A 56397-nucleotide genomic window follows, 5' to 3' on the forward strand; every position below is an offset into this window, starting at 1 on the left:
CGCACTCGATGTACGAGCGGATGACGGCGGGCGACCCCTACATCGCCGACGACCCGGAGATCGCCGCCGCCAGCACCCGCGCCCAGGCGCTGTCGCACCGGTACAACACCATGGACCCGACCGACGGCGCCGTCCGCCGCGCGGTGCTGGAGGAGCTGCTGGGCGCGTTCGGCCCCGGCAGCGAGATCCGTCCGCCGTTCCACTGCGACTACGGGCGGCACACCACGGTGGGCGCCCGCACCTTCGCCAACTTCGGCCTGGTCTGCCTGGACGTCGCCCCGATCACCATCGGCGACGACGTGCAGCTGGGGCCCAACGTCCAGCTGCTCACCGCCACCCACCCCCTGGAGCCCGGCCCGCGGCGGGACAAGTGGGAGTCGGCCGAGCCCATCGTGATCGAGGACAACGTCTGGCTCGGCGGCGGCGTCATCGTCTGCCCCGGCGTCCGGATCGGCGCGAACACGGTGGTCGGCGCGGGCTCGGTGGTCACCCGCGACCTGCCGCGGGACGTCGTCGCGGTCGGCAGCCCGGCGCGGGTCGTCAGACCGCTGCCGTGAACGGCATCGTCAGGCCACTGCCGTGACCAGCATCGTCCGGCCGCTGCCGTGAGGGCCGGCCCCGCGGCCGAGGCGGGCGACCGGCCGGTGCGGCGGCACGACCCCGACCGGCGGCAGCGGATCGTCGAGGCCACCGTGGACGTGATCGCCGAGCACGGCGTCGCCGGCACCACCCACCGGCTGATCGCCGCGGCCGCCGACGTCCCGCTGGGCTCGCTCACCTACCACTTCACCGGCCTGGACGACCTGCGCGCGCAGGCCTTCGCGCTGCACGCCGAGCGGATGGCGGTGAAGTACGAGGCGCACTTCGCGCAGGTCAGCAGCATCGAGGACGTCGTCGACGCCGTCACCGCGCTGGTCCACGCCGACGCCGACGCCGACGACCGCGACTGGGCGGTCGCCTACGAGCTCTTCCTGGCCGCGCTGCGCGACCCGGCGCTGCGCAGCGTCACCGAGTCGTGGATGCGCCGCAGCCGCAGTGTGCTCGAGCGGTTCGTCGACCCGACCACCTCGCGCGGCGTCGATGCGCTGATCGAGGGACTGGTCATGCACAAGGTCCTCTCCACCCGCCCCGTCTCCCGCGCCGAGACCCGGGAGATCATCGCCCGGGCCGTCCGCCCCACGAACTCCCAGGAGCCCCCTCGGTGACCAGCACCGACGTCCGCCGGTCCCCCGACCCGGCCCAGGTCACGACCGCCATGCGGGCGGTCTACGTCGCCTTCATCGGCGCGGGGTTCGCCTTCGCCAGCTGGGCCAGCCGCATCCCGCAGGTGCGCGACCGGCTCGACCTCGACCCGGCCGCCCTGGGCCTGGTGCTGCTGGCCATCGCCGCCGGGTCGGTGATCGCCCTGCCGCTGGCCGGCACGCTGATCGGCCGGATCGGCTCGCGCGCGACGGTGATCGTCATGGCGCTGGTGCTCGCCGCGGCGATGGGCGTCATCGCGGTCGGCTCGGTCACCTCGGTGGCGGTGCTGACCGCCGGGTTGTTCGTGATGGGCCTGTCCAACGGCGCCTGGGACGTCGGGATGAACGTCCAGGGCGCGGTCGTCGAGCGGCACCTGCGCCGGGTGGTCATGTCCCGCTTCCACGCCGGCTTCAGCCTGGGCACCGTCGCCGGGGCGCTGCTGGGGACGGCGATGGTCGCCCTCGACGTGCCGGTGCCGGCCCACCTGGCCGGGGTGGCGGTGCTGGTCACGGTGGTCGTCCCGCTGACCACCCGCGGGTTCGTCCCCGACGTCGACACCGACCCCGACGGCGTCCCGGTCGAGCGGGTCAGCGCACTGGCCTCCTGGCGCGAGCCGCGCACGCTGGTGATCGGGGTGGTCGTGCTGGCCTTCTCCTTCGCCGAGGGCACCGCCAACGACTGGCTGGCGGTGGCGCTGATCGACGACCACGGGACGTCGGCGACGGCGGGCACGCTCGGCTTCGCGCTGTTCCTCACCGCGATGACCCTGGCCCGCTGGTTCGGCGGCTCGCTGCTGGACCGGTACGGCCGGGTGCCGGTGATCCGGCTGCTGGCCGGCCTCGCCGTCGTCGGCCTGCTGCTGTTCGTGTTCGGCCCGACCCCGGTCGCGTTCCTCGGTGCGCTGCTCTGGGGCGCCGGGGCCTCGCTCGGGTTCCCGACCGGCATGAGCGCCGCCGCCGACGACCCGGCGAAGGCCGCCGCCCGGGTCAGCGTCGTCGCCTCGATCGGCTACTGCGCGTTCCTGGCCGGGCCGCCGCTGATCGGGCTGCTCGGCCAGCAGGTCACCGTGCTGCGGGCACTGACCGTGGTCGCCGTCCTGCTGGGGGTCGCCGTCCTGGTGGCCGACTCGCTGCGGCCCCCGGCGGGCACCCCGGACGAGCAGGTGTGACCGCCTCCGCAGCCACCCCACTCGGCGGGGCCGAGCCGGACCGGTGAGGATCGGGGGGTGACGAGCACCGCCCCGAACCCCGTGACCGGCGCCCCGACGACGGACGCATGGGGCATCGACGCCAGCTGGCTCGACGCCCTCGACGAGGAACACACGGTCGCGCAGGCGACGATCGACCGGCTGCGGGAGGTGATCGGCACCCCGCCCGAGGACCTCCTCGACCGCGCGCCGATCGTCGCCCGCCCCGGGGACGCCCTGGAGGTGGACCTCGCCGACGTCGAGTGCGAGGACGGCCGGACCCGCCAGGTCGACGGCGAGCTGCCCGAGGACTTCCCGCTCGGCTACCACCGGCTGCGCACCCCCGACGGCCGCTCCCGGCGGCTGATCGTCTCCCCGGGCCGCTGCTGGCTGCCCGAGGGCTGGCGCGCCTGGGGCTGGGCGGTGCAGCTGTACGCCACCCGCGGCCGGGAGAGCTGGGGCATCGGCGACCTCGGCGACCTGCGGACCGTGCGGGAGTTCGCCCAGGCGCAGGGCGCGGGGTTCGTGCTGGTGAACCCGCTGCACGCGGTCGCCCCGACGCCGGCCCAGGAGGACAGCCCCTACCTGCCGGCCACCCGCCGGTTCCGCAACCCGGTCTACCTGCGGATCGCCGAGGTGCCCGGCGCCGACGCGGTGGACGTCGAGGCCGACGCCGGCCGGGCGCTCAACGACGGCGAGCTCATCGACCGCGACGCCGTCTGGGCGCTCAAGCGCCGGGTGCTCCAGCGGGTCTTCGACGCCGGGGTCGACGAGGGTCCCTTCCGCGACTGGTGGTGGCACGAGGGCCAGCCGCTGATGGACTGGGCGACCTGGTGCGCGATCGCCGACGAGCACGGCCCCGACTGGCACACCTGGCCCGAGCCGCTCCGCGACCCCCGGGGCTCGGGCGTGGCCGACTTCGTGACCGGCCACGACCGGGAGATCGCCTTCCACGCCTGGCTGCAGTGGCTGCTCGACGTCCAGCTGAAGGCGGCCACCGAGGGCACCACCGTGATCCAGGACCTGCCCATCGGGGTGGCCGGCGGCGGCGCGGACGCCTGGGCGTGGCAGGACGTGCTGGCCCAGGGCGTGAGCGTCGGCGCCCCGCCGGACGCGTTCAACAGCCAGGGCCAGGACTGGGGCTCCCCGCCGCTGGTGCCCTGGCGGCTGCAGGCAGCGGACTACGAGCCGTTCATCCAGTCGATCCGGGCCACCATGGCCGGCGCCGGCGGGCTGCGGGTCGACCACGTGATGGGCCTGTTCCGGCTGTGGTGGGTCCCGGCCGAGGGCGGTGCGGCCGAGGGCGCCTACGTCCGCTACCCGCACGAGGACCTGCTCGACATCGTCGCCCTGGAGAGCCACCGGGCGCAGGCCATCGTCGTCGGCGAGGACCTGGGCACGGTCGAGGACGGCGTCCGGGAGGCGATGGCCGAGCACGGGATCCTGTCCTACCGGCTGCTGTGGTTCGAGGACGACGAGCCCGCGCAGTGGCCCGCCGAGGCGATGGCCGCGATCACCACCCACGACCTGCCGACGGTGGCCGGGCTGTGGACCGGCTCCGACCTGGCCGAGCAGCGCGAGCGCGGGCTGGGCACCGAGGAGGAGCTGGAGCGCGGGCGCACGTCGCTGCTGGCGCACCTGGGCTCCGTCCCGGAGGGCGCGTCGCCGGCCGAGGCGGTGGAGGTCGCGCACCGCGAGCTGGCGACCGCGCCGTCCACCCTGCTGTCGGCGACGCTGGACGACGCGCTCGCCGAGGAGCGCCGGCCCAACATGCCCGGCGCGAACGAGCGGCCCAACTGGTGCCTGCCGCTGCCGGTGCCCACCGAGGAGCTGGCCGCGCACCCCGGCGTCCAGGCCGTCGCGGGCGTGCTGAGCGCGGGGCTGCACCCGGTCACCACCAAGGGCAAGGTCAAGAGCGGGAAGCGCAGCAAGAGCACCGGCCGGAGCACCCGCACCAAGCCCCGCTGAGCCCCGCGGCCCGGCGGCCCGGTGGCCCGGCGGACGTCGAGATCGGGCTGGTGGCTGCCTCGTGAAGGTCGAGGCAGCCACCAGCCCGTCGTCGGCGCCGGCGCGCGCGGTCAGCTCTGCAGGAACTCGAGCAGGTCGGCGTTGATCGTCTCTGCCTGGGTGGTCGGCATGCCGTGCGGGAAGCTCGCGTAGGTCTTCAGCGTGCCGTTCGGCAGCAGCTCGGCCGACAGCGGACCCGAGTCCGCGTACGGCACCACCTGGTCGTCGTCCCCGTGCATGACCAGCACCGGGACCGTGATCTTCCGCAGGTCGTCGGTGAAGTCGGTCTGGGAGAAGGCGACGACGCCGTCGTGGTGGGCCTTGGCCCCGCCCATCATCCCCTGGCGCCACCAGTTCTGGATGACGGCCTCCTGGGGCTCCACGCCCGGTCGGTTGAAGCCGTAGAAGGCCGTCGCGGGCAGGTCGCGGTAGAAGTTCGACCGGTTGGTGGCCACCTGCTCCTGGATGCCGTCGAAGACGCTCTTGGGCAGGCCGCCCGGGTTGGCCTCGGTCTGCACCATGATCGGCGGCACCGCGCTGATCAGCACCGCCTTGGCGACCCGGTCCTCGCCGTGCCGGGCCAGGTAGCGGACGACCTCGCCACCCCCGGTCGAGTGGCCCACGTGCACGGCGTCGTGCAGGTCCAGGTGCGCGGTGAGCGCGGCCAGGTCGTCGGCGTAGTGGTCCATGTCGTGCCCGTCGGCCACCTGGGTCGAGCGGCCGTGCCCCCGCCGGTCGTGGGCGATGACCCGGTATCCGTGCGCCAGGAAGAACATCAGCTGGGCGTCCCAGTCGTCCGAGGACAGCGGCCAGCCGTGGCTGAACACGATCGGCTGTCCGCTGCCCCAGTCCTTGTAGAAGATCTCGACGCCGTCGGTGGTGGGCAGGACGGGCATGGCAGTGCTCCTCTTCTCGGGTCGGCTCTCCGTGCCGGCGGGCGGCGCTGCCGTGCCGGTGCTCTGCGGGGTGGGACGGCGGTGCCCGCACCCGGCGCACCGGACGCTAGGTGGGGCGCGGCCACGTCGGGTGTGCTCTGCCTGCCGGGTGCTGGCCCCTGCCTGCCGGGACCACCAGCTCGCCGCGCGGGACGGTCACCTCCGTGGCACTTCCCAGCGCGCGCCGGCGCGGCCACCATCAGGGCGGTCAGCGCGGGGTCCGGCAGCCTGGGGAGCGTTCGTGGTCACGTTGGTCGACACCGCGACGCTCCCTCCCTCGATGCGTCGCCCCGAGCAGGTGGCGGACCAGCTGACGGCGGCGATGGTGTCGCGGGTGCAGTTCAGCGACCCCGCGGCGCCGGTGCACGCCCGGCTGGACTCCTGGGACGTCGGCGGCGTGACGGTGCTGCGCGCCGCGCTGTCCGGCGACCTGACGCTGGCGCGTTCGGCCCGGCAGGCCCGGGCGGACCCCGCACCCGCCGTGTCCTTCGCCGTCCAGGAGAGCGGGACGGCGCGGCACGAGCAGTTCCAGGCGCAGCGGCTGGTGCCCAGCGGCGCGCTCGCCCTGACCGAGGTCGGGTCGCCGTATGAGTTCCAGTGGACCGGCGGCGGTGCGTGCCGGGCGCTGCAGGTGCCGGTGAGCCGGCTCGGCCTGTCGGTCGACGCCGTCCGCCGCGCCGTCCCGGTGGCCCACCGGAGCCCGCTCTACGCCTTGGTGCACGGTCACCTCGCGCAGGTGACCCGCGACGCGGCGCAGCTGTCCCGGGACCCGATGGCGCACGCGGTGGCCGCGGCGACGATCGACCTCACCCGGGCGCTCCTCGCCTCCGCGCTCTCCCCCGGGCCCGACCGCGACGACGCCCTGGCCCAGACCCTGGCGAGCCAGGTGCGCAGCTACGTCCGTCAGCACCTGACCGACCCGGGGCTGGACGTCGAGACGATCGCCCGGGCGCACGCGGTCTCGGTACGGCAGCTCTACCGGTCGTGCGCGGCAGCGGGGTTCAGCCTCGAGCAGTGGGTCATCGGCCAGCGGCTGGAGGGTGCCCGCACCGAGCTGGCCGGTCCCGGCGGCTGTGACCGGTCGATCGCCGGGGTGGCCCGCCGGTGGGGCTTTCCCGACCCCTCGCACTTCAGCCGCCGCTTCCGGGCCGCCTTCGGCACCACCCCTCGCGAGTGGCGAGACGCGGGGCGTGGCAAAGCGCGCGTCGAGTGACAGCTGAGCGGCCCGTCCCCACCCGCGACAGCCCGCTCAGCTGTCACTCGACACACGCCAGGGCGCACGACGTCGAACGTGTGTTCGACCGGCGTGCGACGATCGTCGGCATGGCCGGGGGCATGCAACGGGGGCGGCACGGCGGCTCCCTCGCCGACCGCGCCGCCCGGTCCGGGGTGCCGGCCTCACCCCCACCGGCCTCACCCCCACCGGCCTCACCCCCACCGGCCTCACCCCCACCGGCCTCACCCCCACCGGCCTCACCCCCACCGGCCTCGTCGGCATCGGCCGAACCAGCACCGCCCGCACCGGCGCCGGTTGCCCCCTCACCGACTGCTCAGGCAGCCGGGACGGCGGAGGTGCGACGACCTGCCGGGGCGGGGCACGGCCGGCACTGCTGGGTGCACGACCCGCCCGACGCCCCGGGCACCTGGCCGGGGCTGCTCGTCGAGTGGCGGCAGCGGGCGGACGGCTGGCACGGCCGGGTCGCCTACACGGTGACCGGCACGCACGGCCCGGTGCTCGTCGAGGCCTGGTTGCCCGCCGGGCAGCTGCAGCAGGGCTGAGGACCCACCGCCGTCGCTCCCCCGCCACCGCAGCCGCGGGGCCAGCGCCGGTTTGAGGAGACGCCGCCGCGGGATACCGGGGAGGGGACCCAGCACTGAGGACCAGGCCCGGAGCGACCGGGCCGACGAGAGCGGAGGACGCGATGACCAGCCCGCACGACGAGCCGACGCTCGACGACGTGATGACCCCCGAGGAGCCGGCCCCCCGGGACCGGACCGAGCACGCCAAGGACCCGCACCTGTCCGACGAGGTCCTCGAGCACCGCACCGAGCTGGAGCGCCAGGCGGTGCAGTCCGACGACGCTGACCCGGCCGGCGCCTACGAGCACGACGCCACCGAGGCCTGAGCCGACCAGCTCTGACGAGGGCGGCGCACCGGGGATCCCCGGTGCGCCGCCCTCGTCACGCCCGTCAGGGCTGCAGCGAGCGGGTGCGGCCGAGTGCGACGGTGAGCAGCAGGGCGGCGGTCGCGCACCCGCCGGCGAGCAGGGCGACCCCGGGCCAGCCGGCGTCCTGCCAGGCCCGGCCGGCCAGCGTGCCGCCCACGGACGAGCCGACGTAGTACCAGAACGAGTAGAGCGAGGCCGCCTGCCCGACCGGCCGCCCGCCGAGCTGCGCCCGCGCCGCCACCCAGCCACTGGCCACGCCGTGGGCGGCGAAGAACCCGACGGTCAGCACGCACAGCCCCAGGACGACGCACCACAGCGGCGTCGGCAGGGTCAGCGCGATCCCCACCGCCATCAGCGCCACCGCCCCGGGGACCACCACCCGCCGGCCCATCCGGTCGGCCAGCCAGCCGGCGGTCGGGGAGCTCGCCGAGCCCAGCAGGTAGGCCAGGAACACCAGCCCGGCCACCGCGGGCGTCAGCGAGTAGGGCGCGGACTCCAGCCGGAACGTGCCGGCGTTGTAGACGGCGACGAACCCGCCCATCAGCAGCGCGGCCAGCCCGTACAGCGCCAGCAGCGCCGGGTCGGTGAACGCCGAGCCGAGCTGGCGCAGCAGCCGGCCCTGCCGGGAGAGCGGGGTGAACCGGCGGGCCGGGGGCAGCAGCAGCCGGACGGCGACCGCGCAGGCGACGGCGACCACCGCCGCCCCGCCCAGCGCCGTCCGCCAGCCGCCCAGTTCGGTCAGCACGCCGGTGAGCAGCCGGCCGGACAGGCCACCGAGCGCGGTGCCGCTGACGTAGAGCCCGATGGCCCGCGAGCTCATCGCCGGGTGCAGCTCCTCCCGCAGGTAGGCCACCGCCACGGCGGGCAGCCCGGCCAGCGCGAACCCCTGCAGGCCGCGGAGCACCAGCAGCGCCTCCCATCCCGGCGACAGTGCGATCAGCACGGCGAGCAGCGCGGCCGCGGCGAGGCTGGCGTGCAGGATGCCGGTGCGGCCGCGGCGGTCCGACAGCGGCCCGAGCACCAGCAGGCCGACGGCGAGCGCGGCGGTGCTGACCGAGATGACCAGCGTGGAGGCCGCCGGGGTCACCCCGAAGGAGCGACTGAACTCCGGCAGCAGGGCCTGCGGTGCGTAGAGGCTGACGAACACGGCGATGCCGGCGAGGAAGACGGCGGTCACCGCCCGGCGGAAGCCGGCCTCACCGGCCCGGTGGCCCGGCCACTCCCCCGTCGTCACGCCCGGGAGCCTGCCCCTGTGGGGCGCGACACCTGAGGCGGGGTGTCAGCAGGCCTCCTCGCCCACCAGGTCGTCGGCCCCGGCCTCGAGCGCCTCCTGCGCCACCTCGGCGTCGTCGAACGGCAGCGGGGCACCGTCGTCGGTCAGCGTCGTCTCGTGACCGCGGCCGACGACGAGCACCACGTCCCGGCTGCCGGCGGCCTGCACCGCGCCGGTGATCGCCTCCCGGCGGTCCAGCACGGTGTGCACGAGGGCGCTGCTGCCGATCAGCCCGACCCGCAGCTCCGCCACGATCGCCTCGGGCCGCTCGCCGTGGCTGCCCTCGTTGGTCAGCCACACGGTGTCGGCATCCCGGGCGGAGACGCCGAGCCCCTGGCGCTTGTACCGGTCACGGCGGCCGCGGGCGCCCAGCACCAGGTGCACCTCCCCGCCGGGGCCGGTGAGGTCGCGGGCGGTCTGCACGGCGGCCGCCAGCGCGCGCGGGGTGTGGGCGTAGTCGACGACGACGAGGGGCCCACCCGGCTCGCGCAGCAGGGTGTTGCGCCCCGCCGGCGGGGCCGTGGCGGCGAGGCCGGCGGCGATGGTCTCCGGCGCCAGCCCGAGGGAGCGGCCGGTCGCCCAGGCGGCGGCGATGTTGCCCACGTGCACCCGGCCGACCAGCGGCGAGCAGATCCAGTGACGACCGCCGTCGTCCTCGACGACCACGCTGGTGCCGTCGACGCCGGTGCGCCAGCCCACCACCCGGACGTCGGCCGGCTCACCCGGCGTGGTACTGACCCGGGTCACCGGCACCCGCGCCTGGTCGGCCAGCCGGCGCCCCCACGCGTCGTCCACGACGACGACGGCGCTGTCGGCCCGCTCGGGGGTGAACAGCAGCGCCTTGCTCGCCCAGTACTGCTCGATCGTGCCGTGGTGGTCGAGGTGGTCCTCCTCGAAGCCGGTGAAGACGGCCACCTCGACGTGCACGGCGTCGACCCGGCCGACGTCCAGCGCGATGGAGGAGGCCTCCACCACCGCGCTGGTGGCGCCCCCGTCGAGCATCCAGCGCAGCAACCCGTGCAGCTCCGGGGCCTCGGGGGTGGTCAGCCGGGTGCCCCGGGTCTGCCCGGCGACCCGGGCGCCCAGCGTGGTGACGACGCCGGCGCACTCACCGGCGGCCTCGAGCACCCCGCGCACCAGCGTGCTGGTCGTCGTCTTGCCGTTGCTGCCGGTCACACCGACCAGGCGCAGCTGCTCGGCGGGGTCGCCGGCCAGCAGCGCGCCGAGCGGGCCGAGCAGGGCACGGACCGACGACACCTGCAGCTGGGGCACCGCCAGGGGCAGCGGCCGGTCGACCAGCAGCGCCGCGGCCCCGGCGGCCACGGCCGCCGCGGCGAACCGGTGGCCGTCGCTGCTCGCCCCGCGGACGCAGGCGAAGAGGCAGCCGGGGGTCACCGCCCGCGAGTCGGTGACCAGGTCCTGCACCAGGAGCTGGTCGGCGCCACCGGTACGGACGACGGGGCCGGCGGCCACGCTGCGGGCACGGGACTCGACGGCGGCCCAGGTCACGGCGGGGAGCGACACCCGGCCGACGGTAGGCCAGCGCAGCGCACCCGGCAGCACGAGACCGGGTGGCACACGACCGACCCGTCGCCGACACGCCGGGCGACTGGTTGGCTCGGGGCCGTGCCGCCGCTGACCGCCGACGACGTCGCCTGCTGGGTGCTGAAGAGCAACCGGCCGCCCGGGGCGCTGCTCCCCCGGTGGCAGCCGGGCGAGACGGCGGTGCTCGACCGGTGCCTGCGGCCCTCCTACCGGCTGACGCTGATGACCCCGGGCCAGCCGTGCCTGCTGTGGGTCAGCGGCCGCGACCGGCCCGGCGTGCACGCCCTGGGCCGGCTGGCCGGGCCGGTGGACCACGCCTTCCCGGGCGGGCCGGTGGTCGCCGTCCGGTGGAGCCGGCTGGCAGCGCCGGTCGACCGATCCGAGCTGCTGGCCGACCCGGCGACCCGGTCGGCCGAGGTGCTGCGGATGCCCGCCGGGAGCAACCCGTCGTGGCTGTCACCCGGCCAGTACGCGGCCGTGCTCGGCCACGCCGGGATCACCGCCTGAGGGCGCCGAGCCGCTCAGCCACCCCGGGGCGCGTACATGATCAGTGCGACGCCGACCAGGCAGACCAGGGCACCGCCGACGTCCCACCGGTCCGGCCGGAAGCCGTCGGCGGCCATCCCCCACAGCAGTGACCCGGCGACGAAGACCCCGCCGTAGGCCGCCAGCACCCGACCGAAGGCGGCCTCCGGCTGCAGCGTGGCGACCATGCCGTAGAGCGCGAGCGAGGCCATGCCGATGCCGACCCAGAGCCAGCCGCGGTGCTCCCGGAGCCCCTGCCAGACCAGCCATGCGCCACCGATCTCCAGCAGCGCGGCGAGCACGAAGAGGGCGATGGAGCGGACCGTCACACCGGCAGTCTGCCGTTCGCACAGCGGGGCCTGGGACCATGGCTCCCCGTGACGGACAGCCGGTACCGCTGGGGCGGGCTCGCGTGGGTGCTGACCCTGCAGTTCTTCGTCGTCGAGGCGATCGCTGCGCTGCAGTACGAGGGCTACTCGTACTCCGCGGACGTGATCAGCGACCTCGGGACGGCCGCCTCGCCGGCCCGGTTGCTGATGAACGCCTCCTTCGTCCTGCAGGGGCTGCTGATCATCGCCGGGGCACTGCTGCTGCGCCCCGGGCTGTCCGGCACCGGTGGCCGCCTGGCCGGCCCGCTGCTCGGGGTGGCCGGGGCCGGGGTGCTCCTGGTCGGGCTCTTCCCCTCCGACGGCAACACGACGGTCCACACGGTCGCGGCGGGGGCGCACTTCGTCGCCGGGGCGATCGGGCTGATCGCCCTGGCCTACGGGGTCCGGCCCCGCTCGGAGGCGCTGGGCACCACGCTGGCCCTGCTGGGGCTCGCCGGGCTGATCGGCACGATCTTCTTCGCCTCGGCGGTGTTCCTCTTCCTCGGCGAGGGGGGCATGGAGCGGGTGGCCGGCTACGTCGTGCCGCTGGGTCTGGCCCTGGCCGGCGCCGCGCTCTGGCGGCAGAAGGACGACTGGCTGGCCTTCACCAACGCCGACGGGACGCCGAGCCGCCGGCAGCTGCGGGAGGACGCCCGGCTGGAGCGCGCACAGCGGGCCGCGGAACGGGACGCCGCCCTCGAGGCAGCCAGCCGCCGCCCGGCCACGGGTGCGACCAGCGCGAGCACGGACTCCGACGATCCCGACGACTTCGACCCCGACGACCCCTGGGCGCCCCGGCGGCGCTGAGACCGACGGCCACCGCCGGTCGAGGCTGACGCGCCGGACGGATCAGGGCCGGCGGGCGCGGCCGGTCAGGAGCAGCAGGCGTCGGCGCCCTCGGGGGTCAGCGCCGCCAGGGTCGCGAGCGCCTTCACCGGCCCAGCGAGGGCCTCGCAGCACAGCGCGTAGACGTTGCTGCGCCCCTTCGGCGTGCTCGTGACCAGCCCCTGCTCGCGCAGCGGCGCCAGGTGGTGGCTGACCAGCGTCTGGCTCATGCCCGCGGCGTCGGTCAGCTCGCGGACGGTGCGCGGCCCCTCGGCCAGCAGCAGGAGCAGGTGCAGGCGGTTGGGATCGCCGAGCGCCTTCAGCTGCGGGGCGAGCAGGCGGGCACGGTCGGCGGGAGAGGTCAGCTCGGCGACGTCCAGCAGTCGCACGTCCAGGTCCTGGCGCATGCCCGGAGTCTGCCACACGGTGGTTGTTGTCAACAGTGTTCGCTGTTAACGTGCGTCGGCATTGGTACCGCCGAGTGAGGACGTGAGACCGCATGAGCGCGAGGACGACGGACGACCTGCCGGTCGTGGTGATCGGTGCCGGACCGGTCGGGCTGGCCGCCGCGGCCCACCTGCTGGAGCGAGGCCTGGAGCCCCTGGTACTGGAGGCCGGCGACCAGCCGGCGGCGGCCGTGCGGGCCTGGGGGCACGTGCGGCTCTTCTCCCCCTGGGAGCACGACGTCGACGACGCCGCCGTCCGGCTGCTCGAGCAGACCGGCTGGGAGTCCCCCGACCGCACCGCGCTGCCCACCGGCGCCGAGCTCGCCGACCGGTACCTGGCGCCGCTCGCCGCGACGCCGCGGCTGGCCGGCCGGATCCGCACCGGCACCCGGGTGGTCGCGGTGAGCCGCGCCGGCGTGGACAAGACGCGCACCCTCGGCCGGGCAGGCCGGGCCTACCTGGTGCGCACTGTCGTCGACGGCCGGGTGCGGGACCTGTCCGCTCGCGCGGTCATCGACGCGTCGGGCACCTGGGGCCATCGCAACCCCCTGGGCACTGCCGGTCTGCCCGTGATCGGTGAGGAGCAGGCCGGCGACTGGCTGGTCGGTCCGCTGCCCGACGTGCTCGGGCGGGACCGGGCGCGCTTCGCCGGGAAGCACACCCTGGTGGTCGGCATGGGGCACTCGGCGGCGAACACGCTGCTGGCGCTGGTCGAGCTGCAGCCCAGCGAGCCCGGCACGCAGATCAGCTGGGCCATCCGCGGCCGCTCCCCCGCCCGGCTCTACGGCGGCGGGGACGCCGACGGGCTGCCCGCCCGCGGTCTGCTCGGCGCCACCTTGAAGGCCGCCGTCCGGGCGGGGCAGGTGGAGCTGCACCGCGAGGTCACGCTGACCGAGGTGGCACCGACCGGCGACGGCCGGCTCCAGGTGACCGGCACCGGCCGGGACGGCGCCGAGGTCGACCTGCAGGTCGACGCGCTGGCCGCCGCCACCGGCTTCCGCCCCGACCTGGACGTGCTGCGGGAGGTGCGGCTCGCCCTGGACCCGGGCGTGGAGGCGCCGACCCGGCTGGCTCCGCTGATCGATCCCGACCTCCACTCCTGCGGCACCGTCCCGCCGCACGGGCACCGCGAGCTCACCCACCCCGACGAGGGCTTCTACGTGGTCGGCATGAAGTCCTACGGCCGCGCCCCGACCTTCCTGCTGGCCACCGGCTACGAGCAGGTGCGCTCGATCGCCGCCGCGCTCGCCGGGGACCTCGAGGCGGCCGACCGGGTGCAGCTGCGGCTGCCCTCGACCGGGGTGTGCAGCACCGACCTCGGCGCCCGGGAGGCCGCCGAGGCCGGCGGCGTCGGCTTCGCCACCGGCAGCGCGCACGGCCGGTCGGGTGGGGCACCGGAGCCGGCGAGCTGATGCGGCACAGCGCCGCAGCCGGTGGGCACCGGGGCCTCCACCGCAGGCTGATGCGTGCTCCCCCGGTCCCCGCGCCCGACCGGGGTGGACGGGGTCACCGGCTCGTCAGTCGCAGCCGGGCGGCCCGGTAGGCGATGCCCACGGCGAAGACGGCGGTGCCGCCGACCACGGACTGCCACGGCAGCGTGGCGACGAGCACGAGGCAGCCCACCAGGCCGAGGACCTGCAGCGCACGGGGGAACCGGCGGTGCGCGCCGTCCTGGGTGAACGCCGCGGCGTTGGCGACGGCGTAGTAGAGCAGCACGCCGAAGGAGGAGAAGCCGATCGCGCCGCGCAGGTCGACGGTCAGCACCAGCAGGCAGACGACGAGCCCGACGGTGACCTCGGCGCGGTGCGGCACGGAGAAGCGGGGGTGCACCGCGGCCAGGTACCGCGGCAGGTCGCCCTGCCGGCCCATCGCCAGGCTGGTCCGGCCGATGCCGGCGATCAGCGCGAGCAGTGCACCGAGCGCCGCCGTGGCCGCACCGATCCGCACGACCGGCCCGGCCCAGTCCCAGCTGCCCGCGGCCACGGCCGCGGCGAGCGGTTCCGGGGTCGCGGCGACGCCCCCCGGGCCCAGCGCGGTGAGCAGCGCCAGCGCCACCACGAGGTAGACCGCGACGGCCAGGCCGAGCGCCAGCAGGACGGCGCGCGGGATGGTCCGGGCCGGGTCGCGGACCTCCTCGCCCATCGTGGCGATGCGCGCGTAGCCGGCGAAGGCGAAGAAGAGCAGCCCGGCCGACTGGAGCACCCCGAGCACGCCTCCCTCGACCGCCCAGCTCCCCGGTCCGTCGCCACCGGCCCCATCGCCGACGAGCATCGCGGCCACCGCGACGGCCAGGGCGGCCAGCACGATGGTCACGATGACCCGGGTGAGCCCGGCGGTGCGGGTGACGCCGCGGTAGTTCGTCGCGGTGAGGGCCAGGACGGCGGCCACGGCCACCGGGCGCTGCCAGCCCTCCGGTGCGGCGTAGGCGGCGAAGGTGAGCGCCATCGCCGCGCAGCTGGCCGTCTTGCCGATCACGAAGCCCCAGCCGGCGAGGAAGCCCCACCAGTCCCCGAGCCGCTCCCGGCCGTAGACGTAGGTGCCGCCGGAGGCGGGGTACTGGGCGGCGAGCTGGGCCGAGGCGGTCGCGTTGCACCAGGCGACGACGGCGGCGATCCCCAACCCGATCAGCAGACCGGCGCCGGCGGCCTGCGCGGCCGGGGCGAACGCGGCGAACACGCCCGCCCCGATCATCGACCCCAGGCCGATGACGACGGCGTCCCCGGTGCCCAGCCGGCGGGCCAGCTCCGGCGACCCGCTCACCGCCGTCCCCCACCGGACGGCGCCGGGCGGACGCCGGCCAGCACTGGCGTCCGGGTGTGCGTCAGGTCACCATGGCGGGGTCTGCAGGTCACCGACCGGACCGGAGCACCCGGATGCGTCACTGCCTGATCGTCGCCAACCAGACCCTCACCACCGAGACGCTCAGCGAGGCCGTGCAGCAGCGGATGGCCGCCGAGCCGCACGAGTTCCACGTCGTGGCGCCGGCCACCCCGCTGCACGACCAGACCGACGGCCCCGAGGCCTTCGCGGGCCTGGGACCCTCGACCACCGACCGCGCGTACGCCCTCGCCTGTCAACGCCTCGAGCACGCGCTGGAGCACCTCCGTGGGCTGGGCGCGACGGTGGACGGCGAGGTCGGTGACGCGGACGCGCTGGAGGCGGTCCGGGTCGCCCTCGGTCACCTGCCGGCGGACGAGATCATCGTCTCCACCCTGCCACGGGGGTTGTCCCAGTGGCTGCGCCGCGACCTGCCGGCCCGGCTGCGGAAGGTCACCGACGTCCCGGTGACCCACCTGGTGACCGACCGGCACACGGTCCGCACCTGATCCACCGCGGGTCATGCCGGGTGCCGGCCGGCGCCGAGCTCGTCGGCCAGCGCCCGCACCCGCGCCGCGATGTCGTCCCGGACCAGCCGCATCCGGTCCATGCCCTCGATGCCGCGCGCGGAGGGCTCGTCGACCTCCCAGGTCAGCACCCGGGTGCCGGGCGCCAGGTCGAGCCGCGCCTCCCGGCCGAGGACCACCACGACGTCGGCGTCCCCGACCAGCTGCTCGGTGACCGGCTTCGGCCGTTGGCCGCCGATGTCGATGCCGAGCTCGGCGAGGGACCGCACCGCCTGCTCGTCGAGCCCGTCGCCCGGCGCGGTCCCGGCCGACGAGACCGCCACCGCGTCGCCGGCCAGGTGCCTCATCAGCCCGGCCGCCAGCTGCGACGTGCCGGCGTTCCGCACGCAGACGAACAGGACCCTCGGTCGGTCGCTCACGGGGAGGCCGGCACCTGCAGCTCGGCGAGCAGCCCGCGGATGCGGGTCTCGATCTCGTCCCGGATGGGGCGGACGGACTCCACGCCCTTCCCGGCCGGGTCCTCCAACGCCCAGTCCAGGTAGCGCTTGCCCGGGAACACCGGGCAGGCGTCCCCGCAGCCCATGGTGATGACGACGTCGGAGGCCTCGACCGCGTCGGTGGTCAGCACCTTCGGCCGCTGGTCGGAGATGTCGATGCCGACCTCGGCCATCGCGGCCACCGCCGAGGGGTTGACCTGGTCACCGGGCACGGAGCCCGCGGAGCGCACCTCGACGGCGTCGCCGGCCAGGTGCCGCAGCCAGCCGGCGGCCATCTGGGAGCGGCCGGCGTTGTGCACGCAGACGAACAGCACGCTGGGGGTGGTGGTCATGCGTTCCTCCGGGAGGGAGCGGGGACGGTGGGGTCGCCGGGGAACCAGCGGCGGGCGGCCCAGAGCGAGACGTAGACGAGGCCGACGAGCACCGGGACCTCGATGAGCGGGCCCACCACGCCGGCCAGCGCCTGGCCGGAGGTGACCCCGAAGGTGCCGATCGCCACGGCGATGGCCAGCTCGAAGTTGTTGCCCGCGGCGGTGAAGGCCAGCGTCGCGGTCTTGGCGTAGCCCAGCCGCAGCCGCATCCCGAGCAGGAACGACCCGCCGAACATCAGCGCGAAGTAGGCCAGCAGCGGCAGCGCGATGCGGGCGACGTCCCAGGGATTCGAGGTGATCGCGTCCCCCTGCAGCGCGAAGAGCATGACGATGGTGAACAGCAGCCCGTAGAGGGCGACCGGGCCGATCCTGGGCAGGAACCGGTCCTCGTACCAGTCCCGTCCCTTGACCCGCTCACCGATCGTGCGGGTGAGGAAGCCCGCGACCAGCGGGATGCCGAGGAAGACCAGCACCGAGAGCACGATGGTCCACACGCTGAACTCTGCCGAGGTGGTCGACAGCCCCAGCCAGCCGGGCAGCACCTGCAGGTAGAACCAGCCCAGCGCCGCGAAGGCGAGGATTTGGAACACCGAGTTGATCGCCACCAGGACGGCGCCGGCCTCCCGGTCACCGCAGGACAGGTCGTTCCAGATCAGCACCATGGCGATGCAGCGGGCCAGGCCCACGATGACCAGACCGGTGCGGTACTCGGGCAGGTCGGGCAGCAGCAGCCAGGCCAGGGCGAACATCAGCGCCGGGCCGACCAGCCAGTTCAGCGCCAGGGAGGCCCCGAGCAGCCTGCGGTCGCCGGTGACCCGGTCGAGCTCGGAGTACCGCACCTTGGCCAGCACCGGGTACATCATCAGCAGCAGCCCGATCGCGATCGGCAGGCTCACCTCGCCGATCCGGACGGCGTCCAGGGCGTCGTCCAGCCCGGGGACGAACCGGCCCAGCAGGAGCCCGAGGGCCATCGCGGCGACGATCCACACCGGCAGGAAGCGGTCCAGGGTCGACAACCGGGCCAGCACCGGGGTCTCGAGGTCGGTGCCGGGGCGGTGGGTCTCCGCGGCGAGATCGCTCATCGGGGTGGGCTGCTCCTCCGCCCCCGCGACGGGGGCGCACATCGACGGACGTCCATCTCCGAGAGGATGCCCGGACGTATCGACACTCGTCAATGTCCGACCGATACTGGCCGGGTGAACAGCAGTCGAACGCTGTCCGGGCCGGGCATGGAACTGGCCGACGTCCGGACGCCCGGTTGCACCCCTGCCGAGCTCGCCGGCGCGATGAGCGCCGAGCAGGCCGCCGACCTGGCCCGCACGCTCAAGGCACTGGCCGACCCGGCGCGGCTCCGGGTGCTCGCCCTGGTGGCCGGCAACGAGGGCCGGGAGGTGTGCGTCTGCGACCTCACCGGACCGCTGGGCCTCTCCCAGCCGACCGTGTCCCACCACCTCAAGGTGCTGGTCGACGCCGGCTTCCTCACCCGCGACAAGCGCGGGGTCTGGGCCTACTTCGCGCTGGTGCCCGGCGCCCTCGACGCGGTCGCGACCGCGCTGCCCGGTGTCGGTGAGCACAGCGGCTCCCGGCCGTCCCCGGGAGGCTGAGCGCGGACGGCGGGTCGTCGCAGCGGGACGGCCTCGAGCGGCCACCGGCATCTCACTCGAGGAGAGGCCGCAGGTTCTCCGTCCAGACGTCCCAGCCGAGCCGGCCGATCAGCGCGGTCACGACGAGCAGGAAGACGACCCGGATGAAGCGGCTGCCCCGCGCGGTCGCCGTCCGGGCACCCAGGTAGGCGCCGCACGTGTTGGCCACGCCGAGGAGGAGCCCCAGCCCCCAGAAGACCGCGCCGTAGGGCACGAAGAAGAGCAGCGCCCCCAGGTTGGTGGCGACGTTGACGATCTTGGCCTTGGCGCTGGCGTTGAGGAAGTCGTACCCCAGCAGCGACACCATGGCGAACACGAGGAACGACCCGGTGCCCGGCCCGAGGACGCCGTCGTAGAAGCCGATCCCCGCGCCCGTCGCCGCGGCCACGCCGTGGTGACGACGCCCGCTGTGGCGCAACGCGGTCACCTCCCCGAGGGAGGGACGCAGCACGGTGAAGACGGCGATCGCGACGAGCGCGACGACGATGACCGGCTTGAACACGCTGGCCGGGAGCGCCGCGGCCACCGACGCCCCCGCGAAGCTGCAAGCCAGAGCGACCCCGGCCATCGGGAGGGCGGTCCGCAGGTCGGGGTGCACGCGCCGGTAGTAGGTGACGGCGCTGGTCGTGGTGCCGGCGATCGAGGCCAGCTTGTTGGTCGCGAGGGCCTGCACCGGGCTCATCCCCGGGACCAGCAGCAACGCGGGCAGCTGCAGGAGGCCACCGCCGCCGACGACGGCGTCGACCCACCCGGCGGCCAGTGCGGCGACCAGCACCAGCACGAGCACCCCAGGGGTGAGCCCCTCGGGGAGCAGGCCGCCCGGGAACACGTCCGTCATCCCGGCACGAACCCCTCTCCTCGGCCCGGCCGTCTCCCCGTCAGCAGGACGGGACGGCACGGGCGCTCCCCGAGAGTCTGCGGCCCACCCTCCCCCGGCCCGTGCGGCGACCCGTGAGACGTCGGCGACTCCCCGCCGGACGGGGCGCGCTCAGACGGTGGAGGTCCCGGCCTCCTGCGGCACCGGCACCGGCCGGCGCACCCGGGTGCGCCGGCGGGAGAGGGCCACGCCCAGCAGGCAGACGCCGCCACCGACGACGGCGAGCGCCGGGGGCACCTCGTCCAGCAGCACCCAGCCCAGGAGCACGACGATCGGGGGCACCAGGTAGGTCGTCGCCCCCAGCCGGCCGGCGTCCATCCGGCGCAGCGCGTACGCCCAGGTGCTGAAGGCCAGCGCGGTCGGCACCGCGCCGAGGTAGACGGTGCCGGCGATCGAAGACGCCGGCGCGGAGCCCAGCTCGTCGACGAGCACGCCGGCCCAGGGCAGGCAGCAGACCGCCCCCATGGCGCAGGCGGTGAACGTCACCTGCAGCGCGGGCAGCCGGCGCAGCAGCGGCTTCTGCGCCACCACGCCCGCGGCGTAGGTGACCGCCGCGACCACGCACAGCGCGACACCCAGCAGGTCGGCCCCGGCGCTGCGGGTGGCGAAGCCGATCAGCAGCACCCCGCAGAAGGCGACGGCCAGGCCGATAACCAGCCAGCGCGGGAAGCCCTCACCCAGCAGGAGGCCGGCGAAGACCGCGATCAGCACCGGGCCGATGTTGACCAGCATGGCCGTCGTCCCGGCGTCCAGGTGCTGCTCGGCGGCGTTCAGCGCCAGGTTGTAGACGCCGAACCAGCCGACCCCGCACACGGCGAGCAGCCGCCACTCCCCCGCCGTCGGCGCCACCCAGCCACGCCGGGCCAGCAGCGCCCCGAGGACGGCGGTGCCGACGGCCAGCCGGCCCAGCGCCAGGGCGCCGGGTGAGAGGTCCTCGCCCACCGCGCGGATGCCGATGAACGCCGACGCCAGGCCAGGACGGTGACGCTGACCGCGAGGAGGGTGAGCGGATCGCGCGGGGCGGGGCTGGGCACGCACCGGACGTTAGGGGGCACCGCCGACGGGATCCGGCGGTTTCCGGACACGGCAGCCGAGCTGGCCGTCGCCCTGCGGAACCGGGCCGGAACGACGCGGTCAGTCCCGGGATCCAGAGTCCGGGTGGTCGACGAGGAACCGTTCCGCCTGCCGGGCCTCCCGGTGCATCAGCGCGGCCGCGATCAGGAGCACCACCGTCGCGACGGCCGTGAGCACCAAGGCGGACCTCGTCGGTGCGCCGATCGCGCGCCCCACCTGCTGCACGACGATGCCGACGAACAGCAGGAGCTGGTGGTGCTGCAGCACCAGCCGTCGCCCCACGTCCCGGGCCAGCGGCAGGCCTGCGGGGTCGACCTCCGCCCGCCCGCGGATCTGGGCGATCAGGCTGCGTCGCTGCGCCCGGCTCAGCTCGGCGGCCGGCCGCGACCACGCCGCTCGGAACAGCCCGGACCGCCACGCCACGAGTCCGTAGCCGAACATCACCGCCAGGCCGGCGCCCTGCACGACGAGGCCGGCCGCTTCCCAGCCGCCGGACGGTCCGGGGTCGGGCACCAGCGCATCGGTGGACAGCACCGCCAGGAGCAGCGCACCGGCCAGCGCCAGCACCGTCAGGGCCAGCACCCACGACCAGGTGAGCAGCCGGGACGAGCGGAGCAGACGTGTGCTGTCGCTCGACGTCCGCCCGAGCGCAGCGAGCGCGTGGGCCCAGCGACGGTCGTCGTCCGTCTCCGCTCGTCCGGTGCGCGCCGAGGTGGGGTCCATCGTGGCCACGATGCCGTAAGCGATCTTGGACCGCCAGCACGTCGCCTGCGGCAGCATGCGGGCATGCCCTCCGAGACCCGCCACCTGAGCGTCTCCATCGACCGGCCGGCCGCCACCGTCTACGCCTGGGTCCGCGACCCCGCCCACCTGCCGCAGTGGGCCGCCGGGCTGGCCAGCGGGATCCGGCGGGAGCGCGGCGAGTGGGTGGCCGACTCCCCGATGGGCCGGGTGCTCGTGCGGTTCGTGCCGGTCAACGAGTACGGCGTCTTAGACCACGACGTCGTCCTGCCCGACGGCACGACCACCACCAACCCGGTGCGGGTGCTGGCCGACGGCGCGGGCAGCGAGGTGGTGTTCACGCTCCGCCGGGCGGCGGGCGCGACGGCGGCGGAGTTCGACGCCGACACCGCGGCGGTGGCCGCCGACCTCGAGACCCTCAAGCGGGTGCTCGAGGCCGGCTGACGGCCCGGCCTCAGCGCTCCTGGTCGGTCGGGCGCACCAGCACCTCGTTGACCGCGACGTGCTGCGGCTGGCTGACCACGTAGAGCACCGCCCGGGCGATGTCCTCGGCCTGCAGCCGGGTCATCCCCGCCGCCATCTCCTGGGACGCCCGCTTGGCCTCGGGCTGGGTGATGTGGTCGGTCAGCTCGGTGGCCACCGCACCCGGCTCGACCAGGCTGATCCGCACGCCGCGGCCGGTGACCTCCTGGCGCAGCGACTCGCTGAAGGCGTTCACCGCCCACTTGCTGGCGTTGTAGACCCCGGCGCCCTTGCGCGCGGTCCGGCCGGCGACGCTGGACATGTTGACCACGTCGCCCGACCCCTGCTCGACCATGCCCTCGATCGCGGCGTGGGTCATGTACATCACGCCCATCACGTTGGTCTGCACCATCCGGCGCCAGTCCTCCGGGTCCGCGCCCACGATGGTGCCCAGCAGCATCACCCCGGCGTTGTTGACCAGGACGTCGAGCCCGCCCAGCTCCTCGCGGGTGCGGGTGACCGCCGCGGTGCAGGCCTGCTCGTCGGTGACGTCCAGGTCCAGCTGCAGCACCCGGGCACCACCGTCGCGCAGCTTCGCGGCCAGCGCGTCGAGCCGGTCCTTGCGCCGGGCGCCGATGGCGACCGCCGCCCCGGCCTCGGCCAGCGCGACAGCCGTCGCCTCGCCGATCCCCGAGGACGCCCCGGTGACCAGGGCGACCCTCCCCTGCAGCGGCCGGCTGTTCTCGGTCATGCGGTCCCTCTCTCCCGGGCCGACCGGTGCGGCCCCGGAGCGCCAGTGCCCCGATCGCCGCCGCGCCACGCACGCGGGCGCGGCTGCCCGGCGGGGAGCCGGCCGCCCACGGGACGGCACCGTGCCGACCTCGCGGCGGTCCAGGACGTGCACCGGCCCGGCTCCCCGCGGGGAGCCGGGCCGGTGATGACCTCAGCGGGTCCGGTTGATCCGGTCGACGTCGGAGGGGTCGGGGCCGCCCGGGTCGGTGGCTCCACCGCCGGGTGCACGACCGTCGGCGGCATGGCTGCCGGTCGCCCCCAGTGCGGGGCCGGTGCCGGCGGCGAAGCCACCCTCCTGGTACAGCGCCGCCTTCATGTCCGCCGGGGCGAGCGCCCGGGCCACGTGCCAGCCGACCACGGCGACGATCGTGCCCAGCGCGATGCCGCCGATGGAGTACTCGCTGCTGAACCGCAGCTGCACGTCGCCGATGCCGATGATGATCCCGGCGGCCAGCGGCACCAGGTTGATCGGATTGGCGAAGTCGACCCGGTTCTCCTTCCAGATCTTGGCGCCGAGCAGGCCGATCATCCCGTAGAGCACGACGGTGATCCCGCCGAGCACCGCACCGGGGGTGGCGTTGACGATGGCGCCGAACTTCGGCACCAGCCCCAGCAGGATCGCCACCAGGGCGGCGACGTAGTAGGCCGCGGTCGAGTAGACCCGGGTGGCGGCCATGACGCCGATGTTCTCCGCGTAGGTGGTGGTCGGGGAGCCACCCACCGAGGTCGCGACCACGGTGGCGGCGCCGTCGGCGAACACCGCCCGGCCGAGGACCGGGTCCAGGTCGCGCTTGGTCATCTCACCGACCGCCTTGACGTGGCCGGCGTTCTCCGCGACGAGCGCGATGACCGCGGGCAGCACCAGCAGCGCGAAGTTGACCGAGAAGGAGGGCGCGGTGAGGTCGGGGAGCCCGAACCAGGACGCGTCGGCGACGCCGCTGAGGTCGACGCGGTCGTGCGCCGTCCCCACGCCCGCGGCGTCGTAGGTGACCGCCTGGGAGAAGGTGTCGAGCAGCAGCGAGAGCAGGTAGCCGAAGACCAGGCCGAGCAGGATCGAGATGCGGGCCCAGAAGCCGCGCAGCGCCAGCGAGACGACGATGACGAACGCCATGGTGGCCAGGGCGACCCACTGGTCCTGCGGCCAGTACAGGCCCGCGGCGACCGGGGCCAGGTTGAAGCCGATGAGCAGGACCACCGCGCCGGTCACCGCCGGGGGCAGCACCCGGTTGACCACGTGCACGCCGGCGGCCTGGATGAGCAGGCCGACCAACGCCAGCACGACGCCGGAGACGAGGATCGCGCCGACCACGTCGGAGCTGTCCCCGCCCTGGGCCCGGACCGCCGCGACGCCGCCGACGAACGCGGCGCTGGTGCCCAGGTAGGAGGGCACCTTCCCCTGCACGATGAGCAGGAAGATGATCGTCGCGATCCCGCTCATCATGATCGCCAGGTTGGCGTCCAGCCCCATGATCAACGGGAAGACGAACGTGGCGCCGAACATCGCCACCACGTGCTGCGCGCCGACGCCGACGGTCAGCGGCCAGGACAGCCGTTCGTCGGGTGCCACCGCCTCACCCAGCGGCGGGGTCTTCCCGTCCCCGTAGAGCTTCCAGCCGAACGCCATCAGTCCTCCTCGCACCTCCGCCGAGCAAGTAGCTCAGCGCTGAGGTACCGGACAGTGGCAGACGTGCGCGGATCACACCAGGGGGACGAGGACACGTTCCCGTCACGGAACACCGGGTGAACACAGCCGTGACAAGGGCGTCACACCCCGCTCCGGACGACGTCCCGCGGCCCCCTCCTAGGGGCCCGCCCACGAGCTCGCGAGTGGGTCCTTCCTCAGACCAGCGACTCGAGCCCGTCGTCCAGGACGGCGGCGACCACGCTCTCCACCGGCGGCCGGTGCGGCTGGTCCAGCCCGCGGATGCGCGCGGCGTGCAGGGCGAGCAGCAGGTTCAGCCGCAGCGTGGGGTCGGTGGTGAACGGGCCCAACAGCCGCTCGAGCTTCCCGATCCGGTAGCGCATCGTGTTGTAGTGGAAGTGCAGCCGGCGGGCGGACTCCGCGACGTTGAGGTTGGTCTCCAGCAGCACCCGCAGCGTCTCCCGCAGGTCGACCGAGTCCGGGTCCGAGGAGTCGGCCAGCGTGCCGAGCACCTCGTCGACGTAGGAGCGCAGCTCGTTGCTGTCCGGGATCAGCGACAGCAGCCGGAAGACGCCGAGCTGGTCGAAGTGGGTGACCGCGTGCCCGCCGTGGATCTCCTGACCGACCACCAGGGCGCGCTGCGACTGCTGGTAGGCCTCCCCCAGCGCGGACAGCGACTCGGCCGGCCGGCCGATCCCGGTGCCCAGCAGGCGGCCCACCCGGCGCAGCCGGGCGTTGACCCGGGCGGTCACCGAGGCGACCAGGCTGGACAGCTCCTCGGGTGTGCGCCCGTCCAACGGCAGCACCGTGACGATCTCCGTGGCGAGCCCCGCGACGGCGGCACCGGCGACCTCGCTGTCCACCGCCGCCCGCCAGCCGTCGGCCAGCCGGTCCAGCACGTCCAGGGCCCGGGTCGGGTCGGCCCCGGCGTCGGCCACCGTCTCGGTGGCGGTCACCAGGACGACGACCGGGCCGTCGAGCCGCCAGCCGAAGGACCGGGCGTACGCCAGCGCCCGCTCGGTGTGGGCGAACGTCCCGCCGACCAGCCGGCGCACCATGTCGCCCTGGAACCGCAGCTCCACCGAGTGGACCGCCTGCGATCGGATCTCCGACAGCGCGGCGATGACCGCTGCCTGCTCGAGCACCGCGCCGGCGCCGAGCAACATCGGGCCGTGCCGGTTCACCGCGACCAGCCAGCCGTGCCGCTGGTCACCGGCCATGATCGGCGCGACCGCGTACTCCCCGATCCCGCCGGGCAGCTCGTGGTGCCCGGGCACCAGCAGGATGCCGTCGGCCGGGGACAGGTCGGCGTCGGCGAGCACGTCGGCCGGGGTGACCACGCTCTGGTCGGCGCGGTTGCCCGACAGCCGGCGCGACGGGGTGAGGTCGGCGAACGCGTCGTCGGCGGCGGCGTCGAGCAGCCAGAGCCAGTCGCGGATCTCGGCGACCTCCTCCGGTGGGCCGGCATGGGTGGCCACCTCGCGGTCCGGGCCCAGCCCGAGGACGGCCGCTCCGGCGAGGAAGGTCGACACCTGCCCGGTGACCTCGGACAGCCCACCGCCGGACAGCGCCACGTCGATGAACTGGTTGTGCATCCGGTTGGCGAGGCTGAGTGCCTGGGTCTGCTTGTCGATGATCGCGCCGAGCACCTCGGCGACCACCTCGTCCAGCCGGGCCCGGGCGGGCAGCGCGAGCACCGGGAAGCCCCGGCGGTCGGCCTCGGCCAGCAGCTCGGCGGGGACGTCGCCGGCCGGGTTGCCCGAGCCGGCCTCCGAGCGGTAGGCGAGCGCGCCGCTGCCGGCCCGGTGCAGCCGCTCGATCAGGGCGCGGCTCTGCGCCGGGTCGCCGCTGGGCAGCCGGGCGCCCAGGACGACCAGCAGGTCGGGGCCCGCACCGGCGAGCGGGTCGGCCGGGCCGTCGACGGCGACGTGCCGGACGATGCGGCGGGTGCCGGTGGCCCCGCCGACGACGAGGGTGCCGGCCAGCCCGGGCAGCTGGAGGAGCTGGTCGACGGTCAGGCCCATGCTGTCCTGCAGCGCGGTCCGGTCGGACGGCGGGAGCTGGGAGAGCACCGGCTCCGCGGAGGCGGGCATGGTGCTGAAAGTAGCCATCCGGTCGCTGTGTGCAGCGTATGTCACGGACGAATCACGTTCAGTCACTGTACGTACCCCCAAAACGCCGTGCACGAGCTTGCTGCGCGAGATTCTGTCAGACGTCTCTGGACGGCAGAAGGCACGCTTGGCGACAATCGCCATACAGGCACGGGGGACGCGCCACTTAGGTTCGGGCCCCGGTCCTGTCCCGGCTCGGATGGTAGGCGGCTTCGTCGATCGACGGGCGGCTCGGCGTCCCGGCCGGGAGAGCCAGACCGGGACGGGCGCCGCCGCAGACGTCGCCCGTCGACCGCACGGGTGGAGGGCACATGCGCACCGTCGACGAGAGCACTGACGGCCACGGCCGGGACACGATCCCCGACGACACCGCCACCGGGCGGGCCGCCCGGGCCGGCGTCCCGACCATCCCGCTGCCCCGCGCGTCCGCCGCGCCCGGCGCCCGGGCGGCCGGCACCTCGGTGCCCGCCCAGGCCAGCACCGGGATCGCCGACCTGCTGCGCGGGCCGGTCCGGTCGGCCCGGGTCCTGCTGTCGGTGCCGGCGGCGGTGTACCTGGCGGTGCCGACCCCGCAGGGTCCGGACGTGGTGGGCGTGCTGACCTCCGACGCCGCCCGGCTCCCGCTGGGCCTGGTGCTCTTCCGGCCGTCGAACGGCCGGCCGGTGGTCTCCGTCCCCAGCGGCGCCCCCGCCCGGCTGGGTGGCGGCCGGCTGACCGTCGGGGACCTGACCGTGAGCGCCGCCGCCTGGTGGGACCCCCGGCCCAAGCTGCCCACCGCACGCCCGGCACTGCTCCCCGAGGGGGTCCGTCAGCTGCGTTCGGCGCTGTACGGCGAGGGCGTGCCGCACAGCGCGTTCGTCCTCCCCGGCCTGCCCGGTGGGCCCAGTGGCCCGCTGGCCGCGCTGCGCGGCGCCGTCCGCCGGGCCGACGTCGACGCGGCCCTGCGCACCGCCACCCGGCTGATCGGCCTGGGCCCCGGTCTGACCCCCGCCGGCGACGACGTCCTCGCCGGCGTCACCGCCGGGCTGGTGCTGCTGGGGCACCCCGCCGCCGAGCGGTTCGGTGCCGGCGTGACCGGGCTGGCCAACGGGCGCACCACCGAGCTGTCCCGGGCGCTGCTGCGGCACGCCGCCGCCGGGCGGGTCAGCGGCGAGTTCGCCGCCGTGCTGCGGGGCCTGGTCGGCGACGGTGCGCTGGCACCGGCCATCGCCACGTTGCTGGCCACCGGCTCGACCAGCGGGCGAGCGATGGCGTTGGGGTTGTGCACCGCGATCGACCTCGTCGACCGCACCAGCCGCCCGCGCTGATCCCGGGCCCGGGCTCGACCGGTCAGCGGGCCGGGCCCGGGAGGAGTGGCCCCAGCCGGTCCCACTGTGCGATCCGGCAGCCATCGGTGCGGGAGAGCTGCAGGTCGACCGGCTCCCCGCGCCACTGGCCGGTGACGTGCGCGGTCTGGGGTCCCCCGAACAGCTGGGTGCAGACCACGTCGTCGGGCACCGGGGCGAAGGGGTCCTCGAGCCCGGCCAGGTGCTGGCAGGCCGCCTCGGCGTCGGGGAGGTCGCCTTCGACCGAGTCCCCGCAGGCGAGGGTGTACTGCTCCACCGGCGCCCCCTCCCCCGGGTCGTACTCGACGACCAGGGTGGAGTCGGCGCCCGCGGTGTCCTCCGGAGCGGTGCTGGTGGCCGGGTCCGACGCCGTCGGCCCGGTCGCGGAGGTCGTCGCCGGTGGGGTCGTGGAGCCGACCGCCGACCCGGCGTCGTCCCCGGAGCCGCAGGCGGCCAGCACCATCAGCGGGAGGGCAAGGGTCAGCAGGACGGCGCGGCGCATGCCGCCAGTGTGCTCCGGTCAGATGCGGGAAGCGGCGATGCTGGTGACCAGGATCGCCCGCGCGCCGAGCTCCCAGAGCTCGTCCATCACCCGGTTGGTGTCGTCCTTGAGCACCATCGCCCGCACGGCCGACCAGCCCGGCGTCTGCAGCGGGCTGACCGTCGGCCCCTCGAGCCCCGGGGTGCGCGCGGTGGCCTGGCCGAGCAGGTCGTTGGGGCAGTCGTAGTCGAGCATCACGTAGCGCCGGGCGACCAGGACACCCTGCAGCCGGCGGCGCAGCTGGGCGACGGCCGGCACCTCGTCGGCCCCGGCCCGGCCGACCAGCACGGCCTCGCTGGCCAGCACCGGGTCGCCGATGATCCGCAGCCCGGCGGCACGCAGCGTGGTGCCGGTCTCCACCACGTCGCAGACGGCGTCGGCGACGCCGAGCCGGCAGGCGGTCTCCACGGCACCGTCGAGCTTGACCACGGCGGCCTTCATGCCGGTCTCGTCGAGGAAGCGCTGCAGCAGCCCGGGGTAGGCGGTGGCGATCCGCTTGCCCTCGAGCTTCGCGACCTCGTCGACCGGGGACTCCGCCGGGCTGGCGAAGCGGAACGAGGACCGGCCGAAGCCCAGCGGCATCACCTCGGCCGCCACGTCGCCGCCCTCCGGCGGGGTGGTCTCCAGCAGCATGTCCCGGCCGGTGATGCCGACGTCCAGCGTGCCGGCCGCGACGTAGATCGCGATGTCCCGCGGGCGGAGGTAGAAGAACTCGGTGTCGTTCTCGGGGTCGTAGACCGCCAGCTCACTGCTGGTGCGCCGCTGCCGGTACCCGCTCTCGGCGAGCATCGCCGCCGCGGGCTCGCTCAGGACACCCTTGTTCGGGACGGCGACGCGCAGCACTGAGGGGGCTCCTTCGAGGACGACGGTGTGTGACCCGGCCCTCCTGCAGGGGCCCGCGCCGAGCTTGCGAGGCGTGGGGGGCAGGAGGGTCCTTCTAGAGGTGAGCGTAGACGTCGTCCAGGTCGAGCCCGCGGGCCAGCATGAGCACCTGCACGCGGTAGAGGAGCTGGCTGATCTCCTCCGCCGTCCGCTCCGCGCCCTCGTGCTCGGCGGCCATCCAGGACTCCGCCGCCTCCTCCACGACCTTCTTGCCGGCGGCGTGCACGCCGTCCCGGACGGCGGTGACGGTGCCCGAGGCCGGGTCGCCGGCCTGCACCTTGTCGCTCAGCTCGGCGAACAGCTGGTCGAACGTCTTCATGCCGGGCCGACCCCGAAGCCGGTGCTCTGCCTGGGGCTGCGCAGCTCGCGCAGCACCAGGGCGGTCTGCAGCGCCGCGGCGGTGGCCTCCCAGCCCTTGTCCTCGCCAGAGTCGTCCATGCCGGCGCGGTCGCGGGCCTGCTGCTCGCCCTCGGTGGTCAGGACGCCGTTGCCGACGGGCTTGCCCGAGTCCAGCGACACCCGGGTGAGGCCGGCGGTGAAGGAGTCGCAGACGTACTCGAAGTGCGGTGTGCCGCCGCGGACGACGACGCCGAGCGCCACGACGGCGTCGTGGGTGGCGGCCAGCGCCTGGGCGACCACGGGCAGCTCGATGGCGCCGGGCACCCGGACGACGGTCGGCTCCGGGATGCCCGCGGCCTCGGCGCAGGCGATCGACCGCTTCAGCAGCGACTCGGTGATGTCGCGGTGCCAGGTGGTCGCCACGATGCCCAGGGTCAGCCCCGCGGCGTCGATCGGCTCCTGCCCCGGCGCTCCGGACCCGCTCATTGGTTCTCCTCGGTGCTGCTCGTCGTCGGGAGGGACGTCGTCGGGAGGGACGGCGTCGGAAGGGATGGTGCAGTGTGCCGTGGGAGGGGTCGCGACCCGGTCACAGCGGCTGCTCGTCGGCGCGCCGCTCCGGTGCGGGCGGCTGCCCGCCGGTGTCGGCGGCGTCGGGCTCGATGATCTCCAGCAGGTGCCCCATCCGGTCCCGCTTGGTGCGCAGGTAGCCGACGTTGTCGGCGGTGACGCTGCTGGGCAGCGCGACCCGGCCGGTGATCTTCAGGCCGTAGCCCTCCAGCCCGGCGCGCTTGGCCGGGTTGTTGGTGAGCAGCCGCATCGTGTGGATGCCCAGGTCGACGAGGATCTGCGCGCCGGTGCCGTAGTCGCGGGCATCCGCGGGCAGGCCGAGGTCGAGGTTGGCGTCGACGGTGTCCACGCCGGTGTCCTGCAGCTGGTAGGCCTGCAGCTTGTGCAGCAGGCCGATGCCCCGGCCCTCGTGCCCGCGGATGTAGAGGACGACGCCGCGGCCCTCCTGGGCGACGGCGGCCAGCGCGGCGTCCAGCTGGGGGCCGCAGTCACAGCGCAGCGAGCCGAACACGTCGCCGGTCAGGCACTCGGAGTGCACCCGGACCAGCACGTCGTCCCCGGGGGCCACCCCGTCCGATCCGCCCAAGTCGCCGTAGACGAAGGCGACGTGCTCGCGCTCGTCGTAGGAGCTGCGGTAGCCGACCGCGGTGAACTCCCCGGCGCGCAGCGGGACGCGGGCCTCGGCGACCCGCTCGACCAGCTTGTCGAAGCGCTTGCGGTAGGCGATCAGGTCGGCGATGGAGACCATCACCAGGTCGTGCTCGTCGGCGAAGACGCGCAGCTCCTCACCGCGCGCCATGCCGGTCGGGTCCTTCTCGCTGACGACCTCGCACAGCGTGCCCGAGGGCCGCAGGCCGGCCAGGACGGCGAGGTCGACGGCGGCCTCGGTGTGGCCGGGACGGCGCAGCACGCCGCCGTCCTTGGCGCGCAGCGGCACCACGTGCCCGGGCCGGGCGAGGTCGGCGGAGCCGGTGTCCGCGGCGGCCAGGGTGCGGATGGTGTGCGCCCGGTCGGCGGCGGAGATGCCGGTGGTGACGCCCTCCCGGGCGTCGACGGTGACGGTGTAGGCCGTGCCGCGGCGGTCCTGGTTCACCCGGAACATGGGGGGCAGGTCGAGCCGGTCGGCGTCCTCCTCGGTGACCGCCACGCAGATGTAGCCCGAGGTGTAGCGGACCATGAAGGCCACCAGCTCGGGGGTGGCGAGCTCCGAGGCGAAGATCAGGTCGCCCTCGTTCTCGCGGTCCTCGTCGTCGATGACGACGACGGGCCGACCGCTCTTGACCGCCGCGATCGCGCTCTCGACCGAGTCCAGCTGGAACGCACTCACCGACGGGCTCCCAACAGTCGTTCGACGTACTTGGCGATGACGTCCACCTCCAGGTTGACCCGGTCACCGGGGGCTCGTTCGCCCAGGGTGGTCTCGCGCAGGGTGGTGGGGATGAGGCTGACCTCGAACCAGGGCTCGGGTGCGTCAGCGAGGGCGCTCACGGTCAGCGAGACGCCGTCGACGGTGATCGAGCCCTTCTCCACGACGTAGCGGGCCAGCTCGGCCGGGACGGCGATCCGCACGACCTCCCAGTCGTCGCCGGGGGTGCGGGAGACCACGGTGCCCACGCCGTCGACGTGGCCCTGCACGATGTGGCCGCCCAGCCGGGTCTGCGGGGTGACGGCGCGCTCGAGGTTCACCCGGTCGCCGGAGCCGGTGGCGCCGAGGCTGCTGCGGCGCAGCGTCTCGGCCATCACGTCGGTGCTCCAGACGCCGGTGCCGTCGGGGCCGGGCTCGACGCCAGTGACGGTCAGGCAGACGCCGTTGACCGCGATCGAGTCGCCCAGGGCGACGTCCTCCAGGGCCTTGCGTGCCCGGATGCGCAGCACCGCGCTGTCCGCGCCGTCCTCGCGCACGACCAGGGTGCCGAGCTCTTCCACGATGCCGGTGAACACCTCAGCTCCCTCCGCCGGTCGACGCTGTCCACCCAGTGTGCCGGGTGGGTCGCAACCGGATCTGCACGTCCCCGCCCATGCGGGTGACGTCGGTGACCTGCAGGTGCAGCGCGTCGGTGATCGTGCTGATTCCCAGGCCGCCCACCATGGCGGCGCCGCCGCCCAGCAGCGTGGGAGCGACGTGCACCACGGCCTCGTCGACGAGGCCGGCGGCGAGGAAGGCGGCGGCCAGGGTCGGCCCGCCCTCCAGCAGCACCCGGCGGACGTCGGCGTCGAACAGCTCGGCCAGCAGCGCGGCGGGGCCGGCGGCCCGGCTGACCAGTGTGCGGGCGGCGGCGTCGTGCACCCGGGCGGTGGCCGGTACCCGGCCGCGGCGGTCCAGCACCACCCGCAGCGGCTGGCGGTCGGCGGTGCGGCCCTCGGCGTCCCGGACGGTGAGCTGCGGGTCGTCGGCGAGCGCCGTCCCGGAGCCGACGAGCACCGCGTCGCAGGTGGCCCGCAGCTGGTGCACGGCTGCCCGGGCCTCGGGCCCGGTGATCCAGCGGCTGGTGCCGTCGGCGGCGGCGACCCGGCCGTCCAGGGTGGTGGCGACCTTCCAGACGACCTGGGGGCGGTGCTCGTGCACCCCGGTCAGCCAGCCGGCCAGCGCGCCCTCGGCGGCTGCGGCCTGCTCGGCGCCCAGCTCGACGTCGACCCCGGCCCGGCGCAGCCGGTCGGCGCCGCCGGTGGCCAGCCGGGTCGGCTCGGGGACGGCGACGACCACGCGGGCGACCCCTGCGGCGATCAGCGCATCGGCGCACGGCCCGGTGCGGCCGGTGTGCGCGCACGGCTCGAGGGTGACGACGGCGGTGCCCCCGCGGGCCCGCTCGCCGGCCTGGGCGAGCGCGTGCACCTCGGCGTGCGGGCCACCCGGCGGGGAGGTCGCCCCCTCCCCCACGACGGCGCCGGCCGCGTCCAGCAGCACCGCACCGACCGGCGGGTTGGGGCTGGTCGTGCCCAGCACCCGCAGCCCCAGGTCCCGGGCCCGGGCCATCGCCGCCTGCTCGGCGGCGTTCACCGGGCGCGCGCGGCCTGGGCCCGCAGGGCGGCGATCGCCCGGGCCGGGTCGTCGGCGCCGTAGACGGCGGAGCCCGCGACGAAGACGTCGGCGCCGGCCTCGGCGGCCTGCTCGATGGTGTCGGCGTTGATCCCGCCGTCGACCTCGAGGAACAGCTGCAGGTGGCCGGCCTCGACCAGGCGCCGGGCCTCCCGGACCTTCGGCAGCACCTCCGGCATGAACGACTGCCCGCCGAAGCCGGGCTCCACGGTCATCACCAGCAGCGTGTCGAACTCCGGCAGCACGTCGAGCCAGGTGTCCAGCGGCGTGCCGGGCTTGATCGCCAGCCCGGCCAGCGCCCCGGCGGCCTTGAGGTCACGGGCCACCGCGCGGGGGTCGGTGCAGGCCTCGGCGTGCACGGTGACGTTGCGGGCACCGGCCTCGGCGTAGCCCGGGGCCCAGCGCTCCGGGTGCTCGATCATCAGGTGGCAGTCCAGCGGGACGGGGCTGACCGCCTGGATCGCCTGGACCACCGGGAGGCCGAGGGTCAGGTTGGGCACGAAGTGCGCGTCCATCACGTCGACGTGCACCCAGTCGGCGTCGGCGATCCGCTGGACCTCGTCGGCGAGCCGGGCGAAGTCCGCGGACAGCAGGCTGGGCGCGATCATCGGTTCCCGGGACACCCGGCGATCGTAGGGGGCCGCCCGTCCACGGCCACGGTCCACCGGCGGCGGCCCGCAGGGCCGGCCGGCTCGATCGCGACCCACGCCCGGGCGGATGTGGCGCGGGTCACTCCACCGGCGCGGCGGCCGCTCCGTCCGATGGCGCGGCGACCCCCTGGCCAGCGACTTCCCGTGACCCTCTTGTGACCCTGCGTGGTCCGACCTAGCGTCCCCCGGCACCGGCACCCGGCTCCGCCAGGTCCCGGCCCCACTCCGCTGGACGAGGAGCACCATGCCCCGCACCACCGCGCCCCGCACCACCACGCCCCGCACCACCGCCGTCCCCCGCGGGACCGCCCGCAGCGCCACCCGCACCCTGGCCACCGGCCTCGCCCTGGCCACCGCGCTCGGCGTCGCCGCGCTCGCCCCGACGGCCGCCCTCGCCGCACCGCCGGCGTCGTCCGGGTACGTGCAGGGTGACCTGCAGAACTACGCGATCAACGTCGCCACCGCCAACCGCGGCCAGGTGCTCAAGGTCGAGCGGGCCGTCACCGCCGCCGGCGGCACCGTCGTGGTGTCCTACGCCGAGATCGGCGTGGTCATCGCCCAGTCCGACGACACGGGCTTCGCCGCAGCCCTCCGCCGGGAGAAGGCCGTCGAGTCCGTCGGGGCCACCCGCACCGCGGCCGTGGCCGCGACCGACCCGACCTACGAGCACAGCGACCCGCTGGCCCGGGGCGAGTCCGGCAACGGCAGGCCGGCGCCGCGCGCGGAGCGGACACCGGGCATCGAGGACCTCACCGTCGCCGCCGCCGACCCGCGCGAGGCCGAGCAGTGGGACATGCAGGCGATCGGGGCCGACCAGGCCCACCTGGTCACCGACGGCAGCCGGGACGTGCTGGTCGCCGTCCTGGACTCCGGCATCCAGGGCGACCACCCCGACCTGGCCGCGAACATCGACACCGCCGCCTCGGCCGGCTGCCTCAGCGGCTCCCCCGACGCCAGCTACGCGTCCTGGCAGCCCACGACCAGCGACCACGGCACCCACGTCGCGGGCACGGTCGCCGCCGCCCGCAACGGGGTCGGCATCGTCGGGGTCGCCCCCGGCGTGCGGCTGTCCGCGGTGAAGGTGGTCAACGACGACGGCTTCATCTACGCCGAGGCCGCCATCTGCGGCTTCATGCAGGCCGTGGCCACCGGCGCCGACGTGACCAACAACAGCTACTACATCGACCCCTGGCAGTTCTGGTGCGACGACAGCGCCGACCAGCGCGCGGTGAAGACCGCCGTGGACCGGGCCGTGCAGTACTCCCAGGACCGGGGCGTGGTGAACGTGGCGGCGGCGGGCAACTCCAACGTCGACCTGGCGAACAAGACCGTGGACAGCTCCAGCCCGAACGACACCACCCCGGTGACCCGGCCGATCGACGACGACTGCCTCGACATCCCCGCCGAGCTGGACGGCGTGGTCACCGTCGCCTCCACCGACCGGTCCGGCGCCAAGTCCTCCTTCTCCAACTACGGCGAGGGCGTCATCGACGTCGCTGCCCCCGGCCGGGCGATCCTGTCCACCGTCACCGGCGGCGGCTACGGGCTGAAGTCGGGCACCTCGATGGCCTCCCCGCACGTGGCCGGGGTGGCCGCGCTGCTGAAGTCCGCGCACCCGGAGCTGTCCGGCACGGCGCTGACCGACCTGCTCTACGCCCAGGCCGACGACGTCCCCTGCCCGACCGGGACGACGACCTGCACCGGCACCCCGCAGGTCAACGGCCACTTCGGCGAGGGCCGCGTCGACGCCCTGGAGGCGGTCAGCTGACCGGCTGAGGACCGCGGTGCGGGGCGCGTCGCGACCAGCGGCGCGCCCCGCCCCGTCTCGTCCCGGGGCCGTGGCGGGCCGCCCCGCCCGAGCGGACACGCGTCCGCCTCGGCCCGGCCCGGGCAGCTCCGTCCGGGCGCCCACGTGTCCGTCCCGGACGAGCGGGTACCGATCCGTCACATGACAGCGGAGACCTCAGCACCTGCCCGCTACGACGGCTTCGACCGGATGCCGATCGCCGGCACCTGGCGCGCCGGCCGGGCCGGGAAGACCGCGACCGACACCGACCCCTACACCGGCGAGACCCTGACCGAGATCCCGCTCGCCGACGCCGACGACCTCGACGAGGCCTACGCCCGCGCGAAGGAGGCGCAGCGCGACTGGGCCGCCCGGCTGCCCAGCGACCGCGCCGACGTGATGCGCCGGGCGGCCCGGATCATGGAGGCCCGCAAGGACGAGATCGTCGACTGGCACATCCGGGAGAGCGGAGCCACCGCGCCCACCGCCGAGTTCGAGTTCGCGATCACGCTGCGCGACTTCCACGAGGCGTCGTCCTATCCGTACCGGATGGAGGGCCGGATCCTGCCGGCCGACATCGAGGGCAAGGAGAGCCGGGTCTACCGGCGCCCGGTGGGCGTGGTCGCCGTCATCAGCCCGTGGAACGTGCCGATGCACCTGTCCAACCGGTCGGTGGCGCCCGCGCTGGCCACCGGCAACGCCGTCGTCCTCAAGCCTGCCGGGGACACCCCGGTGACCGGCGGGCTGCTGCTGGCCAAGGTCTACGAGGAGGCCGGGCTGCCCGAGGGGCTGCTGTCGGTGCTGATCGGCTCCGGCAGCGACATCGGTGACGCGATCGTCTCCCACCCGACGCCCCGGGTCGTCTCCTTCACCGGGTCCACACCGGTGGGCAAGGGGATCGCGGAGAAGGCCGGGCTGAAGAAGCTGTCGCTGGAACTGGGGGGCAACGGCCCGCTGGTGGTGCTGGACGACGCCGACCTGGACTACGCCGTGGACGCCGCGGTGTTCGGCAAGTTCTTCCACCAGGGCCAGGTCTGCATGATCACCAACCGGATCGTGGTGGACGACTCCGTGCACGACGAGTTCGTCGACCGCTACGTCGAGCGGGTGCGCGGGCTGAAGGCCGGTGACCCCACCGAGCCCGACACCGTGATCGGCCCGATCATCAACAGCAAGCAGCTGGACGGCATCCAGGAGATGGTCGCCCAGTCGATCGCCGACGGCGCCCGCCAGGTCCTCGGCGGTGAGCCGACCGGCCCGATCGGTTCGGTGCTGCCGCCGCACGTGCTGGTGGGCGGCAACGACGTCGCCACCGCCCGCCAGGAGGTCTTCGGCCCGGTGGCCACGATCGTCCGGGCGCGGGACGAGGAGGACGCGCTCGCCATCGCCAACGACACCGAGTACGGCCTGTCCAGCGCCGTGTTCACCCGGGACAGCCAGCGGGGCGTGGAGTTCGCGCTGCGGGTCGAGGCCGGGATGACCCACGTCAACGACTCCCCGCTCAACGACGAGAACAACACCGCCTTCGGCGGGGAGAAGGAGTCCGGGCTGGGCCGCTTCGGCGGCGAGTGGGCGATCGAGGAGTTCACCACCGACCACTGGATCAGCGTCCAGCACACCAAGCGGCAGTTCCCCTTCTGACCGACGGCGACCACTGTGCGGTGGGTGCCCGTTCCCGGCCGGGACCGGGCACCCACCGCACATCGCCGGCCGGGCGGTCGGGCAGGCGGCCGGGGTGTCGGGCGGGTCAGGGGAGGTCGGGCAGTGCCAGCCAGTCGGCCCAGCTGAGGTCACGGCCGACGTACCGCGGTGCCCGCAGCGGCCAGTCCCGGGCCAGCCAGGCGGGCACGAAGGCGTCCAGCGCGGACTCCGTCGGGCTGCCGACCAGCCGGTCGACCACCCACCAGGAGACCTCGGCGTCCGCACTGCCGGCCTTCTCCGGCGGGTCGACGTACACGCAGCCGAGCAGCTCGGCCTCCTCCGGCGGGAACAGGCCGTACAGGAAGCTCTCGTGGGCGGCGGTCTCCCGGGCGTGCCGGGCGAGGTCCTCCCGGTCGGCCTCGACGGTCATCGTCGCCGGCGGCCAGCCCCAGGCCGGCCCGTAGACCGACCACAGCCGCTCCCGGGAGCCCATCACCGCCGGGAAGTCGATCCCGGTGTCGGCCTCGCTCATCGGCCGCAGGTGCTCACCCGTCGGCAGGTCGGCGTGGACGGGGTGGCGGAAGTCCTCCGGGAGCCACGGCACGGCTGCGGACGCTAGCCGTGCCGGGGCCCCCGGTCACCCGGTTTCGTCAGCGGGTGCGGCGGAGCAGCGCCATGAACATCGCGTCGGTGCCGTGCCGGTGCGGCCACAGCTGGGCGTGCTCTCCGCGCTCGATGCCGGGCACCTCGGGGAACAGCGGGGCCACCGGGAGCACCTCGACGTCGTCCCGGCCGGCGACCGCGTCCACCACGGCGACGGTCTCGCCGGTGTGCGGTGAGCAGGTCACGTAGGCGACCACTCCCCCGGGCCGCACCGAGGCGAGTGCGCTGTCCAGCAGCTGCCGCTGCAGCTCGGCCAGCGGCGCGACGTCGGCGGCCGTCCGGCGCCAGCGCACCTCCGGACGGCGGCGCAGCGCCCCCAGCCCGGTGCAGGGCGCGTCCAGGAGCACCCGGTCGAACGACCCGGCCGGCCAGCTCGGCGCCGTGCCGTCGGCGACCAGCACCTCGACGTCGTCCTCACCGGCCAGGGCGCCGCGCACCAGCTCGGCGCGGTGCTCGCTGCGGTCGGCCGCGGTCAGGTGGACCCCGGCCGGCCGGACGGCGGCCAGCAGACCCGCCTTGCCCCCCGGGCCGGCGCACATGTCCAGCCAGCGCGCGTCCGGCCCCTCCAGCGGCGCCCGGACCAGGGCGAGCGCGGCCAGCTGGCTGCCCTCGTCCTGCACCGCGGCCGCGCCGGAGCGGACCGCGGCCAGCCGGCCCGGGTCGCCCCCGTGCAGCCGGACGGCGTGCGGCGACCACGGCCCGGGTTCCCCACCGGAGGCGGCGGCCAGCTCGTCCCGGTCGACATGCCGGGCGACCAGGTGCACCTCGGGTGCGGCGTCGTCGGCGAGCAGCGCGGGCTCGACCTCGTCGCCGTCGGCCAGCGCGTCCCGCCAGGCCTCCACGATCCAGCGCGGGTGGTCGGTGGTGAGCGTCAGCCGCTCGTCGTCGTCGGCCGGGGCGAGGGCGGCGACCCAGGCCGCCCGGTCACCCCCGGCGGCGACCTTGCGCAGGACCGCGTTGACCAGTCCGGAGGCGCCGGTACCGACGATCGCCCGGGTCAGCGCGACGGTGGTGTCGACTGCGGCGTGCGCCGGCACCCGCAGGTCGATCAGCTGGTAGGCGCCCAGCCGCAGCAGGTCCAGCACCTTCGGGTCGAGCTCGGCCAGCGGCCGGGACACCAGCGTGGTCAGGACGGCGTCCAGGGTGCCGGTGGCGCGCAGCGTGCCGTAGGCCAGCTGGGTGGCGAAGGCGGCGTCCCGGGGTTCGAGCTGCCGCTCGCGCAGCAGCTGCGGCAGCAGCAGGTTGGCGTAGGCCGCCCGGCTGGAGACGCCGTCGAGCACGTCGTAGGCGGTCAGCCGGGCGCCGTCCAGGGTCGGCCGGTGCCGTCGGGACTGCGGGCGCTGGTTGCCGGTGCCGGGGTCGTTCCGCCGCTTGTGGCCGGCCCGGCGCTCCGGGCCGGTCATGCGGTCACCTGCGCACCGAGTCGCTCACCCGGTTCCAGGCGCGCGCCGCGTGCCCAGTCGGCCGCCGGCAGCATTCTCTTGCCGGCCGGCTGCACCGACGACAGCCGGACGGCACCGCGCCCGGTGCCCACCAGCACCCCGGTCGGCCCGACCGACAGCTCACCGGGCTCCAGCGCGAGCGAGGAGGGCAGCGGCTCGACCGGCGCGAGCCGCAGCCGGTTGCCGCGCCACGTCGTCCAGGCGCCGGGGGCCGGCGTCACGCCGCGCACCCGGCGGTCGACGACGTGGGCCGGCAGGGCCCAGTCGACCTGGGCGTCGGCGGTCTCGATGCGCGGCGCCAGGCTGACCCCCTCGGCCGGCTGGGGCTCGGGCTGCAGCGAGCCGTCGGCGATGCCGTCCAGCGTGGCGACCAGCAGCCGGGCACCGCTGACGGCCAGCCGGTCCAGCAGGTCGCCGGCGGTGTCGGTGGCGCCGATCGGCTCGGTGACCACGCCGAAGACCGGGCCGGTGTCCAGGCCCGCCTCCAGCTGGAAGGTGGCCGCGCCGGTGACCTCGTCACCGGCCATGATCGCGTGCTGCACCGGGGCGGCGCCGCGCCAGGCGGGCAGCAGCGAGAAGTGCAGGTTCACCCAGCCGTGCCGCGGGACCGCCAGGGCCGCCGGCGGCACCAGGGCGCCGTAGGCGACCACGGGGGCGCAGTCGACGGAGAGCTCGGCGAGCTGGAGGAGGAACTCCGGCTCCCGCGGGGAGCGGGGCTGGAGCACCGGGATGCCGGCGGCGTCGGCGCGCTCGGCGACCGGTGACCGGCTGGTGCGCCGGCCGCGGCCGGACGGGGCGTCGGGCCGGGTGAGGACGGCGACGACGTCGTGGGCGGAGCCCAGCAGTGCGTCCAGGGCGACGACGGCCGGCGCCGGGGTGCCGGCGAACAGGAGCCTCAGTGGGGGCTCACCTTCACCACGGGTGCCGGCACCGGCGACCCGTCGGGCAGCCACGCCGGCGCGCCCTGCCACTCGGCGCCCTGCAGCACGTCCAGGGCGGCCGCGCGGGCCTCGGCGTCGAGCCGGTCGACGAAGAGGACGCCGTCGAGGTGGTCGGTCTCGTGCTGGATGGCCCGGGCGAGCTTGTGCGAGCCCTCCACCCGGATCGGCTCGCCGTGCATGTCCCAGCCGGTGGCGGCGACGGTGAGGTAGCGGTCGCAGTCGAACCGGTAGCCGGGGATGGACAGGCAGCCCTCGGCGTCCCGCTCGACGTCCTCGCCCACGGGGACGACGTCGGGGTTGACCAGGTGGCCGACCTCGCCGTCGACGTACCAGGTGAACACGCGCAGGCCGACGCCGATCTGCGGCGCAGCGAGGCCGGCGCCGCCGGCCGCGTGCATCGTGTCGGTCAGGTCGGCGACGAGCTGACGCAGTTCGGCGTCGAAGTCGACGACGGGGGCGGCCGGGGTGCGCAGCACCGGGTCGCCCATGATCCGGATGGGGGTGACGCTCACCCGACGATGGTAGGTGTCGCGGGCTGCGGCGCCTGCAGGGTGATCTGGCTACGGTGCAGCCATGGCCTCACTCGCCTCGCACCGCGTCCACGCCGTGATCAGCACCCTCGTCGACGGACTGACGGTCGGCGGTGCCGAGGCGGCCCTCGACCTGCCGCCCCGGTCCGCGGCCCGCTTCCGGGTCTACTCGGCGCTGATGCTCACCGTCGCCGCCGACGCGGTGGCCCACGACCTGCCCTCGCTCCGGCGCACGTTCCGGGGGATGCCGGTCGAGTCGGCGTCCCCCGCCGACCGGGCGGTGACCCGGCACCAGGCGCTCGCGACGACCGGCTGGGGGCTGGCGGCGACGGCCGTCCACGGCCCGCTGGCCCGGGCGCTGCGCCGACGTGGTCACCCGCGACCGCACCTGCTGGTCGGGATCGTGGTCGGGGTGGGCACCGCCGCCACGACGCTGCCGGTGCGCTGGCGCCGGGCCACCGAGCGCGCCGTCGAGGACCTGGCCGCCGCCCAGCTGGACGCCGAGCTGGCGCAGCTGCTGGACCAGCCGATCGACTGACCCTGCGGCCGGCGGGGTGCCGGTCCGGTGCGGGAGGTCAGGCCGGCACGGGGAGCTCCTGCAGCCAGGCCTGCCAGGCCGGCTGCTCGCGCCGCACGTGCTCCGCCGCGTCTGCGGAGAACAGATACGCCCGCACGCCCGCGGTCGCCTTCCCGTCCTCCTCGCCGTACGTGAAGGCGGTGAGCATCCCGGGCACCGGCGCGGTGAGCCGGACCTGCGCCTGCCGCTCGCCTACCCGCTCCACCGTGCCGGTGGCGCCGCGCGCCTCCACCGGGGTGCCCTCCTCGCCCAGTCCGAGTGCCGCACGCAGGGTCGACCAGAGGGTCTCCGCGTCGCCGGCGTGGGAGGCGGTGGCCTCCAGCTGGGTGGCCTCCTGGCCGGTGAAGTGCGCCAGGTAGAGGCGCAGGTTGTCGAAGAACGGCAGCCACCCCGGGGCCAGGGTGTCCCACCACTCGGACTCCCAGGCGGCGCCGATCCCGAAACCGCTGCTGGTGACGCGCACGACGCAGGTGCCGCCGGACCGGGCCTCGACGACGAACTCCGACGTCAGCGGGCTCAGCGAGTCCGGGTCCTTGCCCATGAGGGCAGCCCAGTCCTCCTCGTAGACGAGGCGGCGCGGCGGGTCCCAGCCGGTGACCCGGCCGTCGGAGCCCATCTCCGGGCCCATGGTGAAGTGCAGGGACCCGCCCTCGCGCTCCTCCATCTCGGTCTGGGTGAACCAGGCGCTCATGCCCTTCGCGGTGGCGATGGCCTCCCAGACCTGTTCCGGGGTGCCCGGGACCTCGACGCTGAACTCCAGGCGGTACGGGACGTTCGGGACAGTGCTCATGACCTCTCCTCTGACTTCTCCTCGGGGACGGGGTGGGCGGCGACGACGAGCCGGTGCGGGCGCCCGTCGTCGTGGTGGTACCGGGCGGCCAGGTCGAGCACCGCTGCGGTGAGGTCGTCGGCGAAGGCAGCCCGGTCGGCGGCCGACCGGAAGCCGATCCGGGTGTCGATGGTCAGCGTCGGCAGGCGGGTGCCGGTCGCGCCGGCCCGGCGGGCCAGGGCGCCGACCTCGCGCACCAGCCGGCCGGCCAGCGCGACGAGGTAGCCGCCCGACAGGTGGTCGGCGTTGGCGTCCGGGTCGGCGGCGGACGCGCTGACCACCGCCGGCGACACGACGTAGGACGCCGCCGACGCCTGCAGCACCCGCTCGGTGATCCCCCCGTGCCGGCGCTCCTCGGCCAGCTCCACCAGCCCGTGGGCCTCCAGCGCCTTGAGGTGGTAGTTCACCTTCTGGCGCGCGATGCCCACCTGCGCGGCGAGCCCGGCGGCCGACGCCGGGACGGTCAGCTCGCCGAGCAGCCGGGCCCGGACCGGGTCCAGGGCGGCGGCTGCTGCGTCCGCGCTCTCGATCACCTCGACGTCGTGCACGAGGTCACCGTGCTCCCGACAAGAAAAGTTGTCAAGGGTGCCGAGGGCGGCTCGTCCAGCTTCTGGGAAGACGACCGTCGACGGTCCTCCGGCGCAGCGGCTCGTCGCGGTCGGGCGCCGGCCGGCGCTCAGCCGCCGGTCGACCAGGCCCGTTCACGCGGGTCCAGCTGGACCCGCTGGGCGACCTCCGTGGCACGGCCGGCCACTAGGCCAGTTCGAGCGGGTCCAGCTGGACGCGGACGTGCTCGGTGACCTTCTTGGCGCTGCGCACCCCCTGGACGTCGTGCAGTGCCCGCGCCAGGGCGACCCCGTCGCTGCGCCGCACCCGGACCAGGTAGCGCTCCCGCTCGCCCTCCTGCCCCGGCCGGGGCGGCTCGGGCACCGGCCCGAGGACGTCGGCGCCCTCGGGCAGCCGCAGGGCGGCGAGGAAGTCCGCCAGCGCGCCCGGGGACGCCGACAGCGAGGCCATCCGGGTGACCGGCGGGAAGCCCAGCTCCCGGCGGTCGGCCAGCTCGCGGGTGGCCAGCCCGGCCGGGTCCCAGCGGACGAGCGCCTGCACGACCGGGTGCCCGGCGTCGGCGGCGACCACCACCTGGCCGCCGGCGCGCACCAGCGCGGCCGCGTTCATCCAGCGGCGCATCGTCTCCTCCCCCGCCCGCAGGTCCGCCCGGCCCAGCAGCGCCCAGGAGTCCAGCAGCAGGGCCGCGCCGTAGCCGCCCTCGGCCACCGGCTCCGCCCCGGGGGTGGCCACCACGATCGACGGGTCCCCGGGGACCGTGGCCAGCACGCCGGAGCTGCGGCCGGAGACCCGCACGGCCGCGCCGGGGAACGCCCGGCCCAGCTCCTCGGCCGTGCGGGAGGCGCCGATGACGGCGGCCCGCAGCTTGGTGCCGTGGCAGTGCGGGCAGTCGAAGGTCGCCGCCGGGCGGGCGCACCACCGGCAGGCCGCGATCCGGACGCCGTTCGGTCCCGGTGCCGGCGCGATGCCCAGTGGGCCGGCGCAGTGCGCGCACCGCGCCGGCGCCCGGCAGCGGTCGCAGACCAGCGAGGGCACGTACCCGGCGCGGGGCACCTGGATGAGCACGGGGGCGCCGTCGGCCAGCGCCCGCCGGGCGACCGTGAACCCGAGCGTGGGCAGCCGGGCGGAGCGCGCGGCCGGGTCCCGGGCCAGCTCGAAGTCGCTGCCCAGCGCCTCGACCCGCGGGGCGGCGGCACGCAGGGTGGCCCGGTCGGCGATCAGCTCGTGCGCCCACCCGGACTCCACCAGCAGCGCGGCCTCGGCGGTGCGCGCCGTCCCGGCGACCACGGCCGCGCAGGAGGCCAGGTGTGCCCGGTGCACCAGCACGTCGCGGGCGTGCGGGTAGGGCGCCCGCGGCTCGGCGTGGAGGTCGTCGCCGTCGTCCCAGATCACCACCAGGCCCAGCTCCCGCACCGGTGCGAACACCGAGCCGCGGGTGCCCAGCACCACCTGGGCGGTGCCACGGGAGGCGGCGAGGAAGCGGCCGTAGCGGGTGTCCGGCGAGGAGTCCGCGCGCAGCACGGCGACCGAGCCGGCCGGCAGCAGCCGCTCCGCCGCGGCCGCCAGCCGGTCCAGGTCCTTGCCGTCGGGGACGACGACCAGCGCACCCCGGCCGCCGGACAGCGCCGCCTGCGCCAGCTCGGCCAGCCGGGTGGGCCAGTCCTCGCCGGGCAGCGCCGTCCAGACCGCCCGGGCGGGGTGCCCCTCGGCGACCGCGGTGAGCAGCTGCGGCCCGGTCGGGTAGCGGGCGAAGCCGGCCGGGTCCGGGGCGGGCGGTGGGGCCGGCGGGTCGAGCCGGGGCCGCTTCTCCGGAGCGCCCCGGCGCGGTGGCAGGGCCAGCCGCAGCACGTCGGTGAGCGACCCGGCGTACCGGTCGGCGACCGAGCGGGCCAGCTCGGCGACCTCCGGGGTCAGCACCGGCTCGGCGGAGACGACCTTGGCCAGCGGCGCGAGCTTGCCGGTGTGGTCGGTGCCGGAGGCGAGCTCCAGGACCACGCCGTCCACCAGCTTGCCGGCGAACCGCACCCGGACCCGACAGCCGGCCACCACCTGCTCGGCGAGCTCGTCCGGGACGGCGTAGTCGAAGGGCCGGTCCAGGTGGGCCAGCGGCACATCGACGACGACCCGGGCGACCCGCTGGATGCGGGTGCCCGGGTCGTCGTCGATCGGCCGTGCCGTGCTCAGGAGACGCCCACCGCCGACTTCAGCGCGTCGACGCGGTCCAGGCGCTCCCAGGGCAGCTCGACGTCGGAGCGGCCGAAGTGGCCGTAGGCCGCCGTCGGGGCGTAGATCGGCCGGAGCAGGTCCAGGTCCCGCACGATCGCGCCGGGCCGCAGGTCGAACACCGACGAGATCGCCTTCTCCAGGACCTCCTCGGGCACCGTGTTGGTGCCGAAGGTCTCGACGAAGAGGCCGACCGGGTGCGCGGCACCGATCGCGTAGGCGACCTGGACCTCGCACCGGCGGGCCAGCCCGGCGGCGACGACGTTCTTGGCCACCCAGCGCATCGCGTAGGCCCCGGACCGGTCGACCTTCGAGGGGTCCTTGCCGGAGAAGGCGCCGCCGCCGTGCCGGGCCATGCCGCCGTAGGTGTCGACGATGATCTTGCGGCCGGTGAGCCCGGCGTCGCCCATCGGGCCGCCGATGACGAACTTGCCGGTCGGGTTCACCAGCAGCCGGTAGCCGGTGGTGGGCAGCCCGAGCTCGCGCAGCGCGGGCTCGACCACGAGCTCCTGCACGTCCGGGGCGAGCAGCGTGTCGATCGAGATGTCCTCGGCGTGCTGGGAGGAGACCACCACGGTGTCCACGGCGACCGGGCGGTCGTCCTCGTAGACCACGGTGACCTGCGTCTTGCCGTCCGGGCGCAGGTAGGGCACCGACCCGTCCTTGCGGACGGCCGACAGCTGCCGGGACAGCCGGTGCGCCAGCGCGATCGGCAGCGGCATCAGCTCGGGCGTCTCGTCGGTCGCGTAGCCGAACATCAGGCCCTGGTCGCCGGCGCCCTGGCGCTCGATCAGGTCGTCGGCGGCCGCGGCCCGGTGCTCGGCCGCGGTCAGCTCGGCGGTGCGGGCCTCGTAGCCGGTGTCCACGCCCTGGGCGATGTCCGGGGACTGGGCCCCGATGGAGACGCTGACGCCGCACGAGGCGCCGTCGAAGCCCTTGCGGGAGGAGTCGTAGCCGATGCCCAGGATCGTCTTGCGCACGATGTCGGCGATGTCGACGTAGCCGGAGGTGGTGACCTCACCGGCGATGTGCACCTGGCCGGTGGTGATGAGGGTCTCGACGGCGACGCGGCTGCGCGGGTCCTGGGCGAGCATCGCGTCCAGGATCGAGTCGCTGATCTGGTCGGCGATCTTGTCGGGGTGGCCCTCGGTCACCGACTCGGACGTGAAGAGACGGCGTGGCACTCGGTTCTCCCTGGGGTCGGCTGCCGAGCGCGTTGTTCGCGGTCGGCCGGGCTGCACCACGGCAGTGGTCGGCCCGACGGCTGAGGCTACCGGCGGGAGCCGACACGCGTTCGGTGAGGCGGTGGCGTCACGGCTGCCGGGCGACCCGGTCGGCCACCACGTCCCAGATCGCGGCGGCGACCGCGTCCTTGCGGCCGGCCGGCACGGCGGTCGCCGACCCGTCGGCGGCCAGCACGGTGACCTCGTTCTCGGTGCGGCCGAAGACCCGGCCGGCGGAGACGTCGTTGACCACCAGCAGGTCGACGCCCTTGCGGGCCAGCTTGGCGCGGGCGTGGGTCAGCACGTCGCCCTCGGCGTCGCCGGTCTCCGCGGCGAAGCCCACGACCAGCTGCCCGGCCGGCCGGGCGGCCACGAGCTCGACCAGGACGTCGGGGTTGCGGACCAGCTCCACCGAGCTGGGCTCGGCCGCCCCGCCCTTCTTCAGCTTGCTGCCGGCGACCGTGGCGGGCCGGAAGTCGGCGACCGCGGCGGCCATGACGACGACGTCGGCCGGGCGCGCCTCGCCCCGCGCCAAGGGCAGAGCGTCCTGCGCGGAGCTCTCGGCCGGCTGCCGTCCGGAGGACTCGGACGGCTGCCGTCCGGAGGACTCGGACGACTGCCGTCCGGAGGACTCGGACGACATCGCGAGCCGGAGCTCCTCGGCGGTCTCCACCCGGACCACCCGCACCCCGAACGGAGCGGGCAGGTCGACGTTGGCCGCGACCAGCACGACCTCGGCGCCGCGGGCCGCGGCGACCCGGGCGAGCGCCCAGCCCTGCAGCCCGGAGGAGCGGTTGCCCAGGAACCGGACCGGGTCCAGCGGTTCCCGGGTGCCCCCGGCGCTGATCACCACCCGGCGGCCGCTCAGGTCGGGGGCCAGTGCACCGGCACCCGCGGACAGCACCAGCTCGGCCAGCGCGGCGACGTCGGCCGGCTCGGGCAGCCGCCCGGGGCCGGAGTCCGGGCCGGTGAGCCGCCCCACGGCCGGGGGCAGGACGACGGCTCCGCGGCGGCGCAGTGTCGCGACGTTGTCCTGGGTGGCCGGGTGCAGCCACATCTCGGTGTGCATGGCCGGCACGAAGACGACCGGGCAGTGGGCGGTGAGCAGCGTCGCGGTGAGCAGGTCGTCGGCCCGGCCGGCGGCTGCCCGGGCCAGCAGGTCGGCGGTGGCCGGGTTCACCAGGACGAGGTCGGCGCGCTGCCCGATCCGCACGTGGGCGACCTCGGGGACGTCGTCCCAGACCTCGGTGGACACCGGGTTGCCGCTGAGGGCCTCGAAGGTCGCGGCGCCGACGAAGCGCAGCGCCGACGCGGTGGGGACCACCCGGACGTCGTGGCCGGACTCGGTGAGGGCGCGCAGCAGCAGTGCGGATTTGTAGGCCGCGACGCCGCCACCCACGCCCAGGACGATCTGTGCCATCCGTCCATCCTCCCGCAGACACGACGACGCCCCCGGCACCCGGTGCCAGGGGCGTCACCCGTAGGGACTGGAACGGCCCCCTCGCAGGGGCCCGCTGCGAGCGTGCGAGCAGTGGGGGGCGAGGGGGTCCTTCGTCAGTTCTCGCCGGCGGTGTGGGCCAGCAGGCCCTCGTTGATCTCGCGGAGCGCGATCGACAGCGGCTTCTCCTGGGGCGCGGTGTCGACCAGCGGGCCGACGTACTCCAGCAGGCCCTCGGAGAGCTGGCTGTAGTAGGCGTTGATCTGGCGCGCACGCTTGGCGGCGTAGATGACCAACCCGTACTTGCTGGTGGTCCGCTCGAGCAGCTCGTCGATCGGCGGGTTGGTGATGCCCTCAGGGGCGGGTGCGACTCCGGACACGGGCGGGCGTGCTCCTCAACTCGGTGTGCGGGCGGGCGGCGGATGGCTCCGCACGGTCGCCTCGGGTGCGCCCTCGGCCGCGGTCAGGGACCGGCGGGCGGAGACGCAGTCAGCAAGCCTACCAACTCGTCCGCGGCCCTGGCCACGTCGTCGTTCACGACGACCACGTCGAACTCCCCGGAGGCGTCCAGTTCGGCCTGGGCGAGCGCCAGCCGGCGGGACTGCACCTCGGGGTGCTCGGTGCCCCGGCCGGCCAGCCGGCTGACCAGCTCGGCCCACGACGGCGGGGCCAGGAAGACCAGCTGCGCCTCGGGCGCGCGCTCGCGCACCTGCCGGGCGCCCTGCAGCTCGATCTCCAGCAGCGCCGGGGCCCCGGAGGCCAGCTGCTCCTGGACCGGCGCGACCGGGGTGCCGTACCGGTTGCCCGCGTACTCCGCCCACTCGAGCAGGCCGTCGTGCTCGATGAGCCAGTCGAAGTACTCGTTGTCGACGAACCAGTAGTGCTCGCCGTCGACCTCGCCGGGGCGCGGGGTACGGGTCGTGACCGACACCGACACCCAGACCTCCGGGTGCCGGCGCCGGACCTCGGCGACGACCGTGCCCTTCCCCACCCCGGAGGGGCCGGAGAGGACCGTCAGGCGGGCAGGGGTGCGGGCCACGCTCGGCGTCCTCGGGCTGGGGGTGCGGGTCGGTCGGGACAGGAACGTGCTCAGGGCTCGACGACCTCGCCGGAGAACTCGGCCTCCAGCGCCTTGCGCTGGTTGGCGCCGAGACCACGGACGCGACGGGTCGGGGAGATCTCGAGGCGCTCCATGATCTTGGCGGCACGCGCCTTGCCGACCCCGGGGAGGGACTCGAGCACCGCGGAGACCCGCATCTTGCCGATGACCTCGTCGGTCTCGCCCTGCTTGAGGACGTCGCCGACCGTCGCACCCTTGGTCTTCAGCCGCTCACGCAGCTCGGCGCGGGACTTGCGGGCCGCGGCGGCCTTCTCCAGGGCTGCGGCGCGCTGTTCGGGGGACAACTCGGGAAGGGGCACGGAGCAACCCAATCGTGTTCGTGCCGGCGCTGCGGCCGGCGGTGTCGTTCGGTGTGGAGTGTGCCTGGACGGCGGCCCTCGGTGGGAGCCTGGCCGCCAACCTAGTCACCCTGAACCCGCTGGTCACCCTGGGCCCCGTGTCATCCGCGCTGCAGCGGTGTGCTGTGCGGACACACGACCGGACTGCACGGGGCCGTAATCAGTCCGTCACTGCTGGTCAGCGCGCCGCCGGTCCCCCGGAGGCCGCCTCGCCGGCACCGGACCACCGGGGGCGGGCAGCGGCCGCGCGGCTCAGGCGGTGAGCTCCGCCGTCCAGCGGTCGGCGGCGGCCCGCAGGGCGGCGGCGTCCGGCCCGGCCTGCAGCACGTCGCGGGAGACGGTCGGGACGACGGCGCGCCCGGTCCCGAACAGCCGGCGCAGGTCGGCGGCCGACCCGCCCTGGGCGCCCAGGCCCGGGGCGAGCACCGGCCCGCCGAGCCCGTCGAGGTCGACGTCCAGGTCGGGCAGGGTGGCGCCCACGACGACGCCGAAGGAACCCGTGGTCGGCCCCCACCGGCCCGCCACGTCGCGCACCGCGGCGATGTCGGGCAGCGGGTCGCCCACCACCCACCCCGGGGTGTTCCAGCCGCGCACGGTGTCCACGACGACCTGGGCGGCGGTCCGCTCCCCCACCAGCGCGTGCTGCAGGGTGCCGGCGTCCGGGTTGGAGGTGCGGGCCAGCACGAACAGCCCGCCGCCGTGCAGCCGGGCGGTGTCCACGGCCGGCTGCAGCGAGCCCGGGCCCAGGAACGGGCTGACCGTCAGTGCGTCGACGGCGAGCGGGTGCTCGGGGCGCAGGTAGTCGGCGTAGGCGTCCATCGTGGAGCCGATGTCGCCGCGCTTGGCGTCCAGCAGCACCAGCGCCCCGGCCGCCCGCGCCCGGGCCACGGCGTCCTCGAGCACGGCCAGCCCGCGGGAGCCGTGCCGCTCGTAGAAGGCCAGCTGGGGCTTGAGCACCGCGACGTGCCCGGCCAGCGCGTCGACGACGGCGTCGGTGAACCGGGCCAGCCCGTCGGGGCTGTCGGGCAGTCCCCAGCGCTCCAGCAGCGGCAGGTGCGGGTCGATGCCCACGCACAGCGGGCCGCGCGCTGCGACGGCGTCGGCCAGCCGCTCCCCGAAGGTGCCGTTCACGCCGGCACCCCGGCGAGCTCCTCGACGCAGGCGCGGGCGAGGAAGGGGTCGGCGAAGGCCCCGGTGGCGGTCTGCACACCGGCCGCGCCGAGCTCCAGCAGCGCCGCGCAGCTCGCCGGGTCGGTCACCCCGCCCATCGCCAGGACGTCGAAGTCGAAGCCACCGGCGGCGCGGAGGTCCAGCAGCCGGGCGGTGAAGTCCAGGGCGAGGTCGCGCACCGCGACGCCGGAGACCCCGGCCAGCGGCCGTCCCGGGAAGGTGGGCCGGCCGTCGGCGCGCTGCACCGCGCACTGCACCGTGTTGATCGCGGCGACCCCGTCCAGGTGCGGCGCGATCCGGGGCAGCAGGCCGGCCAGGGCGGGCCCGTCCAGCCAGGAGAGCTTGGCGACCAGCCCGGTGCTGCTGGACAGCGCGCGCCGGGTGGTCTCGACGATCGCCGTGGTCAGCTCGGCGTCCAGGCAGATCGGCGGGCGCACCCCGCCCCGGGCGGCGTCGAGGGCGTTGGGGCAGGACAGGTTCAGCTCCACCACCGGGGCGCCGGCGGCCTCGGCCAGCCGGGCGGTCCGGGCGAAGTCCTCGGCGATCGCCTGCAGCTGTGGCGGGCCCTCGCCGTGGTCCTCCCCCAGCACGCTGACCAGCAGCAGTTGGTCGTCGGCCAGGCAGCGGACGGCGGCGGCGACGTCCTCGGTCCAGACCGCCGGGTCCGGCGACGGCACCCCGAAGGAGTTCGTCGAGGTCACCGCCGGGTCGCCGGGCGGCACCCAGTCCGACGGCTCCGCGGTGACCACCGGCGGCGGGCCGCCGACCGCGAAGGGCTCGCGGGCCGCCGGGACGAACGCCCAGTTGGGGAACGGGTTGGCCGGGTGCGCGTGGCTGCGGACGGTCTTGTAGGTGAGCAGGTTGAAGCCGTTCCCGGCCAGGTACTGCACCCAGGCGGCGGTGCCGGTCAGCGGGCAGGCCGGGACGCCGATCGGGAAACCGGTCCGCCGGCCGAGCACCGACCAGCTGCCGGCGGCCCGGGGGCGGACCGGCAGCCGCGGCCCCGGCGGCCCGACGCGCGCGGCGGCGACGTCGTCGGTGAGGGCGTAGGCCGGGAAGCGCACCCCCGAGCGGGCCAGCAGCCGGTGCATCCCGGTGGTGGCCAGCAGCCGGACCAGCGCGGGCAGGTCACCGGCGTCCAGCCCGTCCCGGTCCAGGTCGATGGTGAGCTCGGTGAGCCAGCGAGGCTCGGGGGCGGGGGCGCCGTCCAGCCGGGCGACGGCGGCGGCGTGCAGGCCCCGGAGCACCGGACCGGTCAGGCCCGCCGCCCGCAGCTCACGGCCGAGTTCGGCCACCGCCGGGTCGGCTCCCCCGCCCCCGGTCACGCCGTGGTCCCGGCCGCCGCCTGGGCGGCGACCAGCGACTCGTGCAGGTCCTGCAGGCTGCGCACCCCGATGTCGCCCCGGCGCAGCGACTCGACGCCCTGCACGGTGGCCGCCATGCCCTGCACGGTGGTGATGCACGGGATGCCGGCGCTGACCGCAGCGGCCCGGATCTCGTACCCGTCCAGCCGCGGGCCGCTGTTGCCCGGCGTGCCGAACGGGGTGTTGACCACCAGGTCGATCTCGCCGGCCAGGATCCGCTCGACGATGTTGCCCGGGCCCTGGGAGAACTTCCCGACCACCTCGCAGGAGACCCCGTTGCGGCGGAGCACCTGGGCGGTGCCGACGGTGGCCAGCACCCGGAAGCCCAGGTCGGCCAGCCGCTTCACCGGGAAGACCGCCGAGCGCTTGTCCCGGTTGGCCAGCGACACGAACACCGTGCCGCCGGTCGGCAGGTCGCCGTAGGCGGCGGCCTGGGACTTGGCGAACGCGGTGCCGAACTCCGCGTCGATGCCCATCACCTCGCCGGTCGACTTCATCTCCGGCCCCAGCACGGTGTCCACCCCGTGGCCCTCGATGGTGCGGAACCGGTGGAACGGCAGCACCGCCTCCTTCACCGCGATCGGGCCGTCGACCGGCAGGTCGGTGCCGTCCCCGGTGGCCGGCAGCACGCCCTCGGTGCGCAGCTGGGCGATCGTCTGGCCGACCGCGATCCGGGCCGCGGCCTTGGCCAGCTGCACCGCGGTCACCTTCGACACGAACGGCACCGTGCGGCTCGCGCGCGGGTTGGCCTCCAGCACGTAGAGGACGTCGTCCTTCAGCGCGTACTGCACGTTCATCAGCCCGCGCACGCCGATCCGGGCCGCCAGCGCCTCGGTGGCCCGCCGGATGGTCAGCAGGTCCTCACCGCCCAGGGTGATCGGCGGCAGCGCGCACGCCGAGTCGCCCGAGTGGATCCCGGCCTCCTCGATGTGCTCCATGACCCCGCCCAGGTACAGGTCGGTGCCGTCGTAGAGGGCGTCGACGTCGATCTCCACGGCGTCCTCGAGGAACCGGTCGACCAGCACCGGGTGGTCGGCGCTCACGTCGGTGGCCTTGGTGATGTAGGCCTGGAGCATGGCGTCCTCGTAGACGATCTCCATGCCCCGCCCGCCGAGCACGTAGGAGGGCCGTACCAGCACCGGGTAGCCGATGGAGGCGGCGATCGCCACGGCCTCGGCCGACGTCGTCGCCATGCCGTGCTTGGGCGCGAGCAGGCCGGTGTCGGAGAGCACCCGGGAGAACGCCCCGCGGTCCTCGGCGGCGTCGATCGCCTCCGGCGACGTGCCCAGCACCGGGACGCCGGCGTCCTTGAGCCGCTGCGCCAGACCCAGCGGGGTCTGCCCGCCCAGCGTGCAGATGACCCCGGCGACCGGGCCGGCGGCGCGCTCGGCCTCCACGACCTCCAGCACGTCCTCGAAGGTGAGCGGCTCGAAGTACAGCCGGTCGGCGGTGTCGTAGTCGGTGGAGACGGTCTCCGGGTTGCAGTTGACCATCACCGCCTCGTAGCCGGCGTCCTGCAGGGCCATCACCGCGTGCACGCAGGAGTAGTCGAACTCCACGCCCTGCCCGATCCGGTTCGGCCCCGATCCGAGGATCAGCACCGCCGGGCGCTCCCGCGGCTCCACCTCTGTCTCGGAGTCGTAGGAGGAGTAGTGGTACGGCGTGCGGGCGGCGAACTCGGCGGCGCAGGTGTCCACGGTCTTGTAGACCGGCCGGATCCCCAGCCGCCAGCGCAGCGTGCGGACGCCGTCCTCCCCCGCCAGCTCCGGCCGCAGCGCGGCGACCTGGCGGTCGGACAGGCCGTGCCGCTTGGCCCGGCGCAGCAGCTCCGGAGTCAGCGACGGCGCCTCCCGCAGCTCGGTGCCGATCTCGGTGACCATCGCGATCTGGTCGACGAACCAGGTGTCGAAGCCGCTGGCCTCCGCGACCTGCTCGACGGTGGCGCCGGCGGCCAGCGCCCGCTGCGCGGTGTAGAGCCGGCCGTCGACCGGGGTGCGCAGCTTCTCCACCAGGGCGGCGGCGTCGGCGGGCTCGGCGGTGTCGGTCCAGAACCCGGCGGCGGCGGTCTCGGTGGAGCGCATCGCCTTGCCGAGGGCCTCGGTGAAGTTGCGGCCCATCGCCATGACCTCGCCGACGCTCTTCATCGTCGTGGTCAGTCGCGGGTCCGCGCCGGGGAACTTCTCGAACGCGAACCGCGGGATCTTCACCACGACGTAGTCCAGCGACGGCTCGAACGACGCCGGGGTGACCCCGGTGATGTCGTTCGTGATCTCGTCGAGGGTGTAGCCGATGGCCAGCTTCGCGGCGATCTTGGCGATCGGGAAGCCGGTGGCCTTCGACGCCAGCGCCGAGGACCGGGACACCCGCGGGTTCATCTCGATGACCACGAGCCGACCCGTCTCCGGGTGGACGGCGAACTGGATGTTGCAGCCGCCGGTGTCCACGCCGACCTCGCGCAGCACCGCGATGCCGACGTCGCGCATCTGCTGGTACTCGCGGTCGGTGAGCGTCATCGCCGGGGCGACGGTCACCGAGTCACCGGTGTGCACGCCCATCGCGTCGATGTTCTCGATCGAGCAGATCACGACGACGTTGTCGCTGCGGTCGCGCATCAGCTCGAGCTCGAACTCCTTCCAGCCGAGCACCGACTCCTCGATCAGCACGGTGTGCACCGGGGAGTCGGCCAGCCCGTGGCCGGCCATCCGGCGCAGCATCGGCTCGTCGGTGGCGATCCCCGAGCCCAGCCCGCCCATGGTGAAGCTGGGCCGGATGACCACCGGGTAGCCGACCTCGGCGGCGGTGGCCAGCGCCTCGTCCACGGTCGAGCAGACCGTGGAGCGCGGGGCGTCGGCGCCGATGGAGCGCACGATGTCCTTGAACTTCTGCCGGTCCTCGCCGCGGTTGATCGCGTCGACGTCGGCACCGATCAGCTGGACGCCGTACTTCTCCAGCACGCCGTTCTCGTACAGCCCGATGGCGAGGTTCAGCGCCGTCTGGCCGCCCAGGGTGGCCAGCAGCGCGTCCGGCCGCTCGGCGGCGATGACCCGCTCGACGAACTCCGGGGTCAGCGGCTCCACGTAGGTGGCGTCGGCGACCTCCGGGTCGGTCATGATCGTGGCCGGGTTGCTGTTGACCAGGCTGACCCGCAGGCCCTCGCTCTTGAGCACCCGGCAGGCCTGGGTGCCCGAGTAGTCGAACTCGCTGGCCTGGCCGATGACGATCGGCCCCGAGCCGATCACCAGCACGTGCTGCAGATCTGTCCGCTTGGGCATCAGGCGTTCTCCCCCGTGCTCGACTCGACGACGGGTGGGGGTGTCACGGCACTGCCTTCCTTGGATGCGGCCATCAGGTCGACGAACCGGCCGAAGAGCGGGTTCGCGTCGTGCGGTCCGGCCGCGGCCTCCGGGTGGAACTGCACGCTGAACGCCGGGGCGTCGAGCAGCCGGAGCCCCTCGACCACGTCGTCGTTGAGCCCGACGTGGCTGACCTCCACCGGCCCGAACGGGGTGTCGACCGGCCGGTCCAGCGGGGCGTCGACGGCGAAGCCGTGGTTGTGGCTCGTCACCCGCACCGTGGCGCTGACCCGGTCCAGCACCGGCTGGTTCAGGCCGCGGTGGCCGAAGCGCAGCTTGTAGGTGCCCAGGCCGAGGGCGCGGCCGAGGATCTGGTTGCCGAAGCAGATGCCGAACAGCGGACGCCGGGCCTCCAGCACCCCGCGCACCGCCTCGACCGCGTAGTCGGCGGCCGCCGGGTCGCCGGGGCCGTTGGAGACGAAGACGCCGTCCACGCCGGCCTCGAGCAGCTGCTCGGCGGTCGCGGTCGCGGGCAGCACGTGCGTCTCCACGCCCAGCTCGGCCAGGTACCGCGGGGTGGCGGTCTTGATGCCCAGGTCCAGGGCGGCGATGGTAAACCGCTTCTCCCCCACCGCCGGGACGACGTAGGGCTCGCTCGCACTGACGCTGGGGGCGAGGTCCGCGCCGGTCATGCTCGGGCTCCCGGTCACCCGGGCCAGCAGCGCCTCGGCGTCCAGCTCGGTGCTGATGCCGGCGCGCATCGCGCCGCGGTCGCGCAGGTGCCGGGTCAGCGCGCGGGTGTCGATGCCGCTGATCCCCACCACGCCCTGGGCGACCAGCTCGTCGTCCAGGCTGCCGGTGGCCCGCCAGTTCGCCGGGCGGCGGGCGGGGTCGCGGACCACGAACCCGGCCACCCACATGCGGCGGCTCTCGTCGTCCTCGCCGTTGACGCCGGTGTTGCCCACGTGGGGGGCCGTCATCGTGATGATCTGGCCGGCGTAGCTGGGATCGGTGAGGGTCTCCTGGTAGCCGGTCATCCCGGTGGAGAACACCGCCTCGCCGACCGTGGTCCCAGTAGCGCCGTAGGACTCCCCACGGAACGTGCGCCCGTCCTCCAGGACGAGCAGTGCCTCGGTCACTTCTGTGCCTTTCCGTCGAGCACGGTCGCCGTCCCCCGCAGGAACGTGGCGACCACCCGGCCGGGGAGCTCCCGGCCGGCATAGGGGCTGTTGCGGCTGCGGCTGGCCAGCGCGGCCGGGTCGACGGTGGCCCGGTGCGTGGGGTCCAGCAGCAGCAGGTTGGCCGGCTCGCCGACGGCGAGCGGGCGGCCGTGCCCGGCCAGCCGGCCGATGGCCGCCGGGCGGACCGACATGCGGTCGGCGACGCCGCGCCAGTCGAGCAACCCGGGCTCGACCATGGTCTGCACGACGATCGAGAGCGCCTGCTCCAGGCCGAGCATCCCCGGGCGGGCCGAGGCCCACTCGCTCTCCTTGTCCTCCACCGCGTGCGGGGCGTGGTCGGTGGCGACGGCGTCGATCGTGCCGTCGGCCAGCCCCGCCCGCAGCGCCTGGACGTCGGCGTCGCTGCGCAGCGGCGGGTTCACCTTGAACACCGGGTCGTAGGTCTCGGCGCACTCGTCGGTGAGCAGCAGGTGGTGCGGGGTGACCTCGGCGGTCACCTGCACGCCACGGGACTTCGCCCAGCGCAGGATGTCGACCGACCCGGCCGTCGAGACGTGGCAGACGTGCAGCCGCGCGCCGACGTGCCCGGCCAGCAGCACGTCCCGGGCGATCACCGCCTCCTCGGCCGCGGCCGGCCAGCCGGCCAGCCCCAGCCG

At 75.2% G+C, this 56397-nt stretch carries 57 protein-coding genes (2 of these 57 running past the window's edge); 17 read left to right on the plus strand and 40 right to left on the minus strand.

The genetic code is table 11. The features are described 5' to 3' along the window. The 4 genes in view from FB380_RS19445 to malQ are tightly spaced (at most 57 nt apart) and all read left to right on the plus strand, a layout consistent with a single transcriptional unit that may run on beyond the window. Positions 1-557, plus strand: partial view of a sugar O-acetyltransferase gene (locus FB380_RS19445; RefSeq protein ID WP_166756935.1) — the 3' portion only. Its footprint begins 13 nt before the window's first position; 557 of the gene's 570 nt are visible here — the last part of the coding sequence; its start codon lies off the left edge, out of view; its stop codon occupies positions 555-557. A gap of 48 nt (positions 558-605) precedes the next feature. Next, positions 606-1205, plus strand: a complete 600-nt coding sequence (locus FB380_RS26080; protein ID WP_166756936.1) for a TetR/AcrR family transcriptional regulator — start codon at positions 606-608, stop codon at positions 1203-1205. Beyond that, positions 1202-2410 (plus strand): MFS transporter, encoded by a 1209-nt coding sequence (locus tag FB380_RS19455; RefSeq protein WP_229682157.1) that lies wholly within the window; start codon positions 1202-1204, stop codon positions 2408-2410. The genes FB380_RS26080 and FB380_RS19455 overlap by 4 nt, the downstream gene beginning before the upstream one ends. Before the next feature lie 57 nt (positions 2411-2467). Beyond that, entirely contained in the window at positions 2468-4396 is a 1929-nt protein-coding gene (malQ, locus tag FB380_RS19460; RefSeq protein ID WP_229682158.1) for a 4-alpha-glucanotransferase, read from the plus strand. A 110-nt stretch (positions 4397-4506) separates the two neighbouring features. On the opposite strand, the gene FB380_RS19465 is transcribed toward malQ, so the two are convergent. Next, positions 4507-5331, minus strand: a complete 825-nt coding sequence (locus FB380_RS19465) for an alpha/beta fold hydrolase (protein WP_166756937.1) — start codon at positions 5329-5331, stop codon at positions 4507-4509. A 280-nt stretch (positions 5332-5611) separates the two neighbouring features. On the opposite strand from FB380_RS19465, the gene FB380_RS19470 reads away from it, so the two are divergent. The 3 genes from FB380_RS19470 (at position 5612) to FB380_RS19480 (ending at position 7496) form a co-directional block, all read left to right on the plus strand. Next, positions 5612-6583 carry a helix-turn-helix domain-containing protein gene (locus FB380_RS19470; protein ID WP_166756938.1) on the plus strand — a complete coding sequence of 324 codons (972 nt, stop codon included), beginning with the start codon at positions 5612-5614 and terminating at the stop codon, positions 6581-6583. 359 nt (positions 6584-6942) lie between these two features. Further along, complete coding sequence (locus tag FB380_RS19475) at positions 6943-7149, plus strand: hypothetical protein (protein ID WP_229682159.1); 207 nt, start codon at positions 6943-6945, stop codon at positions 7147-7149. A gap of 143 nt (positions 7150-7292) precedes the next feature. After that, positions 7293-7496: a hypothetical protein gene (locus tag FB380_RS19480; RefSeq protein WP_166756939.1), complete on the plus strand. Its 204-nt coding sequence runs from the start codon at positions 7293-7295 to the stop codon at positions 7494-7496. 64 nt (positions 7497-7560) lie between these two features. Here FB380_RS19480 and FB380_RS26085 read toward each other — a convergent pair whose 3' ends face one another. Together FB380_RS26085 and FB380_RS19490 are read right to left on the minus strand one after the other, a co-directional pair. After that, a complete protein-coding gene (locus tag FB380_RS26085) occupies positions 7561-8772 on the minus strand; it encodes an MFS transporter (RefSeq protein WP_166756940.1) in 1212 nt (403 codons plus the stop codon). Between the two features lie 45 nt (positions 8773-8817). After that, positions 8818-10335, minus strand: a complete 1518-nt coding sequence (locus tag FB380_RS19490) for a Mur ligase family protein (RefSeq protein ID WP_166756941.1) — start codon at positions 10333-10335, stop codon at positions 8818-8820. 102 nt (positions 10336-10437) lie between these two features. On the opposite strand from FB380_RS19490, the gene FB380_RS19495 reads away from it, so the two are divergent. Beyond that, positions 10438-10863 carry a hypothetical protein gene (locus tag FB380_RS19495; protein WP_166756942.1) on the plus strand — a complete coding sequence of 142 codons (426 nt, stop codon included), beginning with the start codon at positions 10438-10440 and terminating at the stop codon, positions 10861-10863. A 14-nt stretch (positions 10864-10877) separates the two neighbouring features. Here FB380_RS19495 and FB380_RS19500 read toward each other — a convergent pair whose 3' ends face one another. Next, positions 10878-11210, minus strand: a complete 333-nt coding sequence (locus FB380_RS19500; RefSeq protein WP_166756943.1) for a YnfA family protein — start codon at positions 11208-11210, stop codon at positions 10878-10880. Between the two features lie 48 nt (positions 11211-11258). On the opposite strand from FB380_RS19500, the gene FB380_RS19505 reads away from it, so the two are divergent. Further along, positions 11259-12056, plus strand: coding sequence for a DUF998 domain-containing protein (locus FB380_RS19505; RefSeq protein ID WP_166756944.1), 798 nt, complete (start codon positions 11259-11261; stop codon positions 12054-12056). A 65-nt stretch (positions 12057-12121) separates the two neighbouring features. On the opposite strand, the gene FB380_RS19510 is transcribed toward FB380_RS19505, so the two are convergent. Further along, complete coding sequence (locus tag FB380_RS19510; protein WP_166756945.1) at positions 12122-12481, minus strand: ArsR/SmtB family transcription factor; 360 nt, start codon at positions 12479-12481, stop codon at positions 12122-12124. 92 nt (positions 12482-12573) lie between these two features. Here FB380_RS19510 and FB380_RS19515 point away from each other — a divergent pair, with 92 nt between their 5' ends. Beyond that, the gene (locus tag FB380_RS19515; protein WP_166756946.1) at positions 12574-13932 is read left to right on the plus strand and encodes an FAD-dependent oxidoreductase; all 1359 of its coding nucleotides are present in this window, start codon (positions 12574-12576) and stop codon (positions 13930-13932) included. 94 nt (positions 13933-14026) lie between these two features. On the opposite strand, the gene FB380_RS19520 is transcribed toward FB380_RS19515, so the two are convergent. Then, entirely contained in the window at positions 14027-15280 is a 1254-nt protein-coding gene (locus FB380_RS19520) for an APC family permease (protein ID WP_166756947.1), read from the minus strand. Positions 15281-15393: 113 nt separating this feature from the next. Between FB380_RS19520 and FB380_RS19525 the strand changes: the two genes are divergently transcribed. After that, complete coding sequence (locus tag FB380_RS19525; RefSeq protein WP_166756948.1) at positions 15394-15846, plus strand: hypothetical protein; 453 nt, start codon at positions 15394-15396, stop codon at positions 15844-15846. Positions 15847-15857: 11 nt separating this feature from the next. Here FB380_RS19525 and FB380_RS19530 read toward each other — a convergent pair whose 3' ends face one another. From FB380_RS19530 to arsB, 3 genes are read right to left on the minus strand one after another with little or no spacing between them, the layout of a single operon-like run. Beyond that, positions 15858-16283, minus strand: a complete 426-nt coding sequence (locus FB380_RS19530; protein ID WP_166756949.1) for an arsenate-mycothiol transferase ArsC — start codon at positions 16281-16283, stop codon at positions 15858-15860. Continuing rightward, the gene (locus FB380_RS19535; protein WP_166756950.1) at positions 16280-16693 is read right to left on the minus strand and encodes an arsenate reductase ArsC; all 414 of its coding nucleotides are present in this window, start codon (positions 16691-16693) and stop codon (positions 16280-16282) included. The genes FB380_RS19530 and FB380_RS19535 overlap by 4 nt, the downstream gene beginning before the upstream one ends. Further along, positions 16690-17814 (minus strand): ACR3 family arsenite efflux transporter, encoded by a 1125-nt coding sequence (gene arsB, locus FB380_RS19540; protein ID WP_279591120.1) that lies wholly within the window; start codon positions 17812-17814, stop codon positions 16690-16692. The genes FB380_RS19535 and arsB overlap by 4 nt, the downstream gene beginning before the upstream one ends. A 114-nt stretch (positions 17815-17928) precedes the next feature. Here arsB and FB380_RS19545 point away from each other — a divergent pair, with 114 nt between their 5' ends. Next, positions 17929-18336 (plus strand): ArsR/SmtB family transcription factor, encoded by a 408-nt coding sequence (locus tag FB380_RS19545; RefSeq protein WP_229682160.1) that lies wholly within the window; start codon positions 17929-17931, stop codon positions 18334-18336. 52 nt (positions 18337-18388) lie between these two features. Here the strand turns inward: FB380_RS19545 and FB380_RS19550 are convergent, their stop codons facing one another. The 3 genes from FB380_RS19550 to FB380_RS19560 all read right to left on the minus strand — a co-directional run bounded on the left by FB380_RS19550 (position 18389) and on the right by FB380_RS19560 (position 21049). Further along, positions 18389-19213, minus strand: coding sequence for a sulfite exporter TauE/SafE family protein (locus FB380_RS19550; RefSeq protein ID WP_166756951.1), 825 nt, complete (start codon positions 19211-19213; stop codon positions 18389-18391). Between the two features lie 150 nt (positions 19214-19363). Then, positions 19364-20194, minus strand: coding sequence for a DMT family transporter (locus tag FB380_RS19555; protein ID WP_208383704.1), 831 nt, complete (start codon positions 20192-20194; stop codon positions 19364-19366). A 192-nt stretch (positions 20195-20386) separates the two neighbouring features. After that, positions 20387-21049, minus strand: coding sequence for a hypothetical protein (locus FB380_RS19560; RefSeq protein ID WP_166756952.1), 663 nt, complete (start codon positions 21047-21049; stop codon positions 20387-20389). Positions 21050-21112: 63 nt separating this feature from the next. Between FB380_RS19560 and FB380_RS19565 the strand changes: the two genes are divergently transcribed. Beyond that, complete coding sequence (locus FB380_RS19565) at positions 21113-21511, plus strand: SRPBCC family protein (protein ID WP_166756953.1); 399 nt, start codon at positions 21113-21115, stop codon at positions 21509-21511. A gap of 10 nt (positions 21512-21521) precedes the next feature. Here the strand turns inward: FB380_RS19565 and FB380_RS19570 are convergent, their stop codons facing one another. From FB380_RS19570 to FB380_RS19580, 3 genes are all read right to left on the minus strand, one after another. Continuing rightward, complete coding sequence (locus tag FB380_RS19570) at positions 21522-22280, minus strand: SDR family NAD(P)-dependent oxidoreductase (RefSeq protein ID WP_166756954.1); 759 nt, start codon at positions 22278-22280, stop codon at positions 21522-21524. 192 nt (positions 22281-22472) lie between these two features. Next, positions 22473-23945 carry a uracil-xanthine permease family protein gene (locus tag FB380_RS19575; RefSeq protein ID WP_166756955.1) on the minus strand — a complete coding sequence of 491 codons (1473 nt, stop codon included), beginning with the start codon at positions 23943-23945 and terminating at the stop codon, positions 22473-22475. A gap of 215 nt (positions 23946-24160) precedes the next feature. Beyond that, positions 24161-26056, minus strand: coding sequence for a PucR family transcriptional regulator (locus tag FB380_RS19580; protein ID WP_166756956.1), 1896 nt, complete (start codon positions 26054-26056; stop codon positions 24161-24163). A gap of 329 nt (positions 26057-26385) precedes the next feature. On the opposite strand from FB380_RS19580, the gene FB380_RS19585 reads away from it, so the two are divergent. Continuing rightward, a complete protein-coding gene (locus tag FB380_RS19585; RefSeq protein ID WP_166756957.1) occupies positions 26386-27381 on the plus strand; it encodes an oxamate carbamoyltransferase subunit AllH family protein in 996 nt (331 codons plus the stop codon). A 22-nt stretch (positions 27382-27403) separates the two neighbouring features. Here the strand turns inward: FB380_RS19585 and FB380_RS19590 are convergent, their stop codons facing one another. The 8 genes from FB380_RS19590 to rpe form a co-directional block, all read right to left on the minus strand. Continuing rightward, positions 27404-27901: an SSI family serine proteinase inhibitor gene (locus tag FB380_RS19590; protein ID WP_208383705.1), complete on the minus strand. Its 498-nt coding sequence runs from the start codon at positions 27899-27901 to the stop codon at positions 27404-27406. Positions 27902-27919: 18 nt separating this feature from the next. After that, complete coding sequence (gene hisG / locus FB380_RS19595) at positions 27920-28783, minus strand: ATP phosphoribosyltransferase (RefSeq protein WP_166756958.1); 864 nt, start codon at positions 28781-28783, stop codon at positions 27920-27922. A 94-nt stretch (positions 28784-28877) separates the two neighbouring features. Then, a complete protein-coding gene (locus FB380_RS19600; RefSeq protein WP_166756959.1) occupies positions 28878-29141 on the minus strand; it encodes a phosphoribosyl-ATP diphosphatase in 264 nt (87 codons plus the stop codon). Next, positions 29138-29647: a 6,7-dimethyl-8-ribityllumazine synthase gene (gene ribH / locus FB380_RS19605; RefSeq protein ID WP_166756960.1), complete on the minus strand. Its 510-nt coding sequence runs from the start codon at positions 29645-29647 to the stop codon at positions 29138-29140. The genes FB380_RS19600 and ribH overlap by 4 nt, the downstream gene beginning before the upstream one ends. 100 nt (positions 29648-29747) lie before the next feature. Then, positions 29748-31055: a bifunctional 3,4-dihydroxy-2-butanone-4-phosphate synthase/GTP cyclohydrolase II gene (locus FB380_RS19610; RefSeq protein ID WP_229682161.1), complete on the minus strand. Its 1308-nt coding sequence runs from the start codon at positions 31053-31055 to the stop codon at positions 29748-29750. After that, positions 31052-31669, minus strand: coding sequence for a riboflavin synthase (locus FB380_RS19615; RefSeq protein WP_166756961.1), 618 nt, complete (start codon positions 31667-31669; stop codon positions 31052-31054). Before FB380_RS19615 ends, FB380_RS19610 begins: the two co-directional genes overlap by 4 nt. 1 nt (position 31670) lies before the next feature. Then, positions 31671-32726: a bifunctional diaminohydroxyphosphoribosylaminopyrimidine deaminase/5-amino-6-(5-phosphoribosylamino)uracil reductase RibD gene (ribD, locus tag FB380_RS19620; protein WP_229682162.1), complete on the minus strand. Its 1056-nt coding sequence runs from the start codon at positions 32724-32726 to the stop codon at positions 31671-31673. After that, entirely contained in the window at positions 32723-33388 is a 666-nt protein-coding gene (gene rpe / locus FB380_RS19625; RefSeq protein ID WP_229682163.1) for a ribulose-phosphate 3-epimerase, read from the minus strand. Before rpe ends, ribD begins: the two co-directional genes overlap by 4 nt. A gap of 271 nt (positions 33389-33659) precedes the next feature. Here rpe and FB380_RS19630 point away from each other — a divergent pair, with 271 nt between their 5' ends. Then, positions 33660-35183 carry a S8 family serine peptidase gene (locus tag FB380_RS19630; protein WP_166756962.1) on the plus strand — a complete coding sequence of 508 codons (1524 nt, stop codon included), beginning with the start codon at positions 33660-33662 and terminating at the stop codon, positions 35181-35183. A 180-nt stretch (positions 35184-35363) separates the two neighbouring features. Further along, positions 35364-36842 carry an aldehyde dehydrogenase family protein gene (locus tag FB380_RS19635; RefSeq protein ID WP_166756963.1) on the plus strand — a complete coding sequence of 493 codons (1479 nt, stop codon included), beginning with the start codon at positions 35364-35366 and terminating at the stop codon, positions 36840-36842. Between the two features lie 106 nt (positions 36843-36948). Here FB380_RS19635 and FB380_RS19640 read toward each other — a convergent pair whose 3' ends face one another. The 4 genes from FB380_RS19640 to def are packed head-to-tail and all read right to left on the minus strand — an operon-like array spanning position 36949 to position 40400. Then, positions 36949-37446, minus strand: coding sequence for an N-acetyltransferase (locus FB380_RS19640; protein WP_166756964.1), 498 nt, complete (start codon positions 37444-37446; stop codon positions 36949-36951). Positions 37447-37492: 46 nt separating this feature from the next. Beyond that, positions 37493-38908, minus strand: coding sequence for an RsmB/NOP family class I SAM-dependent RNA methyltransferase (locus FB380_RS19645; RefSeq protein WP_166756965.1), 1416 nt, complete (start codon positions 38906-38908; stop codon positions 37493-37495). Continuing rightward, entirely contained in the window at positions 38905-39900 is a 996-nt protein-coding gene (gene fmt, locus FB380_RS19650; RefSeq protein WP_229682164.1) for a methionyl-tRNA formyltransferase, read from the minus strand. The genes FB380_RS19645 and fmt overlap by 4 nt, the downstream gene beginning before the upstream one ends. Next, on the minus strand, positions 39843-40400 hold the full coding sequence (gene def / locus FB380_RS19655; RefSeq protein WP_166756966.1) for a peptide deformylase: 558 nt from the start codon (positions 40398-40400) through the stop codon (positions 39843-39845). Before def ends, fmt begins: the two co-directional genes overlap by 58 nt. A gap of 61 nt (positions 40401-40461) precedes the next feature. On the opposite strand from def, the gene FB380_RS19660 reads away from it, so the two are divergent. Next, a complete protein-coding gene (locus tag FB380_RS19660; RefSeq protein ID WP_166756967.1) occupies positions 40462-40956 on the plus strand; it encodes a hypothetical protein in 495 nt (164 codons plus the stop codon). Positions 40957-40993: 37 nt separating this feature from the next. Here the strand turns inward: FB380_RS19660 and FB380_RS19665 are convergent, their stop codons facing one another. The 13 genes from FB380_RS19665 to FB380_RS19725 form a co-directional block, all read right to left on the minus strand. Continuing rightward, positions 40994-41785 carry an SRPBCC family protein gene (locus FB380_RS19665; protein WP_166756968.1) on the minus strand — a complete coding sequence of 264 codons (792 nt, stop codon included), beginning with the start codon at positions 41783-41785 and terminating at the stop codon, positions 40994-40996. Further along, positions 41782-42372: an ArsR/SmtB family transcription factor gene (locus FB380_RS19670; protein ID WP_166756969.1), complete on the minus strand. Its 591-nt coding sequence runs from the start codon at positions 42370-42372 to the stop codon at positions 41782-41784. Before FB380_RS19670 ends, FB380_RS19665 begins: the two co-directional genes overlap by 4 nt. Before the next feature lie 205 nt (positions 42373-42577). Further along, positions 42578-44575: a primosomal protein N' gene (locus tag FB380_RS19675; protein WP_208383859.1), complete on the minus strand. Its 1998-nt coding sequence runs from the start codon at positions 44573-44575 to the stop codon at positions 42578-42580. Beyond that, complete coding sequence (gene metK / locus FB380_RS19680) at positions 44572-45798, minus strand: methionine adenosyltransferase (RefSeq protein ID WP_166756970.1); 1227 nt, start codon at positions 45796-45798, stop codon at positions 44572-44574. The genes FB380_RS19675 and metK overlap by 4 nt, the downstream gene beginning before the upstream one ends. Positions 45799-45925: 127 nt before the next feature. After that, on the minus strand, positions 45926-47257 hold the full coding sequence (gene coaBC / locus FB380_RS19685; protein ID WP_166756971.1) for a bifunctional phosphopantothenoylcysteine decarboxylase/phosphopantothenate--cysteine ligase CoaBC: 1332 nt from the start codon (positions 47255-47257) through the stop codon (positions 45926-45928). A gap of 134 nt (positions 47258-47391) precedes the next feature. After that, on the minus strand, positions 47392-47655 hold the full coding sequence (rpoZ, locus tag FB380_RS19690) for a DNA-directed RNA polymerase subunit omega (RefSeq protein ID WP_036335031.1): 264 nt from the start codon (positions 47653-47655) through the stop codon (positions 47392-47394). A gap of 83 nt (positions 47656-47738) precedes the next feature. Next, positions 47739-48314, minus strand: coding sequence for a guanylate kinase (gene gmk, locus FB380_RS19695; protein WP_166756972.1), 576 nt, complete (start codon positions 48312-48314; stop codon positions 47739-47741). A 50-nt stretch (positions 48315-48364) separates the two neighbouring features. Continuing rightward, entirely contained in the window at positions 48365-48694 is a 330-nt protein-coding gene (mihF, locus tag FB380_RS19700) for an integration host factor, actinobacterial type (protein WP_166756973.1), read from the minus strand. A gap of 291 nt (positions 48695-48985) precedes the next feature. After that, complete coding sequence (pyrF, locus tag FB380_RS19705) at positions 48986-49864, minus strand: orotidine-5'-phosphate decarboxylase (protein ID WP_166756974.1); 879 nt, start codon at positions 49862-49864, stop codon at positions 48986-48988. Then, a complete protein-coding gene (locus FB380_RS19710; RefSeq protein WP_229682166.1) occupies positions 49861-51228 on the minus strand; it encodes a beta/alpha barrel domain-containing protein in 1368 nt (455 codons plus the stop codon). Before FB380_RS19710 ends, pyrF begins: the two co-directional genes overlap by 4 nt. After that, a complete protein-coding gene (gene carB / locus FB380_RS19715; protein ID WP_166756975.1) occupies positions 51225-54539 on the minus strand; it encodes a carbamoyl-phosphate synthase large subunit in 3315 nt (1104 codons plus the stop codon). Before carB ends, FB380_RS19710 begins: the two co-directional genes overlap by 4 nt. Continuing rightward, on the minus strand, positions 54539-55699 hold the full coding sequence (gene carA, locus FB380_RS19720; protein ID WP_166756976.1) for a glutamine-hydrolyzing carbamoyl-phosphate synthase small subunit: 1161 nt from the start codon (positions 55697-55699) through the stop codon (positions 54539-54541). Before carA ends, carB begins: the two co-directional genes overlap by 1 nt. Next, positions 55696-56397 carry the 3' portion of a dihydroorotase gene (locus tag FB380_RS19725; protein ID WP_166756977.1) on the minus strand. 579 nt of this gene lie beyond the right edge of the window, so only the last 702 of its 1281 coding nucleotides appear in the window; the start codon falls outside the window, past its right edge — the gene reads right to left on this strand; it ends in the stop codon at positions 55696-55698. The genes carA and FB380_RS19725 overlap by 4 nt, the downstream gene beginning before the upstream one ends.

The sequence above is a fragment of the Modestobacter marinus genome (assembly GCF_011758655.1).
GTDB lineage: Bacteria > Actinomycetota > Actinomycetes > Mycobacteriales > Geodermatophilaceae > Modestobacter > Modestobacter marinus.

Coding starts and splice junctions, on each gene's coding strand:
- arsB (WP_279591120.1), bottom strand. CDS start 17,814: ATGAGCGATCTCGCCGCGGAGACCCACCGCCCCGGCACCGACCTCGAG.
- FB380_RS19480 (WP_166756939.1), top strand. CDS start 7,293: ATGACCAGCCCGCACGACGAGCCGACGCTCGACGACGTGATGACCCCC.
- FB380_RS19565 (WP_166756953.1), top strand. CDS start 21,113: ATGCCCTCCGAGACCCGCCACCTGAGCGTCTCCATCGACCGGCCGGCC.
- FB380_RS19660 (WP_166756967.1), top strand. CDS start 40,462: ATGGCCTCACTCGCCTCGCACCGCGTCCACGCCGTGATCAGCACCCTC.
- FB380_RS19630 (WP_166756962.1), top strand. CDS start 33,660: ATGCCCCGCACCACCGCGCCCCGCACCACCACGCCCCGCACCACCGCC.
- FB380_RS19635 (WP_166756963.1), top strand. CDS start 35,364: ATGACAGCGGAGACCTCAGCACCTGCCCGCTACGACGGCTTCGACCGG.
- FB380_RS19465 (WP_166756937.1), bottom strand. CDS start 5,331: ATGCCCGTCCTGCCCACCACCGACGGCGTCGAGATCTTCTACAAGGAC.
- coaBC (WP_166756971.1), bottom strand. CDS start 47,257: ATGGCACAGATCGTCCTGGGCGTGGGTGGCGGCGTCGCGGCCTACAAA.
- carB (WP_166756975.1), bottom strand. CDS start 54,539: ATGCCCAAGCGGACAGATCTGCAGCACGTGCTGGTGATCGGCTCGGGG.
- FB380_RS19510 (WP_166756945.1), bottom strand. CDS start 12,481: ATGCGCCAGGACCTGGACGTGCGACTGCTGGACGTCGCCGAGCTGACC.
- FB380_RS19600 (WP_166756959.1), bottom strand. CDS start 29,141: ATGAAGACGTTCGACCAGCTGTTCGCCGAGCTGAGCGACAAGGTGCAG.
- FB380_RS19645 (WP_166756965.1), bottom strand. CDS start 38,908: ATGACCGGCCCGGAGCGCCGGGCCGGCCACAAGCGGCGGAACGACCCC.
- FB380_RS19580 (WP_166756956.1), bottom strand. CDS start 26,056: ATGCCCGCCTCCGCGGAGCCGGTGCTCTCCCAGCTCCCGCCGTCCGAC.
- FB380_RS19550 (WP_166756951.1), bottom strand. CDS start 19,213: ATGACGGACGTGTTCCCGGGCGGCCTGCTCCCCGAGGGGCTCACCCCT.
- ribH (WP_166756960.1), bottom strand. CDS start 29,647: ATGAGCGGGTCCGGAGCGCCGGGGCAGGAGCCGATCGACGCCGCGGGG.
- FB380_RS19570 (WP_166756954.1), bottom strand. CDS start 22,280: ATGACCGAGAACAGCCGGCCGCTGCAGGGGAGGGTCGCCCTGGTCACC.
- FB380_RS19515 (WP_166756946.1), top strand. CDS start 12,574: ATGAGCGCGAGGACGACGGACGACCTGCCGGTCGTGGTGATCGGTGCC.
- FB380_RS19560 (WP_166756952.1), bottom strand. CDS start 21,049: ATGGACCCCACCTCGGCGCGCACCGGACGAGCGGAGACGGACGACGAC.
- FB380_RS19665 (WP_166756968.1), bottom strand. CDS start 41,785: ATGAGCACTGTCCCGAACGTCCCGTACCGCCTGGAGTTCAGCGTCGAG.
- FB380_RS19585 (WP_166756957.1), top strand. CDS start 26,386: ATGCGCACCGTCGACGAGAGCACTGACGGCCACGGCCGGGACACGATC.
- FB380_RS19575 (WP_166756955.1), bottom strand. CDS start 23,945: ATGGCGTTCGGCTGGAAGCTCTACGGGGACGGGAAGACCCCGCCGCTG.
- FB380_RS19525 (WP_166756948.1), top strand. CDS start 15,394: ATGCGTCACTGCCTGATCGTCGCCAACCAGACCCTCACCACCGAGACG.
- FB380_RS19535 (WP_166756950.1), bottom strand. CDS start 16,693: ATGACCACCACCCCCAGCGTGCTGTTCGTCTGCGTGCACAACGCCGGC.
- FB380_RS19590 (WP_208383705.1), bottom strand. CDS start 27,901: ATGCGCCGCGCCGTCCTGCTGACCCTTGCCCTCCCGCTGATGGTGCTG.